The sequence below is a fragment of the Pectobacterium parmentieri genome, assembly GCF_001742145.1.
Lineage (GTDB): Bacteria > Pseudomonadota > Gammaproteobacteria > Enterobacterales > Enterobacteriaceae > Pectobacterium > Pectobacterium parmentieri.
The window spans coordinates 1842458-1900128 of the sequence record NZ_CP015749.1 but is presented as its reverse complement, the minus strand read 5'-3'; the positions used below and the strand labels follow the sequence as shown (position 1 = coordinate 1900128).

Genomic DNA, 57671 nt, shown 5'->3' with positions numbered 1-57671 from the left:
CAGCGTCGATGTTGGGGTGGTCGAAAGCGTTGTGTTGAGCGACGATCTTCACCGAGTGGAGATCAAAGCGCGTCTGCATGATGGTATGGATAAATTATTAAAACAGGACTCCGCTTTTTGGGTGGTGAAGCCACAAATTGGTCGGGAAGGGGTTTCTGGTCTGGGTACGTTGTTATCCGGTGCCTACATCGAACTACAACCCGGTGCTAATAAGGATGAGAAGCGCGAATTTACCCTGCTGGATGCGCCGCCGCTGGCCTCGCCGGATGCGAAAGGTATCAGGGTAATACTGGACAGCGAGCAATCCGGGCAGTTGAATGCGGGTGACCCGGTCCTGTTCCGTGGCTATCGGGTAGGGTCGGTAGAAACCAGTGAGTTCGATCCGAAAGCACGCAAGATGCGTTATCAACTGTTTATCTCAGCCCCGTATGACGGTCTGATCACCAGCAACGTCCGTTTCTGGAAAGACAGCGGCGTCGCATTTGATATGTCGGCACAAGGCATGCGTGTCGAAATGGGCTCGCTGACTACGCTGTTTAGCGGCGGCGTCAGCTTTGATGTCCCAGCGGGATGGGAACTGGGTGATGCGGCTAAGGCAATGGCGCAGTACCGACTCTTTGATAGCCAGCGCAGTATTCAGGACTCGCTGTATACCGAATATAAAGAGTATCTGCTGTTCTTTAGCGAATCGATCCGCGGTTTACAGGCCGGAGCACCGGTTGAATTCCGTGGTATTCGATTGGGGACGGTTGCTGAAGCGCCATTCTTCCCGAAAAATATGAAGCAGGAACTGGATGATGATTACCGCATTCCGGTACTGATTCGTATTGAACCCGATCGGTTCGAGAAGAAGATTGGCGGTTCGTTCGATTTTGAACAGCATTTGAAGCAAGCTCAACCGTTGGGGCTGCGTGCCTCGATGAAATCGGCTAACCTCCTGACCGGAGCGCTCTATATCGATCTCGATTTTTATCCACAAGAGAAAGGGGATAAAAAACTTTACGTTTTAGATGGTTACCCCATCCTGCCAACCATTGACGGTGGCCTATCACAGATTCAGCAGAAACTGATGGCGGTGCTGGATAAGGTGAATAACCTGCCGCTGAACCCGATGGTAAATGAAGCAACGAAGACGTTGACGGAAAGTCAGGCAACGCTACGTGAAATGCAAAAAACGTTGGCGACGTTGAATAAACTAACGTCCAGCAAAGCGATGCAGGATCTGCCGGAAGATATGCAAAAAACGCTGCTTGAATTGAATCGCAGCATGAAAGGCTTCCAACCTGGTTCGCCAGCATATAACAAAATGGTTGCAGATATGCAGCGGTTGGATCAGGTGCTACGGGAACTACAACCAGTGCTGCGGACCTTGAATGAGAAGAGTAATGCGTTGGTGTTTGAGGCTTCTGGTAATCAAGATCCTCAGCCGAAGAGGGCAAAATAATGATGAAAGTCTGGACGCTAGCTCTGGTGCTGGTATTAAGCGCCTGCAGTAGTAGCAATACGCAGAAAACGTACTATCAGCTACCAGTAATCGCGGATACCAACATTACGCAAACGGCTGTAACGCAGGGGCATCCGCTATGGGTTGAGCATGTCAGTGTAGCGGATTATCTCGTTAATACGGGTCTGGTCTATCAGACCAACGACGTGCAGTACGTCATTGCCAGCAATAACCTGTGGGCCAGCCCGTTGGATCAGCAATTACAGCAAGCGTTGGTGGCCAATTTGGGGCATAAACTGCCCGGTTGGGTTGTGACCACGCAACCGCAGGGAAGTGAGCAGGCTGTGCTGAACGTTTCTGTCACGGGCTTTCACGGCCGTTATGATGGCAACGTTGTCGTTCGTGGAGAATGGATGCTGACCTATCAGGGGAAAGTGCTTAAACGCCCCTTTAACGTGGTGCTGCCACAAACGGAAGATGGTTATGACGCGCTGGTAAGAACGTTAGCGCAAGGCTGGCAGCAGGTTTCTCAGTCGATTGCTCAGCAGGCCGGTGCGCTTAACTAAGTGTTACCGATGTTTGGCATTATCCGATCGTTGTTTGAAACAGCAACGACGCTAAAAGCCAAGGTTATAAAAATAAGGCCTCTAAAGATGTAATGCTGTGATTGCATTGCGTTTTTAGAGGTTTTTTATTGTTTTCAATTGGTTAGGTTTTTTCGCGCTTTAATGGGGAAAACTCCTATTTTGGATCACAAATATGACACTGGCGTGAATTTTGCGGCTTGACCTTTGGCGGCAGAATCGGTATTGATAGTCTGTGGTTGCTTATAAAGTAATCATTGTTTTCTTTCCACCAGATAAATAATGAGGGAAATAAGGCATGAAGAGACAGAAACGCGATCGCCTTGAACGGGCTCATTCACGTGGTTATCAAGCTGGTATTGTCGGTAGACCAAAGGAATTTTGTCCTTATCAATCAATTAATGCCCGGTCTTACTGGTTGGGAGGCTGGCGAAAAGCCATGGAGGACAGGGCTGTTACCGCTTAGCGCGCCTTGTCATTAGAGGGAACGCCTCCGCTTTTGCGGAGGCTTTTGTTTTTAAGGGGCCAAATACTCTGATTTTACCTCGCTCTGTTCATTCGACACAGAGATCAACTGACAGACGCGATTGATAAATACGATTAACAAATAACATGGCCGCGGATGACGGTCTGTGGCTTTGTTGCTGCTGTAACGTCGTTTGCGTACCTGTTTCGATTTCGACCATTTTCTTCATTTTTTTTTTCGTTATTACGCGAATATGGTTTTAAATTGAGCGAATAGGGTAATTATTCATTATTTATTGTTAAAAAATCTATCATTACTACCTGAATGGTATGGCTCAAGACGGCAATGTAGTGTAACTTTTTCTTCGGAATTTTCTGAAAAGAAGTTAGAGATTAGAGAGAAGAATACAGTGAAACTACGAACCAGAATTGCACTGCTATGCGGTACGACCTTGTTAGGGATGCTAATTTTATCTGCTGTGGCACTGAATACGCTTTATAACACGATGATGAGCGAGCGCACTGGCCAACTCTCTACGCTGGTGGAACTGGCTCATTCTGCGGCACAGAAAGCGTATGACCTGGAGAAAAGTGGTCAACTGTCGCGCGATGAAGCAGAGAAAGAAGCCAAGCGGGCGATAGCCAGTTTCCATCAAGGCGATCGCTATTTCTTCGTGCGCGGTTACACGAACGATGTGAACTATGTTCACCCTAACCCTAAGCGCGTTGGTATCGTCGATGCCAACGGCGGTAAAGAAGCCGGAGAACGCTACCGTGCTTCCCTGCAAGGCAAGACGATCGGTACCGTGATTGCCGAAGGGACGCGCCCTGGGCAGCAGAATAAGGTTGAGAAGCTCTATGCTGTCATCAAATTTGAGCCTTGGGACTGGACGATTGGCTACGGTGATTACATTGATGATATTCAGCAGACATTCTGGCGCAATGCGCTGATTCTGTTGTCTTTAGGGCTGGTGCTACTGTTAATTATTTCCGCATTTGCATGGAATATGTTGCGCACGCTGATGCGCCAGCTTGGTGGTGAGCCGCAGTACGCGGTTGATGTGGTACGCGAGATCGCGGAAGGCAACTTACGCGTTGATGTTGAAACGAAGCCGGGCGATCAAACCAGTATTCTTTACGCAATCCGTGCGATGCGCGACAACCTATCACATTTGGTTAATCAGGTTCGCAGCAGCACAAATTCCATTGCCACGGCGTCGACGCAGATCGCATCGGGTAACGGCGATTTGTCTGCGCGTACCGAATCGCAGGCCAGCGCATTAGAACAGACGGCTGCGGCTATGGAACAACTGACCGCAACGGTGAAACAGAACGCGGATAATGCGCGTTATGCAAATGAACTCGCCGTATCGGCATCGGATGTGGCCGTTCGCGGCGGTGACGTTGTCAGCCGGGTTGTCGTGACGATGGATTCGATCAGTCTATCATCGCGTAAAATTGTGGATATTATCGGCGTTATTGACAGCATTGCGTTCCAGACTAACATTCTGGCGCTGAATGCGGCGGTGGAAGCCGCTCGAGCCGGCGAACAAGGTCGGGGTTTCGCGGTGGTCGCGAGTGAAGTGCGCACGCTGGCACAGCGCTCGGCATCCGCCGCCAGAGAAATTAAAGGCTTGATTGATGATTCTGTCGCTAAGGTTGGAGAGGGCACGGATTTTGTGAAGCAGGCTGGCGATACCATGAATGAAGTTGTTGAGAGCGTACATCGCGTAACATCCATGATGGGCGAAATCAGCGTAGCGAGTGCAGAACAGCGTTCGGGCATTGAGCAGGTTAATCTCGCGATATCGCAGATGGATCAGAGTACCGAACAGAATGCGGCGTTGGTTGAAGAAGCATTAGCTGCGGCACATTCGTTGAATGAGCAGGCACAAGAACTGTCACGCACCGTTGAACAATTCCGCGTAGATGAATCCGCAGGCAGCTATCTGGCTCTTGGGGCAAGATAATTCGCACACAATAGCAGGGTTCGTGTATCAACGAACCTTGCCCATTTAACATTTTGTTAATTATATCGGGTTATTTTAACATACTATTTTATATGAAAATTGTGGCGCGGACTCTCCATTATTAATGAGTATGCGTCACAGTCGCCAATAATGTTATTGGCTTTTTTAATGAAACTTTCGCTCTCCACCTCTTCGATTCGTTAATAATGACGCTCACATTATTTCTATCCATTAGTATCCTTACTGTAGTGGCATAACCAATCTCTCGGTTATAAGCTAAGTAAAGTTTTTATTGTTAATAGCAGGACTTATAAACAGATAAAAATTCGTTTTTTCTTTATCCGTTCCTGGATCATTGTCGGGAAGGTTATTCTGAACTTCAATCATAGTTTTTATTCGCTGCTCATAATATTGCACGGGTTAGAATCCGGAGCACACGGCCATTACTTCAGATAAGTTCTCATTTCAAACGATGGCTATGTGTGATTGTTACACCGCTGTGGGCCACTGTCATTGGGCTGAGGGATCTACAGAGAGAATCTTATTACTTCCTCATAGCATCATGTGCATAGTTGGGTTATGATTTCCAAATGGAAACTATAATTACTTTTAATAGCCTTTAAAATAGAAATTTGATTTCATTTTGGAAATCATTTATCGTAAGGCCACGAGTTCATAGCGAAAGGGTAACGACATGTCTGAGGCCATTGATACACTAGAAACCGCTTTATCCCGATTACAGTGTGTTCTTGTCGCGCGTAGGGCTTACTACACGCCAGAAAAGGTGTCATGGGGGCAGTATGATATCCTTGAAGTATTGCGCTTAAATGGACCATCTACCCCTTCCACGTTAAGTGATAAATTGGGTATCACGCGAACAAGTATGTCAAAGTCGCTGAGAGTGCTCAAAGATCTGGGCTTCGTTACGCAAGATCAGGACGATATAGATCGTCGTGAGCAGAGAACTGTTATTTCTGAATCAGGAAGGGACTTCCTCTCGCGAGCGTCGACAGGCCATCATGATATGGCAAAATTAGTAACGGAAGTATTAACGCCCGGAGAGCAAGCTATTTATACCGAATTATGTAATAAAGTTAGCAGTGTGCTCGATCTTAGCCGTACTTAATTTTTCAGTCGACGAAAATAAAAACCATGTGATGCTTATTAATAACTTTCTATATAAGGAAATTAATAATGAATTTTGAAAATAAGGTGGCGATTGTAACGGGCAGTACCAATGGTATTGGTGAAACTATCGCGGATGTTTTACATGAGAACGGTGCTTATGTTGTTATCGCATCAAGAAATAAAGAACGGTCAGAAAAAAAAGCTTACGAGCTAGATAAAACGGGACAAGTTACTTTAGGTGTAGAATGCGATGTTGCGAACCCTATATCAGTGGAGCGGATGATTAATAGTGTAATGAAAAAATTTGGTGCGCTGCACTTAGCCGTGAATAATGCAGGGATCACAGGTGCGCATAATAAAAATATACCGAATCAGAGTATTGATGACTGGAACAGTGTTATTAATACCAGCCTGAGTGGTGTGTTTTATTGTTTAAAATATGAGATCCCTGCAATGTTAAAAAGTGGCGGAGGGTCAATCATTAATCTTTCCGCTGTTAATGGTTTGGTTGGTATTGTGGGATTAGCACCATATACGGTTGCCAAGCATGGTGTAATTGGACTAACGCAATCAGCCGCACTTGAATTTGCTGATAAAGGAATACGGGTGAATGCTGTTGCTCCAGGATATGTCGATACCCCCAGAATGAGGGAGGTTCCCGAAAACGTTCTTGAAGCGTTTAGTCATAGTCATCCAATGAAACGATTTGCTACAAGACGCGAGGTTGCTAATTTCGTTTCTTTTTTGTTGTCAGATATGGCCGGTTTCTGTACCGGTGGGGTATATCCTATCGATGGCGGTTATTTAGCACAGTAAAATGATAAATGATTTTTTTGTGATATAAAATAAATGTACTGTTGAATAAATTAGATGTTGATTCAGATTTACTGCGATCAATCTACTATGACCATGTACCATTTAGTACTTTGATTCTGACGAATAAGGTTGGGGAATATTTTTACTTCATAACTCCCCTCCGATGTGTGTAAAATTATCTCATCAACCACCACCTCTTTTAGCGGTGGTGGTTGATGAGATGAAGATATTTCTTTATTTACCTTCATCTATTTGTGATGTTGCGACATATATGTGATTCATTGAATCAAAGAGCATGAAAATATAATCTTTATTTTTGTAACGAGTAGCCGTTATTCTGTCTATTCGGCTTAATGGTGTAATATGCGTTAGCGTTTTTGTCTTTTGATTAATCCTCCAAACACCGGCCATGTCATGATGATTGACAAAATAACATGCATTATCGCTAGCACATGTTGGTTCCGAAAATAAAAACCACGTGTTTTTATTGTTATCATTTTCTTTTACTATTGTTTCAACGTCGCCATTTTTTTTGATGTAAAATAAACTGTCTGCAAAATGAGCATCATAAACAGTATAATCGTCGCGAGGGTTTTGCCTGTTAGGCTTGGGATAATGTAACGCGTAGTGCGCCGAATTATCTATTCCCACCCGACTGTTACACTCAACATCGCCACATTTACCTGTCCATGACCACGTTCCTTTCTTTGGATGTTTATTTCTGTATTGAGACAGTTCATCATCGGAAAGTATTTCAATTTTTTGCTGTGAGGCGGACCATTTTTTTAACGTAGGGTGCGGATTTTCATTGTTGATGAAGTAAATATTTCCGCGATCGTCAATGTCAAAACTATGTAGCTCATAATCAGAACCAGAATTTGGATTTTTTGGGGTTTTTTCATCACTACTGGTGTCTACAATAGTAACGTCACCTTGTTCTGATATCTGAACTAACTGCGACGTGTGAAAATAGGTATTTTTTCTGGAAATACTATCGTAAAGATGAATGCCATTATAATGTAGGATATAGAGATATACGTTTTTATCCGTTATAACACTACCTACAATTTTCTTTACTCGTGTATCGTTTTCTGTACCTGCATGGATTTTCTTCAGTTGTTCTAAAGTTTTTAAACGCTCATTATCGGTGTAGAAAGGTTTATAGACCCAATTTTCCGCTTGAAGAGAATACTCGGAGCCACTGAACGAGATTGAGTTTCCCTCAGACACATAGGGCATGGACTGAGTCATTCTAACTATCTTCAGAGAACTAGTAACGGTTCTGGCATCGCTGTAACGCTCAATATCTCGCAGTTGCGAGAGACGAAATTTGTATGAAGCAATTAAACACGATTCATCGGCACATTGATCACGTTGCTGCAACCAATTCCTTTCATCTTCATGAAGTCTTGCTGGGTTGATCTGTGACTTCTCTACCTGGCTATACCATTTGTTTAATGCAGTATCCAATTGCATTAATGGCTCAGAAGAACATATCTTTTTCTCCACATCGCTCTGTGCGACAGAACAAACTATTGCTTGAACTGCATTTGAAGCTATCAGTAAAAACAAAAATATTATTTTATTTCTTATCATTTTATTATCCCCAGAAATCTAATCAATTTTCCGTGCGCAGCTATTCTTATCAATCAGAAAATAAACTCGATTGTTCCTATATTGAAACTCCATTTCATTGACCTTTCCACTACCTGATGCGCATGGAATGATGATGTTTACGTCGTATCCTTGAGTGTCATCAAATATGGATAGTAATCCTTTCATTTTCTTATTATATGAAATTCTTATTTTATTATAGCCGCCAGCTTCCATGAAGAAAAATGCGCGAGGTAAATAGATAACCTGTGTGATTAACTCTGTCGTGGTATCTTTGACGGCCAGATACCCATTTGATTCACACCATGTTCCTTCAGAACACCCGGCTGCTGTCACATAAACATCTGCCAAATATGACCATTCAGGATAGGACAGATCGAACCGTATGTATCTTTTTTTAATGTTCATACTAAATTGAAAATTATCTATATCTGTACTTCTTGGCGTTTGTTGATACTCATTAATAATTTCTTGATAACTATCCTCCAGACATGTCGATACATTTTTTTCACGCGCGCAGGCATTTCTTGCAGAGAGGAAGGTTTTCTGCCTTATTTTCAGGTTCTCAGGCGGAATAATGGGATCGTTTTTTATACTAAAATACAAAGCGCTCATTTCTTCATCCAGAGAGGAGAGTTCGGGATGGTTGCATATTGTACGATCTATTTTTCCCTCTGCTTTCTTACAGTCGAAACTTGCAGCATTAACTGAACTGGCGAAAAAGAAGCTATGTATTATCCCTATACAGAGACTATAAAATGCAATATGGCGCATGATGTTATCCTTTTATCAGAGTGGCTATATCCTGCCGTTTTGTTGCACCCCGTCAAGGTTTCTTACCTAGTCATCACTATGGTATTGATTTACATCAAGATAGGTCAATATGAGTATGTGAGGATGACGGGTCAGGTGGTCTATGATGTCCCGCAGACTCAATGGGGGGGAGGCTCATCATTCACGCGGTTAAGGATCTTTTCCAGATTTTCCTCACAGTGATACTTATGCAAATAAGCTTTGACGTCTCGCGCCCAGGAGTCACCTTTACCGAGAACGGCCCGACTGTGAGTGGATGCATACAGATAGCGGGTATCATAGAGATTGATTAACGTCTGGTTGATCCCTTCAACACTGTATCCCGGATTCTTATGTTGTTGTTGCTCCAGCGCACGGAGAATGCGTTCCTGATGCTCAGGTTCAGGCGGAAACACCCGTTCATTGAGTTCGCTGAGTACCAAAAATAACGGCGGGATGCCTTCCTCTATCGCGGCTTGTAGACGGTAGTGGCCGTCAAGGATGACAAATGATGCCAACCCGGCGACATACCAGACCAAGACTGGCGGCAATGTGCCTTCACGACACTTTTTACGCCACCACTTCAGACGCCCTGTCTCGGTTTTTACCGCATAACGCCCTAACAGTAAGTTTCCGCCCCACCACCAGTCCACCAGACTCACTTTTTGCGGATTGGCTAAATCAGGGAAATCTTCGCCATAAAGCACCCAATCACATCCTATATTTCCAGTACGGGCTGGCGAATGGAAATGCCAGTTTTCGACGGTGGCTGTCTGTTTAACGGTATAGGGTGCGCTACGAGCGACGGATGCCATGGGTCTTAACAACCAGCGGCGTTCAGGAAGTAACGGTTCAGGCGTTCGCACCAACTGCCGAGCGAAATAGCGGCACCATTCGCTTACCCATGCCTGCTCGCCCTGTTTTTTCACTGCCTCCACCTCATGTGAGGTCACAGGAGATAATAAACCCTGCTGGTCAGGGTGGTCGGCATTAAACACCAACCAAACGCCAGAGTGATCTTTCAGCATTGAGGCCCAGAAAAGCGCTTCGCCCCGAACCTGTAGCGACATACGCCCATGGTGACCACTGAGCATCTCTATATTCTGTTTTGAAGGTGCTTGACCTTGAACGATCAGCTCTAGCCCTTGCCAGACGTTATTTCGATCAAGTAAATCTTTCCACCAATAGTGTGCCACTGGGTTCTCCGTGGTTTATTTGCAAATAGATTAAGGCAAACAAGATTCAACCATTCGGAATAACCGATGTCCAGCTTCGGCATTTTGGCTCAAAGGCTTCCTGTTTGAATTTGGGATAAAAACGGTGTCTGATCTGAGTAAAACGCAGCAGCAGGCCATACCGATGCGTTGACGAGCCCAAGGCTTCCTGACTACATTCCGGCGTATGAAAGGTCGGTGGATGCAGGAAAACACCAGCCTACTGAGAAGGGGGGATCCCAAAAGCAAAAAAGTCCGCCGAAGCGAACTTTTTATGTATTACTTTATGTAGTACAAAATCAAATCAGATAGATAATTTATTGATTTTGTTAAATATATGGCGGTGAGGAAGGGATTCGAACCCTTGATACGTTTTCACGTATACACACTTTCCAGGCGTGCTCCTTCAGCCTCTCGGACACCTCACCGGGGCCTCGCCGTATGTCATCGCGGCGGACGGCGCTAATGTAGGGAAATTGCTGAACAGCGTCAACAAACTTCTGCACTCAATGCGCGTGATAAGCTAAAGTTAACGCAGTTTGTTGCTTTGCTCACCGTTTTTGCTCCTGCACGCGTTTATTTCCCCTGCATTGTTTCAAAAGTACAATGTTTCAAAAACACAATGTTTCATTTGTGTTAATCATGCGTTGTAATTTCGTCTGCTGGCTGCGGAATACCCCTGAGAATGGTATGCTGACTGGTAAACGTTGACTCAGGAGAACCTATGTATCCCGTCGATTTACATATGCACACCGTTGCCAGTACCCATGCTTACAGTACCCTGCACGATTACATCGCCGAGGCGCAGCAAAAAAATATCCGCCTGTTTGCTATTACCGATCATGGCCCTGATATGGCAGATGCGCCGCATTATTGGCACTTCATGAATATGCGCGTTTGGCCGCGGTTGGTTGATGGTGTTGGCATTCTGCGCGGTATCGAAGCGAATATTAAAAATATCGAAGGTGACATCGATTGCACCGGACCTATGTTGGAGCAGGTGGATGTGATTATTGCGGGCTTTCATGAACCGGTTTTTCCACCGCAAGATAAAGAAACGCATACTGCTGCAATGATCGCGACCATGGCGCGTGGGGATGCACATATCATTAGCCATCCCGGTAACCCGAAGTTTCCCGTCGATATCCGCGCGATTGCGGAAGCTGCGGCGAAATACAGTGTGGCATTAGAGCTGAATAACTCTTCTTTCATGCATTCACGCAAAGGTAGTGAGCCAAACTGTCGGGCGATTGCTGAAGCGGTACGTGACGCCGGTGGGTTGCTTTCTTTAGGTTCGGATTCCCATATTGCGTTTTCTCTGGGAGACTTTACCCACTGTGAACGTATTTTGCAGGAAGTGAACTTCCCGCAGGATCGGATATTAAATGTCAGCCCCCGGCGTGTGTTGGATTTCCTTGAGCAACGTGGGATGCCTGCAATCGCTGAACTGGTTGATTTGTGACGTTGTCACTTAAAAATAAATAGGATTATGAATGAACGAGTTTTCTATCGTGTGCCGCCTGTTGGGCACGCTGTTTTATCGCCAGCCGCAGGATACCTTGCTGACACCGGTATTTGCGCTGATTAAAGAAGGAAAACTGGCACAGCACTGGCCGCTGGATCAGGATGCCTTGCTAGCGCGGTGGCAAAAAGGTCTGGATTTGCCCGCAATGGCGGCAGATTATCAGGCGCTATTCGATCAGGAAAACGGATCGGTTTCGCCGTTGCGTTCGTCCTATGAAAGCGATGCCGATGATGCGGAAATTCGTACCTTTCTGCAACAGCGCGGCATGCCGTTAAATGACGGTGCAGTGGGTCATTTTGGCAGCTTGTTGCTGGCGGCGTCATGGCTGGAAGATCAGGCACAAGAAGATGAAACCGCGGCACAAATTACGCTGTTTGATGAATATCTATTACCGTGGAGCGATCGTTTTCTCGGGAAAGTCGAAAGCCATGCCACCACCACATTTTATCGCACACTGGCGATAGTGTGCCGCGAAGCGCTGGAAGCCATGCGGGATGAGTTGAGTGAAAATGAAGAAGACGAACCGGAAGCGGAAGAGTAATACGGTGAGATGAAACCCCGCAGTATGAAACCTAGTGCGCCGATAGCAGACATCGTGTGTGCTATCGGCGAGTGAACATCAGTCAGTAAACAGGATAACGATCTGACCCGGCTTAATTTCGATACCTTTCGCCATCTTCTTCGCCAGCGATTCTGTCGTACTCTTATCTGCATTCAGCACATAAGCCGGTTTTTGATCAAAATAGCTTTTTAGCGATTGATTGAGGTAAGGGCTCAGCGTTTTCATCACCGTCTGCATTTTCTCTGGCTGCACAGTGTAATCAACCAGTTCCATGTCCTTCAGATAAATCGCGCCTTGGGCTTTATCAAATACTGGCTGTGCTTTCAGTGTAAGCTTCATATCCGCAGCCTGATTACCCAGCAGAGAGGAAATATCGACCTTTGCATTACCCGTCAGGGTCACTTTACCCGGTTCAGCACGGCCAATCTGGCTGGATAATTCGGTTAAAACGATGTGTGCATCCACCACGCCAGGCACGCCTAGTTGTTTCTGGTAATCATTGTGTTTTTGCAGATACTCATTCACTTCCTGTTCACTGAGCGTGTATTGGGTAAGTTTATTACAGCCGCTGAGTGTAAAGGCAAGCAGCACGGCTGCCGCTGCCATCCATCCTGATTTTTTCATTATTCTGACCTCTTAATGCTATTTGTTACGCGCACAATTTATTTATCTGGGCAGTCTATTCATGCGAAAAATAGCCATGATTTCGCTTGAGCAGCGTGCGCTCGATGCGCAGGGTAAACAATAGGATAGCACTGAAATGGTCGATAACGCCGCTTCAGGACGAAGCGGCGGAGTAAAACTGAATGACTAAATTGCCAGGCTGCTGAGTAGTGTTACCTGCGTCTGCTTCGCCATGTTATCCCGATAGTCCGCAACGCGAGAAGGTGGCGTAACGCCCGCAACGATAGACAGTGAACGGAGCAGTGGGAAGAGATCGATGTCATCCGTTGATAACACGCCGTTACAGGCGTTCGGCTGAGCAATCAGCGGATCAAGATCCTGTAAATCATGGTTCAATTTCTTAATCAGCCCCTGAGAATGACTCAGGTGGTCAGCAAAATTACCGAGCTGAGCTTCTTTCTTATTAATAAAATATTGTCGGGCAGGAGCGGAGGCAAACTCTTCAAAGGCTGCCTGAGCAAAGCGGGGAATAATCAGACGTGGTGTATATTCCGTAACTTTGCGTAGCCAAGCAGAGATTGCTGGATTGGTTGAACCCGTCAGCAGCGGCTTGCGGTCGTAATTATCGATGAAATGCACGATGTCCATGCTTTCTGGCATGTAGCTGCCATCATCTTTTTGCAGAATGGGCACCATTTTCTGGCCGATCAGTCGCTCTGGCGTCGCAGCGTCGTCGTTCGCTAATATTTGCAGTTCGACGGGGATATTTTTCAGGCCGAAGATCATGCGTGCTTTAACGCAGTAGGGACAGTGATCGTAAATGTAGAGCTTCATACGTCGTCTCCTAAATTACAAGGTATAGACAAAGGTCGCAGTGCGACCACGTGCGTAACCCATCATCAAACAAGATAAATTGAGTGTGCGAGAAGGCTCGCGACGAAACAATGGTTTGAATGTATTAGGAAAGTATAGAAGGGCTTTACCGACGAGGGCAAACTCGTCGGCAATATTCAAACTAATGACCACCTAACATTGCTGGTTCGATACGACGTTGGTTGAACTGCCAGTACAGTGCGGCTAACGTCAGGAGCCCGATGGTGCCGAGCATGAACCACGGTAGCTCCGGTTGATTCAGCGCATGGCCGGTATCAAACAGCCAGCCGCCGCCGCTGTAGCCAATCGCGCCACCTAGCGCTAGGCCAAGCCGACTGAACCCCATATAGCTGCCTCTGGCTCGGGAATCTGCCAGTGAGGCACTCAAGGTTTCACGCGCGGGTTCGGCGATAATCGAGCCGATGTAAAACAGGCTGATAAGCATCAACAGGGTTTGAAGTTCCGTCGTCATTCCGATCGGAAACATGCTGACGGACATGATAAAAAGCCCTGCCATCAGGCGCTGTTCCAGCCGGAAGTGTTTCTCGCTCCAGCGGGCGATAGGATAAAGCAGCGTCAGAGACAGCGTCGCTTCAATAGCATACATCCATTTCACGGCAGACGGCGTTCCGGCGAGTTGATTGACCATAATGGGGAGCATCAACAGCACCTGCACGGCCAGCATGTAGTAGCCCGTCAGCGTTAATACGTACATCAGGAAACGGCGATCGCGGATCACGCGCATCAGGCCTTCCCCGATCGGCGTTCTTACCGTCGAAATGCGATAGGCTGGCAGCAGCCAGGCATTGAGCGCAGCCGCAAGCACGAAGATGACGGCCCCCGCCCAACAGACAATCTCGAAATCGTACTGAAGCAACCAACTGCCGATGAGAGCGCCGATAACAGCACCCGCGCTGTCTTGCATCATCAACAGCGAATAGAAACGACCGCGTTCCTGCGGACGAATTAGTTTGATCACCAGCGCGGTACGCGGGGGATCGAATAACGTGCCACCGAGACCGGATAGCGCACAAGACAACCAGAGCAGCCAGGGTTCGTCGGCAATTGCCATGAACACAAAACCGGAGGCGCGTAGCAGCATCCCGGTAATAATCATCGGCTTGGCACCAAACCGATCGGCAATAGCCCCGCCGAAAATACCGAGCCCTTGCTGAATAAACTGGCGCAATCCCAGGGCGATGCCGACCAATAATGCAGCCCAGCCGAGATCGTCGACAAAACGAATGGAAATAAGGGGGAAAACCACGAAGAACCCTAAAACCACCAGCATATTATCTAGTAATAAAAAATATTTACCCAAGCTCCGAGCTTGCGACATCAGAGGCATGTTTCACCACAACGAAAAAAGAAGGAAAATAACAGACGTGACTATTTTGTACTCTAATTCGACTTTGGTATAGCCTATTGTTGGATAATATTTTTTTATCGATTTAACGTTATGCGAGTAGCATTTTAGTGAGAAAAAATCGCTTTCCTGATTCAATTGCGCAATAACTCGGCGATGGGGGTTTTACGTCTATGAATTTATGTGGTTATAGTAAGGATTATCGGAAATACCGATATTTTGTGCTTGTGTAGAATAGCGATTTTTTTGATGCCGATGAATTTTACTTATCGATAACATGGAGAAGTAGGGGGAAAAATGTTTGGCTATCGTTCAACGCCAGCAAGAGTGCAGTTGACAACCGACAGGCTGGTGGTGCGTCTGGCCCATGAACGCGATGCATGGCGCCTGGCTGAATACTATTCTGAGAATCGTGATTTCCTCAAACCATGGGAACCCGTGAGGGATGCGAGCCATTGTTACCCATCAGGCTGGCAGGCGCGGTTGAGCGTGATTAACGACATGCATAAGCAGGGCAGCGCCTATTACTTCCTCCTGTTGGATCCGAATGAAAACGAAGTGTGTGGTGTGGCTAATTTTAGCAACGTGCTACGGGGGTCGTTCCACGCCTGCTATCTGGGCTATTCCCTCGGTCAAAAATGGCAGGGGCAGGGGCTGATGTATGAAGCGTTGCAGTCGGCACTGCGTTATATGCAGCGCCAACAGCATATGCATCGCATCATGGCTAACTATATGCCGCATAACCAGCGTAGTGGGAATTTATTGACGCGTTTGGGTTTTGAACGCGAAGGTTATGCGAAAGACTATCTGCTGATTGATGGCAAATGGCAGGATCATGTATTAACCGCGCTGACTAACGTCGAGTGGAAATCTCCGCGTTAAGGAATAATGATGAAATACCAATTGGATGCTCGTGAAGCCCGCGTGATCGGCTGTATGTTGGAAAAGCAAGTCACCACGCCGGATCAATACCCTATGTCGTTAAACGGCATCACCACGGCCTGCAATCAGAAAACCAACCGCGAACCCGTGATGGAGCTGAGCGAAAGTGAGGTGCAGCAAACGTTGGATTTGCTCGTGAAAAAGCATTTTCTACGTACGCTCAGTGGCTTTGGTAACCGCGTTGTGAAATACGAACATCGTTTTTGTAATTCTGAATTTGGCGACCTGAAACTCTCTCCTGCGGAAGTCGCGCTGGTAACCACGCTTTTGCTCCGTGGCTCACAGACTCCGGGCGAACTGCGTACGCGTGCTGCCCGATTGTATGATTTTTCAGATGTTGGCGAAGCTGAGTCCACCCTTGAACAACTGCAACGGCGTGATGACGGGCCGTTTGTCGTAAGGCTTGCGCGGGAAGCGGGTAAACGGGAAAGCCGCTATCAGCATCTTTTCAGCGGTGAGGTCAGTGATATAGCGCCTCCTGGGGAAGAAAGCGCGAGCGACAATTCGCTTCTACTTACCGAGCGGGTTGAGGCGTTAGAAAAAGAGGTTGCTGAACTCAAACGCCAGCTTGCCGCGCTGTTAGCGTAATGAATTTGTACCAGGGAGAATACCAGCCATGAAGCCTCAGTTACCCTCTGTGGAACGTGTCGCAGAATCTACCGTATCCACCCGACGCCCGCGTATTGGTGTTGTCGGGCTGGGATCTATCGCGCAGAAAGCCTATTTGCCGATTCTCAGTCAAGCTGAGCGCTGGGAACTGGTTGGTGCTTATTCTCCCGACCAGCAAAAAACGCAGCGGATTTGCCAGCACTATCGGATGACGAGTTTCTCTGCGTTGGATGCGTTAGCGGCACACTGTGATGCGGTTTTCGTTCATAGCAGCACCGCGAGTCATTTTTCCGTGGTGAGTCAACTGCTTAAGGCGGGCGTCGATGTTTATGTGGATAAACCGCTGGCAGAGACGCTGGAACAGGCGGAAGCGTTGGTCGAATTGGCGGAGCAACAACAAAAAATTTTGATGGTCGGTTTCAATCGCCGTTTTGCCCCTTGTTATCAGCAGCTAAAACAGCGGTTGGATCAACCCGCCTCTTTGCGTATGGATAAACACCGAATTGATAGCGTCGGGCCACAGGATGTGCGTTTTACCTTACTGGATGACTATCTGCATGTGGTGGATACTGCGCTATGGCTGGCAGGAGGTGATGCCGAATTGAACGATGGTGTTCTGCATGCCAATGCGGACGGCCAATTGTTGTATGCCGAGCATCATTTCCAGAGTGGCAACTGTCAGGTGACGACCAGTATGCATCGTCAGGCCGGTAGCCAGCGGGAATGGGTTCAGGCTGTCGCCAAAGGGAACCTATATCAAGTCGATGAGATGCGTGGATGGCGTGAAGATCGTGAAGGGATGACGTTCACCCCAGCGGTGCCATCCTGGCAAACTACGCTAGAACAACGCGGGTTTGTCGGTGCCGTGCATCATTTCATGACGGCGATTGAGCAACGGAAACCAGCGGAAACGTCAGGTAATCAGGCGTTACTGTCCCAGCGTATGATTGAGAAATTGCTGAGAAAAAGCTGAAAAGTTCAACGGTTATGACAATGTTCGGTAGCTATTACACGCGCAATGCGTAGACTAGTCGCACCTCGCAATCAGGATGACCTCGACGGGTCAATAATCACTCCTGAACCGTTCAGAACATAATCGGATGAATTTACTTAAATCACTGGCTGCCGTCAGTTCCATGACCATGTTATCGCGCGTATTAGGGTTTGTGCGCGATGCTATCGTCGCCCGCATTTTTGGTGCAGGCATGGCGACGGATGCCTTCTTTGTGGCGTTCAAACTCCCCAACCTGCTCCGCCGTATTTTCGCGGAGGGCGCATTCTCACAGGCGTTCGTGCCGATTCTGGCCGAATATAAAAGCCAGCAGGGCGATGAGGCTACGCGAACGTTCCTCGCTTATGTTTCCGGTATGCTGACGCTGATTCTGGCGTTGGTTACCGTAGCGGGGATGGTCGCCGCCCCCTGGGTTATTATGGTCACTGCCCCCGGTTTTGCCGCGACGCCTGAACGCTTTGAGCTGACCTCTAATCTATTAAGAGTCACGTTTCCCTATATCCTGCTGATCTCTCTGACCTCCATGGTCGGTTCGGTGCTGAACACGTGGAACCGTTTCTCGGTGCCAGCGTTTGCGCCGACGCTGCTTAACGTCAGCATGATTGGCTTCTCGCTGTTTGCCGCGCCATATTTTAATCCTCCTGTGATGGCGCTGGCTTGGGCGGTGTTGGTTGGCGGCTTACTACAACTTGGCTATCAACTGCCACATCTGAAAAAGATTGGCATGCTGGTGTTGCCGCGCCTGAAATGGCGTGACCCGAGCGTCTGGCGAGTCATGAAGTTGATGGGACCTGCGGTTTTAGGCGTGTCGGTGAGCCAAATTTCGCTGATCATCAACACCATTTTTGCGTCTTTCCTCAGCGAAGGAGCGGTATCATGGATGTATTACGCCGATCGTCTGATGGAATTTCCTTCCGGCGTGTTGGGTGTAGCGTTAGGGACGATCTTACTTCCGTCGCTGGCGAAAAGTTTTGCCAGTGGCAATCAAGATGAGTATTCCCGCCTGATGGATTGGGGGCTCCGACTGTGTTTTCTGCTGGCGCTGCCGAGTGCGGTAGCATTAGGTATTTTGGCGAAACCGTTAACGGTTTCGCTGTTCCAGTACGGCAAATTTAGCGCTTTTGATGCACTGATGACTCAGCGCGCGCTGGTTGCCTACTCGGTTGGATTGATGGGGTTGATAGTCGTCAAAGTCTTGGTACCCGGCTTTTATTCTCGGCAGGACATCAAGACGCCGGTAAAAATCGCGATGGTCACGCTGATTCTGACGCAAATTATGAACCTGATCTTTATTGGCCCGCTGCAACATGCGGGGCTGGCGCTGTCCATTGGCTTGGCTTCTTGCCTGAATGCAGCGCTGCTGTATTGGCAACTGCGTAAACAGGATATTTTCCAACCCCTTCCGGGTTGGCGGGGTTTTCTGGTTCGCCTGCTGGCCGCTGTTATCGTGATGTCGTTGGTTTTACTGGGGATGCTGTGGTGGATGCCCGCGTGGGATGACGGCAATATGACGATGCGCATCCTGCGATTGCTGCTGGTAGTGGTCGCGGGGGCGGGGTCCTATTTTGCCACGTTGGCACTGTTGGGATTCCGACCTCGGGATTTTGCCCGCCGTAGCGTGTAACAAGGTAAATAAATCGTTGCAGAATAAAAAACGCCATGGGTTCTGCACTCATGGCGTTTTTGTTTTCAGGTGATGAATAAATTTTCAGTCGAGAGACGAATTACATCTTCTCGACGGTTTCGATACCCAATGTGTCCAGACCTTGCTTCAGCGTTTTTGCCGTAAGCAGCGCCAGTCTCAGACGGCTCTGACGCACGTCGTCAGTTTCGGCATTGAGAATCGGACAGTGCTCGTAGAAGCCAGAGAACAGGCCGGCCAGATCGTACAGGTAGCTACACATCACATGCGGTGTGCCTTCACGGGCGACGGAGGTGATGGTTTCTTCAAATTGCAGTAGGCGTGTGGCAAGCGCAAATTCGCGCTCATCGCTCAGCGTAATCGGCTGCGTTAAGGTGTCTTCCTGTATTCCCGCGCGTTTGAAAATGGACGCGACACGGGTATAAGCGTATTGCATATACGGTGCCGTGTTGCCTTCAAACGCCAGCATGTTGTCCCAATCAAAAACGTAGTCCGTGGTACGGCTTTTCGATAGGTCGGCGTATTTAATTGCGCCGATAGAAACCACTTTCGCCAACGCTGCTAATTCGTCGCTTTCCATCTGTGGATTTTTGTCCGCGATGAGTTTCAGTGCGCGATCGTAGGCTTCGTCCAACAGTTCGGACAGTTTAATCGTTCCACCGGCACGCGTTTTGAATGGCTTACCGTCTTTGCCCAGCATCATGCCAAACATATGGTGTTCAAGGCTGACAGAATCAGGTACGTAGCCCGCTTTACGCACGATGGTCCAGGCTTGCATCAAATGCTGATGCTGGCGAGAATCGATGTAGTAAAGCACACGATCGGCGTTCAGGGTCTCATAACGGTATTTGGCACAAGCGATATCTGTCGTGGTGTAGAGGTAGCCGCCATCCTTTTTCTGGATGATGACGCCCATTGGTTCGCCTTCCTTGTTTTTATATTCATCAAGGAAAACCACCGTTGCGCCTTCGCTTTCAACTGCTAAACCTTTTGCTTTCAGATCGGCAACGATGCCCGGCAGCATGTTGTTATACAGGCTTTCACCCATCACATCCTGCTTGGTCAGCGTGACATTGAGGCGTTCATAGTTGATCTGGTTCTGCGTCATGGTGATATCGACGAGTTTGCGCCACATCTGACGGCAATATTCATCACCACCCTGCAATTTCACTACGTAACCGCGTGCGCGCTCGGCGAAATCAGCATCTTCGTCGTAGTGTTTCTTTGCTTCACGATAAAACGCTTCAAGATCGGATAGATCCATCTCGTTGGCACTTTCGTTTTGCATTTTTTCGAGGTAAGCAATCAGCATGCCGAACTGCGTACCCCAATCACCGACGTGGTTAGCGCGAATAACGTCGTGGCCTAAAAATGCCAGCGTGCGGGCGGCAGCATCACCAATAATGGTTGAGCGCAGGTGGCCGACGTGCATTTCCTTCGCGACGTTGGGGGCGGAGTAGTCAATCACGATCGTTTGTGGCTCAACGGGCGTTAAACCCAGTTTTGGTGCATTCAGGGCATTCTCAACCTGGCTCGCAACCCACTGCTTATCGAGAAAAATATTAATAAATCCCGGGCCTGCGATTTCTGTTTTTTCCGCAATGCCCTCCAGCGCTAAAAGCTGGACGACTTTTTCAGCCAATTGTCGCGGTGGCATGCCCAGTTTCTTTGCCACGGCCATGACGCCATTAGCCTGGTAATCACCAAACTGTGCTTTTGCCGACTGACGGATCTGAGCTTCGCTGTCTGCTGGCGCGCCTGCGGCGGTTAACGCCTGGCTGACTTTTTCGGAGAGAAGAGCCTGAATATTCACCGGTTTACCTTAAATAAAAAATCAAGCCCTGCTTATACCATATTTGCCTTTCCTCGTCAGCAGACGGGCGGGGGGACAGAGAGAGATTCCGATGAAAAATGACTGCCGAGCGGGAGATGAAAAAAGGGGGGAATGATATGAAAACAATAGATAAGGAGAGCACGAAAAAGAAATAAAATGTAACGTTAGGTAGAATGAAAATAAATAAAATCGCAATCCTAACGTTTTCTTGAGCGGTTATTCACCCCCAATTTATGTGAGTTTCTGGTTTTACAATGACGAAAAATAGCGTATGCCGCAATAGCAATAAGTACGATAAATATAATGAGTAAAAACATGATAATATCTCTGTGTTATTATTTGATTTCTTAATTTATACGTTTTCATTCTGGTGTTCAATGGGGGCTATCTTATTTAAGATTTCTCCCAGAATAGATTACGAAAAGTATCTCAGATTAACGTCAGGTAAAAAATGGTTCCATTTATTAACTAAACGACAGCGCCGCCTTTTCTTTGCATTTAATGCGTTCCAGGTGGCAGTAATGTAAGTAAATGTGCTTGGAATAAAATTAAAATTTAATTAGAAGGTGTTATGAGTGTGATATTCTCATCGCATGAATGACAGTTGATACATGAGATGCTGCAAGGAGTCTTATCCGATATGTTACCCAATGATTTGATAACAGATTTAGCGCGTTTTGAGCAAGAACTACAGGAATTGGCGAGTGTGCTACAACTGGATTTAAGCGCATTTTATGCTGACCATATCTCGCTGCGTTGCCATCAGAATACAACGGCTGAATCATGGAAAGCGGCGCTACTGGAGGTCGGTAGTCTGCTATCTGAAAATCTTATCAACGGTCGCCCAATCAGCTTGTTTATTCTGGATAAAGCTATCGTGATTGGCCCTTGGCAGATTACGTGTATTGAGCTGCCGTGGCCGGGGGGAAAGTACTACCCCCATGAAGGCTGGGAGCATGTAGAACTGGTGCTGCCTGGTGATGCGGAAACGCTGCATCAGCGTGCGTTGGCTTGTTTGTCTGATGACGCACTGCGTACTCCGGGCATCAAACTTAAATTCAGTTCTCCACAAGGCGAAAAAGAACGAATTCCTAATCCGACGCTGGCAGTAACTAATGGGAAAGTGACAATAAAATTTCATCCATTTGATATACGAGACGTTGTCGCGAGCGAAATGTCTTCGTTATGAAAATAGTGGACAACCGGCTCAGCGCGTAATCAGAAAGATGGCATGGGTTGACTGATAAAATGGTATGTCGCGTCATTCATACTAATTTCTTTTGCTGCGGAACAGATTAATAAAATTGTGGTTTATGTCATGTTTACTTCGGTAATGTATCGTATTCATTGTGACTCCGGTCTCCTCACGATATGAATGTGAATGCCATAGTTATTACTTTAATCGGCGTGATGATTCGTCGGTTTTTAGTGATTAAGAAAAAGGGGCGGGGAGCTTATATGGAGGAGTCGCGATGACGAAACTGGAAGTATGCTGTTATAGCGTTGATTGTGCGATAACGGCAGCGCAGTCTGGGGCTGACAGGATTGAACTCTGTGCAGGACAGCGCGAAGGGGGATTAACGCCATCCTATGGTGCGCTGCGTGGTGCCCGTGAAAAAGTTGCGATTCCCGTTCACCCGATTGTACGCCCGAGAGGGGGGGATTTTTGCTACAGCCCGACGGAGTTTGCAGCCATCAAATATGACATTGAGCAGATTCGTGAGATGGGATTCCCCGGTATCGTTGTCGGTGTGCTGAATGAGGAAGGGCACATTGATTTGCTCAAAATGCGTGAAATTATGGCGGCGGCTCAGGGGATGGAAGTGACCTTTCATCGCGCATTTGATATGTGTCTGAACCCTTATATTGCCTTGGAACAACTTACCGATCTGGGTGTATCACGTATATTGAGCTCTGGGCAGCAGCAGACTGCGGAAAATGGATTACGGTTATTACGTGAACTAACGCAGGTCAGTCACGGTCCTATTATTATGGCGGGTTCCGGCGTGCGGTTAACTAACGTGCATAAATTTCAGCAAGCGGGTATCCGAGAATTGCATAGCTCAGCAGGGCAGTGGGCTCCATCTCCGATGCGTTACCGTAAGATCGGTGTGTCGATGTGTTCTGATGCGGAGTTAGATGAATTTAGCCAGTACTGTGTGGATGGCGATGTGGTAGCAGCAATGAAACGGGCGGTCAGCCCGGATCGTGAAATGCAGTACGTATCATAATGTAAGGTGTTTCATGGTGTCGCGGTTGATCGACTGCATGTATAGACACCACATCGTTATTCTTCAATTTTGCCGCGCCGCATACCATCAGGTTTGCATGGCAAGTACCAAGCCTCAGCGTATTGCTGGGGCTTTTTTTCAACGCCTAGGAATTTCAAAGTGCCCGTAGGCGCGTAGGACAGTGAACACAGGGGGCAGGATCCTGACTTTTTTTGGGTGGCTCCCTGAAGTCGGCACCGTCATAACAGGAAGATGATGGTTTTTTGAGCGTCACCTCGGGTTTCAGGCGCAACTTCCCCGCATCACCCGGCGTACCGCATTCGCGCAATGGCCATGCGTTACCAACCAGCTCTCCCACCTTCAGCACCTTCATGGCCCAGTGGTACACCATCCTGACACCGCCAGACTGCTTCGTTCGTGATTTTCATTTGCAGTTAATGTGAGCCCAAATTTGCGATAAACGCGAGCCGTTACACTTACTGGTGTGTTGGTGATTTTCATACCGAACCTCCAATCGTTGACTTAGAGGGGCCGGCCCCGTAGAGCCGGCGGTATTCTTCAAAGGGTGCAGGGAAATCACGCCAGACAACCACCACTGGGCGGAGCGAACTCCGCCCAGTGGTTGAGCCTCTGACTCCGTAGTTCAGCGACGCCACCATGACCGTGTTACCCTGCTGAACGCGGATCTCACACAGTGAGTCGCGCACCATCTGGGTGTTAAACACAACACTATCAGGCTAAAAAAGCCAATTTTAGTGGCATTGTCTTGAACCTCTAAAGTGAAGATTTTGGCTTTTATCCACCCCCCAACAGCCCACTGGTGTCCGCGTCGAAGCGCTTATGAGCCTGATCAGCCGCCGGTTTGAGCAAAGCGAGCAGCTCCACCTCATTATACAACTGAGTGACTGCAATTTCCTTGGGGGTCGGCTCAATTGGGATCAGCACATCTTCGCTGTCGGCGTACAGCCAGATTGCCACAACGTGGAGTGCCGAGATGAATAATACTCGCAGTTCAACGGTTTTACCCTGTAGTTGCGGCGATAGATCCGCCAGCTTTAGCGCCTCTACCGTCGCGGCTGCCAAATTTCCGTGGTTGAGCGAAGCGAACTCGACATGCCCGTGCACGTCGGTCAATTGCGCGTCGGCAATCGTCACTTCATCGGCAAACACTAAGTAATGCCAATCGCCGACCTTCGCGTCTTTGAGGCCTTTACCGTGAATCAGATCCTCTAGGTTGAGCGAGTAGCCACGATAGCCTTCGCTCAGCTTTATTTTGCCCGGCTTGGCGGCCGCGAATTGACGATTGATGCCGAAGCCCTGGGGTTTCAGCGCAGATTGCAGTGCCGGACGCAGTGCCTGTACGCCGTTGGAAGGCGCTTTTGGATAAGTCAATTGCATGATGTTGCCCTCTTTATTTTTTTACGGTGAAGTAAGTGTCAGTCCAATTTCCGCCGGATTTGTATAACCTGGGGAACGAGTTCAAAGCATGGGTCGAGTAACCGTAGATCGAATCTGCAATCAACAGGTAATCACCGTCGGTCCCATAGATAACCAAAAAGTGCGCACCGCCACCGTACCAGGCGCAACGCAAACCGATTGGTCGGCCCTTTTTGATCTGGTTCCGAATGGCCGACATCTGCAAGGATCCTCTATTCATGCCGTTGTAGCTGCGTGTGATTTGCAAGGCGGAATCCAAATAACCGTAGATGTTGCACGGTCCCGGTTGATTGCAGCAGTTGCGGTCCAGAGAGGCGCTGGCTACACCGCACTGGGTCCAAGACCCAGTGCGGTAGAAGTTGCCGACCGAGGCGGAAACAGCCGCCCAGCACCAATTAGTTTGGGTTTGTTTCTGCATTTTGAAATTCAGACGGGAAGTAGCCATTGCCTTAATCTGAGGAGCCGCTTCAACTTCGACCAATTGCGGATCGATCAGATGGCCTATCAGGTCGTTTAGCTTTCTGTCGCCGGTGATTCGGGTTGTTCCAGTGGTTAACATTTTTTATATCCTCTATGAGTCAAACAAGCGTCCAGCTTGATAGCTGGTTTGTTATCGATGTTGACCTATCTGCTTTTGAAGGCAAACAGCAACAGACCAACATCGCGTTACCCGACACGCTGATTCAGTGAGTCGATAAACGTGTAAATAGTCTGTCAATGCCTAACGTGATCGGAGCCATTTTTTGGCAGGGGCTGCACGTCATGAGTTGGCGCCACAATAATTTGCCGATTTCCGGCCGACTCCACGACTCACCGTTCCAGTCATACCCAAGCTCCAACATTCTTTTCCACTCAAGTCCATCACGGTTTGTTAATACTGTATCCATCATTAATCTCCTGTTTGATTGTTGTTGCTGTATATATATACAGCTAATTATGGAGATTACTCACCAATAGAAAATCTGTCAACAAATGATATTGATTATCATTATCCTGTTGCGTAGGGAGCATTGAAAAACGACAGATACCGGCATTGAATTCAGGATTAGCGCATCCGGTCTTTGCCGGAGGATGGGGGTTAACTAAGTGCGCTACAGTGAAAATGCGTTTTTTGTCCTTGCCTATTTCAATCTGGTCAAGCGCCGAGGCTGCATGGGAGTATTTGCCGCGTTAGAGCGTTCGGGTAAAGATTCGGTTGTCGTACAGATCGGTAGAGTCGATGTAACCCGACTGGAACAGGTGTTATGCCACCTATTTGCGGTAGGGCAACGCAACGGAGATGTATCTTCAGCTCGACCGGCGTTACTGTTGGCACGAGCTTTTCTGAGCAGCTATTACGGTCTGCGCGTACTGGTTCGGCGATGCCAGTACGCGAAATTTGCTGAATGGATCGCTGTGGACGCTGCTTGGCTTACCCACGATATTGACGGTTTGGTTTTTATCGTCGACGGCGATCGGATCGCGGTTGAAGGCCGAGAATGGGGCGTTACGCGTGATAGACGAGCGTGGCCTGACGTTTGCTCATCGCAAGGTCGCTTTGAAAATGTTTTCGAATTCGACCTGGGCTCAGCCCGACGATCCACAGACACTGAAGGCGATCGTCGAGCTGTTTACGCAGGAAGTAGAGTGGGATATCTCGGGTGATATGCAGGTCGTTCCTGGATCGGCCCGCGTCGGAATCGTGAGGAGGTGGCTTCATTTTTCCGTGAATTGGCTGAGCAAATTATACCGGAGCGATTCGAGGTGTGGCAGATTGTGGCCGATGACGACGTCGCAGTGGCGCTTGGCGAACTGGCGTCGCGAGTCAAGCGCACTGGCCGTCTTATCGAGTTATCGTCAGTGCTTTTATCGAACGTTATAATGGCGGCGCAGAGGCCTATAGCTCAGCACCAGGTTTACGTGCAACCAATACCGCTCGTACCGGTGCGGGATAACCTTCCACCGTTTTCGTTTGATCTTCAGGATCGAGGAATTCGGCCAGCGACTCCGTTATCATCCAGTCTGTCCGGCGTTGTTCCTGCGTCGTGGTGACACAACTATCGACGATGCGGACATCAACGAATCCACATTTCTCAAGCCATGTCGTTAAGGCTGCAGCGGATGGAATGAAGTACACATTGCGCATTTGCGCGTAACGTTCTCCCGGAACTAACACCTGGTTCTCATCACCGTCGATGACTAGCGTTTCCAGCACCAGTTCACCACCTGCTACTAACTGATTTTTCAATTGCCACAGGTGATCGAGCGGGGAACGACGATGGTACAGGACGCCCATGGAAAATACGGTATCAAACGCAGCCAGCTCGGGGAGTTGCTCAATGCCGAGCGGCAGAACGTGTGCGCGCTGGTCGTCGCCGAGTAGCTTACGCACGGCTTCAAACTGACATAAGAATAGCTGCATGGGGTCGATACCCACCGCCATCGTGGCACCTTCACCGACCATTCGCCATAGGTGATAGCCGCTGCCGCAGCCTACATCCAGAATCAGGCGATTTTTCAGCGGGCTGATATGTGGTAGAACGCGCTGCCATTTCCAGTCTGAACGCCATTCGGTGTTGATATCCACACCGTAAAGCGAAAAGGGGCCTTTACGCCAGGGCATCAGATTACGTAGCAGCTTTTCAATCCCTTCGCGCTGACCGACGGAAATATCGGGCTCGATGCGTGCTGTGACGCTGTCGTTCAAATCTAAAGAGGTTGGCTTCAGCGACGGGAGGTGTTCCAGCGAGTTAAACCATAGCTTGAACTTACCGTGCAGGGATTCTTGCTGCCAACTGCTGAGCTGTGAAGGCAGCGTGTTAAGCCAGTGGCTGAGCGGGCCCTTTGCGATTTGCTGATAAAAATTGCCGAAATCGATCACGCCTTTTCCTCTGCTTTTACGGCTAATAACGAACCAAAATTAAAACACTGAAACCAGATCTCGCTGTGCTCAAAACCAGCATCTGCCAGTCGAGCCTTATGGGTTTCTACTGAGTCGGTCAACATGACATTTTCCAGCATGCTGCGTTTCTGACTGATTTCCAGCTCGCTGTAGCCATTTGCCCGTTTGAAATCGAGATGCATATTGAACAGCAATTCGCCGACGTCTTTGTCTGCAAAATTGAATTTCTCGGAGAGCACTAGCACGCCACCGGGATTTAATCCCTGGTAAATACGCTCGATAAGTACCTGACGCTGGGAAGGTTCCAGAAACTGAAGGGTAAAATTCAGCACAACCATGGAAGCATTCGTGATATCAATGTTCAGAATATCCGCTTCTATAATCTCGACGGGCGTATCGGAACGGAAAGCGTCAATGTGGCTACGGCAGCGTTTCACCATCGCCGGAGAGTTGTCCACCGCGATAATTTTGCAGCCCGGCACATGGATATTACGTCGCATAGACAGGGTGGCCGCGCCCAGCGAACATCCCAGATCGTAGACGTGGCTATCCGAGCGGGCGAATCGCTCTGCCAGCATGCCAATCATTGAGATGATGTTGGAATAGCCGGGCACGGAACGTTGGATCATATCGGGAAATACGTCGGCAACGCGTTCGTCGAATGTCCAGTCGCCTAAATTGGCAATTGGCACAGAAAAAAGCATATCGCGGTTTGGCATGGCGGAAAGTGCACTGAGAGTAATAAAGAGGCGCGCATTCTAGCAGAATACGCCATACCCGTCATACTTCAAGTTGCATGTGCGTTGGCTGCGTTCAAATACTCGGCCCATCGTGGGCCTCGCCCTGAAGGGCCGCTGCAAGCAGCGTTCAAATCTACTCCCGGCAGATTTGTCACCCGAATCACTTACTTGAGTAAGCTCATCGGGACTCACTCGCTTGCCGCCTGCCTGAAACTCGAATAATTTAGGGTATATGATCTTCGCCTTCCACATGTGGACGCGGTTTTTGATTCCCGGACGCATTATGTCTGTGCGCCCGAGAACGGCGGATATTGTTTTTGTCTCACACCATCAATACAGCGTGAAAACGAGATCCCAAGGAAGGTAATAGAGGTTTGCGGCAATCATCAGGATGAGCGAAGCATAGGTTGCAGACATTCCTGAACGTCGCCAGCGGAATTCACGATGCCGAAGGCCGTAGTAGTGAACTAAGCGCCCGACGATCAATAAAACACCGCAAAAATGGATCATGATGATGAGTGCACCATTCATTTCCATTAGCAGCAGCAAAATTGCTGCAATCGGAATATATTCCACCGCATTGCCATGTACGCGGATTGCAGTTTGTAATTCATAAAACCCGCCGTCGCCATACGCCACACGATACTGCATTCTCAGTTTTACAACATCAATAGACAGCTTTATCAACAAAATTGCGCCAAGCACGATATAGAGCGCACTTACCATTTTTTACTCCGTGACCTAACCGAAAACGGCTTGCAGAATAATAGCTTTACCTAGCGCCACTGTCGCCTGTAAAGCCCCATTTTTTTAGCGGAAATAGATTACGTTGACGTAATGGTTATAACTAAATGAACTAACACATCCTCTGCTTACTGAGTCAAAAAAGCGTTGCCTGCTGTGGCCAATCCGGTTGCGGCGGCAATGTCGGGTCGATCTCGGCGAGTAATGGCCAAAGCTGTTGTGCCAGTGGTGGTGCATCACCAATATCCGGTGTGTGAATAAAGAAGAAAGGATTCGCGTCATGCCACTGCGGCAGTTTGTTACGCCATGACTCAAACCAGTGGAGATTTTCTTCCTGTTTCTCACTGCCGATAAAGCGGATCAGCGGTTGCGCGGCGGTCAGTACGGCATGAACCGGTACGCGCGGTTTTTTACGTTGGGCTTCACGCATCGCGGCACTGTCTGGTGCGGCATGGTGGACTGGGCGGCTGTCGAGGATCACGCGATTAATGCCGCGTTGCTGTAGTCCCTGATTCAGCGCACGCTCCTCATCGCCTTTGGCAAAAAATAGCGGGTGGCGCACTTCCACCCCGTAGTTAAATTCCTGCGGTAAGGCATCAAGGAAACGCCACAGAACGGGTAACTGTACTGGCCCGAAGGTTGCGGGGAGTTGTAGCCATAGCTGCCCAATACGGTGTTCGATCGGCTCAAGGCATTGATAAAAAAGGCTGACATCGCTATCACAGTTCTGCAAGGCGGCTTTATGGCTGATCGTTGAGGGAAACTTGAAGCAAAAACGAAAGTCATCATGTGTCATATCACGCCAACGCCTGACAATCTCGCGTGAAGGTAACGCATAAAAAGTGGTGTTACCTTCAACGCAGGTAAAATAGCGACTGTAGTCAGCAAGATCGTTTAACCCCAACCGACTCCACGCAGGGTGCTGCCATTGTGGTAATCCGATGTACATCTATCGCACCATAATTTCATTGGGCCTCAATAGGATATCTGCCATTATCGCGTAATTGGCTGGGGAGCGCGAGTGAGTCGAGGGAAATCGTTTATAAAATATCATCTGCCCACTGTGTTGCTTCCATTATCATGGTAAAGAAATTTTCTTCATCGACACCTAACTGGATTAAGAGGCGCTCAAGCTCTTCCCACTCTTGCTGTTCGTATTTAGCGATTAACGTCAGGTAAATTGCCAGTTCGCCGGTATTTTCTAATAAACTCTGGTTAATTTTTTCGGATAGTGCGATTTGCGAAAGTAGCAGCGGCATGGGGGAATCTAATACGGCATCAAGCAGTGATAATAACCCGCATAGAAACGCTTCAGTGGTGTCTTCCTTCACATTAAAAGAGGCATACAGTAATTCGAAAAACCTGGCACGAATTAAGCTGGTACGATAAAGCTCGCTGGGTTTATTTTCATTACTGTTGGTAATGCTAATTAATGAAACAAAACGCTTAAGTTCCCGCTGCCCAAGCAGCATTGCCATCGAACGAAACGACATTGAAGTCGCGGTGATGCCAAAGCGAGTGTTGTATTTGATATTGGTGATATGGCGCATCAACTTATAATAAAGTGATAGATCGGCGCAGACCAATTCCTCGATAGTGGCATAGTTGATCTCAGGTTTATTGACTTCCCTCAGTAACCTGATGGTGTTGCTGGAGTTACTAACCAATTTTTTTGACTTAATCATTTCAGGACGACTGAAAAAATACCCCTGAAAAAGCGAGATCCCCAGTTTTTTACTTTGCAGGTATTGTTCGTGTGTTTCTACTTTTTCGGCCAAATAGATTAGCTTACGCTGTGCTGTTCTTTTGATGAACTTTTCAATCTCATCAAACGTCGACTGGGTCAAATCGAATTTGATGATATCAATGTAAGGCAAAAACCGATCCCATTCTGAATTCATCGAAAAGTCATCAAGCGCAATTTTGAAGCCCTTCCTTTTTAGCTTTTTTACGGCAGCAAAGAGATCATTATTGGGTATCGAATTTTCCAGAATTTCGATCACGACCTTTTCCTGTGGCAATACCTCAGCCTGGCCATTGATCAACATCTGATGGGGAAAATTAATATAGTAAGGTTGCTCAACGACAGATTTCGTTAGTGGGTTGGTCAAGAACTGATCAGAAATAAGCTGCGCGGTCGCAAATTCAGGGCTGACATCAGGAAATTTATTGGTGATGTCCATGCGAAAAAGTAGCTCGTAGGCAACGGTTTGTCGGTGTTGATTTAAAATAGGTTGACGTGCAACAAATGAATACATAGCTGTTCTCCATGTAAACCATACGCATTAGCCAAAATTGGAAAAGCACTTTTTTATTAAAATTTTTATAAAAATAATGAGTTACTTATTAACTCTAGCAGGTTTTATTAAAAGAGAAGGGCGGTTTCCACAAATCATCATGCTGTGCGCATCGGCATGCCCTCTGTCTGTGGGCCAGTGACGCTTAGGAAAATTGATCAACGGGAACGTCGCTTTTCTGACGATTTTAGGATCGCTGCATTCTGGTGGCTCAGTTTTCTTCTGGCGTTTGGTTTTTGCAACAATTCCACCCCGATGGGTGAACATTTCGTTAACCGACAGAGAAATTTCGTAAAAAGAGTAGGCACCTGCATCGCAGAGCGTTACCTTCATACTTATCGTTCGCGCTATTATCCTTTATAATAGCCGCCTTTTTTCACCGAACAGTAACCCAGAAAAACCATACCGCGCAGCTAAAATGCCACGGTTTTTGCGTTGTGAGCTACCGTGAAGCGTAATCGACCGTGAAAGCGTGTGAGCTGGCGGATGAGTAAAAGGACATCGTGATGCGTACTAATTATTGCGGGCAGTTGAATTCGTCCCATGTGGGCCAGGAAGTGACATTGTGCGGTTGGGTTAACCGCCGCCGCGATCTGGGTGGTTTGATTTTTATTGATATGCGTGACCGTGAAGGGTTGGTCCAAGTGTTCTTTGACCCAGATCGTCAGGACGCATTTAAACTGGCATCCGAGTTGCGTAACGAGTTCTGCATCCAACTTACCGGTGTAGTACGTGCCCGTCCAGAAAGCCAAATCAACAAAGATATGGCGACGGGTGAAGTCGAGATTTTTGCCAACGCCCTGACGATCGTTAACCGTTCTGAAGCGCTACCGCTGGATTCCAACCAAACCAACACCGAAGAAGCGCGTCTCAAATTCCGCTATCTGGACTTGCGTCGTCCTGAAATGGCGCAGCGCCTGAAAACGCGTGCTCGTATCACCAGTTTTGTTCGCCGCTTTATGGACGATCACGGCTTTCTGGACATTGAAACGCCGATGTTGACGAAAGCGACGCCGGAAGGCGCGCGCGACTATCTGGTGCCGAGCCGCGTACATAAAGGCAAATTTTATGCGCTGCCGCAGTCCCCACAACTGTTCAAACAACTGCTGATGATGTCCGGTTTTGACCGCTACTATCAGATCGTCAAATGCTTCCGTGACGAAGACCTGCGTGCTGACAGACAGCCTGAATTTACCCAGATTGATGTGGAAACCTCTTTCATGACGGCGCCGCAGGTGCGTGAGGTGATGGAGAAACTGGTGCGTGAACTGTGGCTGGACGTGAAAGGCGTCGATTTGGGCGACTTCCCGATCATGACATTCGCCGAGGCCATGCGCCGTTTTGGTTCCGACAAACCAGATCTGCGCAACCCGCTGGAACTGGTTGACGTCGCCGATCTGTTGAAGGACATCGAGTTCAAAGTGTTCTCCGGCCCGGCAAACGATGTCAAAGGCCGCGTTGCTGCTATCCGCGTACCGGGCGGCGCACAACTGAGCCGTAAGCAGATTGATGAGTACGGCAAGTTTATTGAAATCTATGGTGCGAAAGGCTTGGCCTACATCAAGGTCAACGAGCGTGCCAAGGGGTTGGAAGGCGTACAAAGCCCGGTCGCGAAGTTCCTGAGTGAAGATGTACTGTCTGCGCTGCTGGATCGTACCGCGGCGCAAGATGGCGATATCCTGTTCTTTGGCGCAGACAGCGCGAAAGTGGTGACCGATGCGCTGGGTGCACTACGCCTCAAACTGGGTCGCGATCTGAGCCTGACGAAAGACAACAGTTGGGAGCCGCTGTGGGTGGTCGATTTCCCCATGTTTGAGGAAGATGGCGAAGGTGGACTTGCTGCGATGCACCATCCGTTTACTGCACCGCGCGATATGCTGCCTTCAGAGCTGTCTGCCAACCCGGTTGCGGCGATCGCCAACGCCTATGACATGGTGATCAACGGTTATGAAGTGGGCGGCGGCTCCGTGCGTATTCACCGTGGTGAAATGCAGCAAACGGTGTTCGGCATTTTGGGTATTACTGAGCAAGAACAGCGTGAGAAGTTTGGCTTCCTGCTGGATGCGCTGAAATATGGTACGCCGCCACACGCGGGTCTGGCGTTTGGTCTTGACCGTCTGGTGATGTTGCTGACGGGCACTGATAACATTCGTGATGTTATCGCCTTCCCGAAAACGACGGCGGCCGCATGTCTGATGACGGAAGCGCCAAGTTTCGCCAACCCAGCTTCGCTGGAAGAGCTTGCTATTGCGGTTGTTGTGAAAGGGAAAGCAGCTCAGGATGGAAAATCCGAGAACGAATAAAATGGTATATAAGCGACCCGTTTCGGTGTTGGTGGTGATTTATGCCCGCAACACTGGGCGGGTGCTGATGCTGCAACGGCGTGACGATCCTGAATTCTGGCAATCCGTGACGGGGAGTATAGAAGAAGGGGAAAGTGCGCCGTATGCTGCACAGCGTGAAGTCAAAGAAGAAGTTAACATTGATATATCCGCTGAAGCGTTATCACTCTTTGACTGTCAGCGCTGTATTGAGTTTGAGCTATTTGCTCATTTGAGACGTCGCTATGCGCCGGGGGTTACGCACAATACTGAACATTGGTATTGTCTTGCGTTACCTGCTGAGCGCGAGGTGCAATTATCCGAGCATCTTGCTTACCAGTGGCTGGATGTGCCCCACGCGGCACAGTTGACTAAGTCCTGGAGCAATCGGCAGGCGATTGAAGAATTTGTTATTTATCCGGCCTGAACAGGCTTTTTTCGGAGATTTTTATGGCAGGTCATAGTAAGTGGGCGAACACAAAGCATCGTAAAGCAGCACAGGACTCCAAACGCGGTAAAATCTTTACCAAGATTATCCGCGAACTGGTTACCGCAGCCCGTCTGGGTGGCGGCGATCCGGGGTCTAACCCACGTCTGCGCGCAGCGATCGATAAGGCACTGTCCAACAACATGACGCGCGATACGCTGAATCGTGCGATTGCTCGTGGTATCGGCGGTGACGATGATACCAACATGGAAACGATCATTTATGAAGGCTACGGCCCGGGCGGCACGGCTGTCATGGTGGAATGTCTGAGTGACAACCGCAACCGTACTGTTTCCGAGGTGCGCCACGCGTTTACCAAAACCGGCGGTAATCTGGGGACGGATGGCTCCGTGTCATACCTCTTCACCAAGAAAGGTGTTATTTCTTATGCGCCGGGTCTGGATGAAGATGCTGTGATGGATGCCGCGCTGGAAGCGGGTGCTGATGATGTCGTGACATATGACGACGGCGCGATTGACGTCTTCACGCCGTGGGAAACGTTCGGCAATGTGAAGGATGCGTTGGATGCGACTGGTCTGAAAGCCGAAGCTGCCGAAGTGTCCATGATCCCGTCTACAAAGGCGGATATGGATGCAGAAACGGCACCGAAGCTGATGCGTCTGATCGACATGCTGGAAGACTGCGACGATGTGCAGGAGGTTTACCATAACGGTGAGATCTCCGATGAGATAGCTGAGCTGCTGTGATGGCAGGGCGGTGATGCAACGTAGAAACGACAACCCACACGGGTGAATCGGCGGAGCGGCACGATGACAATCGTAGCACCATGGCAATCGTAGCACTATGACAATAATAGTAGGCATCGACCCCGGTTCGCGCGTGACGGGCTATGGCATTATCCGCCAGCAGGGGCGACAACTGACGTATCTCGGCAGCGGTTGCATTCGTACCGTGGTGGATGATATGCCCACCCGGCTTAAGCTGATTTACGCGGGCGTCAGTGAAATCATTACGCAATTTCGACCAGACTGTATGGCGATTGAGCAAGTTTTCATGGCGAAAAACCCGGATTCAGCCTTGAAGCTGGGGCAGGCGCGCGGTGTGGCTATCGTTGCTGGTGTGAATCAGGATTTGCCCGTGTTTGAGTACGCGGCGCGTTTGGTTAAGCAAACGGTGGTAGGAACGGGGGCAGCAGATAAAAAGCAGGTACAGCATATGGTTCGCTCATTGCTGAAACTGTCGGCCAGTCCGCAGGCGGATGCCGCCGACGCACTGGCGATTGCCATTACACATTGCCACTTTAACCAGAGCCTGCTGCGAACCGCAGCGGTGAAAGTGAACCCACTAGCAGGAAGACTGCGCTGAAACAGGAGGCTGGATATTCATCCAGCCTTTTTTATGTTATATACTCGTCATACTTCAAGCCATTTATTCCCTATGTAAAAGGAAGCGCAACGTGATAGGTCGTCTCAGAGGCATTATTCTGGAAAAACAGCCGCCGCAGGTGCTGATAGAAGCTAATGGCGTGGGTTACGAAGTCCATATGCCGATGACGTGCTTTTACGAACTTCCTGAGCTCAATCAGGAAGCGATTATCTTTACCCAGTTTGTGGTTCGCGAAGATGCGCAACTGCTGTTCGGCTTTAATGATAAGCAGGAGAGGGCGCTGTTCCGTGAACTGATCAAAGTGAACGGCGTTGGGCCGAAACTGGCGCTGGCGATCCTCTCCGGCATGTCCGCGACGCAGTTTGTCAGCGCGGTTGAGCGTGAAGAGATCGGCGCGTTGATTAAACTCCCTGGCGTGGGTAAGAAAACGGCAGAGCGGCTGGTGGTTGAAATGAAAGATCGCTTCAAGGGCTTGAGTGGCGATCTGTTTAATCCCGTCAGCGATATCCCACTGGCGTCACCTGCGAGCGCAGACAGCCGTGTTGGCGAACCAGAAGTGGAAGCTGCCGCAGCGCTGGTGGCGCTGGGCTATAAACCACAGGAAGCTAGCCGTATGATTTCCAAGATCGCGCGCCCTGATGCTGACTGCGAAACCCTGATCAGGGATGCACTGCGCGCGGCGCTGTGAGGTATTCATGATAGAAGCCGATCGTTTAATTTCCGCTGACGCTATTCCCGAAGAAGAGTTTCTCGACCGCGCGATGCGGCCTAAGCTGCTGAAAGAGTATGTGGGCCAGCCGCAGGTGCGTGAGCAGATGGAAATTTTCATTCAAGCCGCCCGCAAACGGGGAGATGCGCTGGATCATCTGCTGATTTTTGGCCCCCCCGGCCTAGGTAAAACGACGTTGGCGAATATTGTCGCCAATGAGATGGGCGTGAATATGCGAACAACGTCTGGTCCGGTGTTGGAAAAAGCTGGCGACCTTGCTGCGCTGTTGACCAATCTCGAACCGCATGATGTCTTGTTCATCGATGAAATCCATCGCCTGTCACCCGTGGTGGAAGAAGTGTTGTATCCAGCGATGGAAGATTATCAGTTGGATATCATGATCGGTGAAGGGCCGGCGGCACGTTCAATTAAACTCGATTTACCCCCTTTCACGCTGATTGGCGCGACGACGCGTGCGGGGTCGTTAACCTCGCCGCTGCGCGATCGCTTTGGTATTGTGCAGCGTCTGGAATTTTATAATGTGGCGGATTTACAGTACATTGTTGGCCGCAGCGCACAGTGCCTGGGGCTGGATCTGACGCCGGAGGGTTCCCTTGAAGTGGCCCGCCGTGCGCGTGGTACGCCGCGCATTGCTAACCGGCTGTTGCGCCGGGTCCGCGATTTCTCCGAGGTGAAATCGGAAGGCGCGATTACCGGAGACGTGGCGACGCAGGCGCTGGATATGCTGGCGGTGGATACCGAAGGTTTTGACTACATGGACCGTAAGCTGCTGTTGGCAATCATCGATAAATTCATGGGTGGCCCGGTCGGGCTGGACAACTTAGCCGCAGCGATTGGCGAAGAGCGCGAAACTATTGAAGATGTACTGGAACCGTTTTTGATTCAGCAAGGGTTCATTCAGCGCACGCCGCGTGGTCGAATGGCGACGCAGCATGCCTATCGGCATTTTGGCTTAACGCGCGAAGAATAGTATTGTCTGAGCGTATTTTTCCTCATCGTCCACATTCAAGGAGACCATACGGTCTCCTTGAATGTATCTGATTAGAACCAGGCTTCCCACATTGCCCCAACGTTAAACGAATCGAGCTGTGTGTTGACGCCGGTTGTGGTCCGCGCGGTGTGTTTGTTATCCACTTCTCCACCAGTCACATAGAAACGCAGCATCGGTCTGAACTCTGGCCCCATGGCGATCGAGACATTCTGGGAAAGCGTCAGTTTCCACCCTTTGTTATCACCTCCTTGGCCGTAATCTACATGCTGGTAACCCGCTTCAAGCCACGTAGAATGCACATCGTTCCAGAAATACATCGGGCGAACGATGGCATTGTAGTTACGACGGTCGTCCTGACTCGCGGAGTCGTTCGAGTAGTCGTGGTAGGCCAGCAGATATTCGACCTGCGTTTGCGGCGTGAATTTGTATTTACCCTCAAAGCTGGCATAGAAGGTTTTCAGGTTATCTGTTTTGTTGTAAACGCTGTTGTCCGCATTATTCGAATAGCGAGTAATAAACTGATTGAGGCTATTTTTTCCTGTGTGGCTCAGGACGGCACCGCCTTGCCAGGCTTTCAGGCGTGCATCGCTATCCACTGCTTTCGAATCAAAGCCGTAGTTAGCGTACAGCGCCAGATCCAACGGCCCCAGCTTGATGCCGTGTACTTTGGAAGTCAGTGCATAATTACCTTTATCGCCCGTACCGGAGCCACCGGTACAACTGATGCGTGAGGGGTTCGCATTATTGGCTAACACTTGAGGATTGCAGGACTCTACGGCACCGACGGCCGCTACATCAAATTGAATACCGCCGAGTTCAAAATTCTTTATCCCTGCTCCCTGACCGTCATGGTTCATCCAGAAATAGTCGTTGATACCTTGCTGTGGACGCTGATGGAAATCACGTCCTGCCCAGAGGTAGGCATTTGGCTGAGAGGCGAAAAGGTTGGTGACGCCCGCATAGGCCTTCTTCAGGTTAACCTCGTCGCCCCAGTGGTCGATCATCACAACGACATCCCAGATTGCACCATTGTCACTCTTGAATGCCTTGGAAAGCTGAAATTCACCGCCGTTGCCTTCGTTGCCTAGACGACCCAGTGCGGAACCACCGTTGTAGGAACCGTCCACCGCAACGTATTTTTGGTCACCGCTCTGGAATTGTGCGCCGTAACGCGCATAGCCTGTGAATTCGACGCCATAAGGTATTGCCATGTCAGGGGTTTTGGGAGCCTCAGGTGTTGTCAGAGGATCGACCTGTTTGCTGGCTATCGCGTCTAGCTTGGCCTGACGCTCTGCCAGCGCTTTTTCCACTGCTTGAGCAACGATACGATCTAATTGTTCCTGAGTAATGATCTCTTGTGCGAGTGCGGAACCGGAGCAAAGGGCGGCCAGCACCGCCAGCGTAACTGGAAGTTTTTTGCAATTTGTCATAATCATCTCAATTCGGTAAGTTATTTCAGACAATAACCATCCCGCTCTGATTGGCGCAATAATAATACGACGTTCAGAACAAGGTGGTTGTTATTTTTTAATAGCATGACGTAATTAAATAACTGACGTAATCGCTCCTCCCTTTAAGAGGCATTTATTATTTGCATTAGTGTCGTTGATAAAGATGAATAATTTCTTCTGATAATTCGCGGGCAAGTAGCGATGTCATTAAATGATCTTGAGCATGAACCATAATTAATGTCATCGGCTGCCTGGCTTCCCCTGCATCCTGCTCGATCAACTGAGTCTGCATATGGTGCGCTTTACGCGCATAGCCGTCGGCTTCCTTCAACAAATCTTTAGCTTCATCAATGTTGCCTTTTCGCGCAGCGTGTAGTGCCTCAAAACACAAACTGCGCGACTGCCCGGCATTGACGATAATTTCCATTACTGCATCTTCTAATGTAATCATCATAGGACCTATTTTTAGATGAACGAATATTATCGGTAATAATTACCTTTCCTATCTCGCATTTTTTAATGTTATTCAGGGCAACGAAAAATATCGTAAAATATGTCACCCCTAACCCTTTACCTTCTGTTAGTTAACGCGGTTATCTGTTTTTATTTATCATCATTAATGACTATTCACTGTTTTTTCCAGCGACAAATCGTTCTGTATTTTTTGTTCCTCAGTTTTCATCAACGTCCGTTCATAGGCGCGCAGGAACGGTAAATACATCAGCGCGGAAAACACCATGCACAGCAGGCACATGATCAGCGGGCTGAAACTCCAGTTTGCGGCCCACGATGCGCCAATGGGAGCCGGTGTCGTCCACGGCGTGAGTGATACGACCTGTGCCAGCCAACCCATTTTGGTTGCCGTGTACGCCAGCACAGCATTGATCATGGGGACAAAGACAAAAGGGATAAACAGCATCGGGTTCATGATGATGGGCGCACCGAACATGATCGGTTCGTTGATGTTAAAGAAGCTCGGCACAACGCCCATTCTGCCGATGGTGCGCAACTGCATGACCTTGCTGCGTAATAGTAGAAATGCCAAGGGCAGCGTTGAGCCGACGCCACCAATTAACAGATAGTGATCCCAAAATCCCTGTAGATAGATATGTGGCAGTACTTCACCTGCCGCCAGCGCAGCCTGATTCGCGGCTAGGTTAGTCATCCAGAATGGATTCATGATGCCAGTGACAATCAGCGAACCGTGGATACCCGAAAACCAGAAAAGCTGGCACAGCAGCACAGACAGCAGAATGGCAGGCAGGGAGTCTGAGGCAGAAACCAGCGGTGCCAGCAGGTGCATAATGGCTTCGGGAATGATCATCCCCGTTTGCGCCTCAACGAAGAGATTGAGCGGGTGCAGCGTGGCGACAATCACTAACACGGGAATGAGAATTTCAAATGAGCGGGCGACCCCCGTTGGCACCTCTTTCGGCAGGCGGATCGTAATATTGTGCTGTTTCAGCGCGGCATAAACACGCGTAGCGTAGATCGATGTGAGTAAGGCGGTGAAAATCCCTTGTCCTGACAGATACTCAGTAGAAATTTTGTCGTCGGCGTAAGGGGCAGCGACGAGCAGGAAAGCCATAAATGCTAACAGGCCAGACATCACGGAATCGAGTTGAAACTGTCGCCCCAGGCTGGCCCCCACGCCCACGGAGATAAAAAATGTCATTACGCCCATGCTCAATTCAAAAGGCAGCATCAATTGTTCACGATAGGTGATAGAAAAGTCCAGCCAGGCGCGTGCAAATCCGACGGTGGTATTGGTGGAGAAGGGGGGAAAAATAAACACCAACATAAACGAGCCGATGATCATAAAGGGGAGTGCGGCGGTGAAACCATCGCGGATAGCGATCACATACTTTTGTTGCCCTAAACGCCCAGCCAGCGGGGTAATCGATTGTTCGATAGCGGCAATCATTGATTGATATAAGGAACTCATATGAACACCTTTTTATGTATCGCCGCGATGGCGATAGATCATCATCAAGTACGTTATCGCTACATTACATCGAGTAACCCATTGTATTAACAGGCCGGATGGAAATGTCGCGTGTGGCAACCTTTTATGAACATAGACTTATACCGTTATATTCCTTCCGCAACGGATCGCATTTTTCGCTAAGCAGAATGTAAAAAGTTATTGCCGGGATGATTGGATATCATATGGAAACCGTTTTCCATGCAAAGAAAAGAGAACTGTGATGCCCGTCAATGTGTGAGGGTTTCCGGCGGTATTAATTAGATTTACATCACATCTTAGTGGATGAAATGTCTATTGGCTGTTAAATGGATAATCGGTTTCCATGCTGAATGGAAACGGTTATACTGCAAGGCAATATAATTTAGGGTCAGTGCACAGATTTCGAGTCAGGTTTAGCGTTCTCCAGGGGCAAATGATGTCTACAATCAACGATGTATCGCGTTTAGCTGGGGTGTCCAAAGCCACAGTCTCCCGGGTGTTGAGTGGTTCACGCGGTGTAAAGGAAGCCAGCCGCCTTGCAGTGTTAAAAGCGGTTGATGAGCTTAAATATCGGCCAAACGTTATCGCTCAATCGCTGTTAAGCCAGTCAACTGGATGTATCGGCGTCATTTGCGCGCAGGACAACATCAACCAGACGACTGGCTATCTCTATGCGTTGGAAAAACACTTTAGTCGGCACCAAAAGCATCTCTTGTTGCGGTTTGCTAGCAGTAGGGCAGAAGTGTTGAGTGTGCTGGATGAACTGACTAGCGGCTTGTGTGATGACATTTTAATCATCGGCGCACGCTTTCCGCTGAATCTGGCCGATAAGAACATTATTCTGATCGACTGCATGGAGGCTGATACTCCGAACAGCCTGCAATTCGATCATGCTTTTGCCACAGAAACGGCGTGTAATTATCTGATTCGCCAAGGGAGACGGCAGATAGCGCTGATTAATCCAGCCGCCAGTAGTTCGGCGGAACAGGTGTTGTTAGGGTACAAGCGAGCGCTAGAAAATAACTTTTTGCCGTTTAACCGCAACCTGATTTTTATGGATGCCTCTTCGTCGTCGTCGGTAGCGCTGCAAGTATTGCTCAATAACAGCACGACGCTGAATTTCAATGCATTGCTTGTGGCGGATGAACAGGAAGCCAAGCGTGTTATTACGCAGCTTCAGGCGTTTAATAAATCTGTGCCAAAAGACATTATGGTATTCAGCCTTGCCGGTTCTCTCGATATTCCGGGTATTCCAGCGATACCGGCAATTGAATATTCGATGGATGCGGTGGCCGCCAGAATTGTGTCCTGGCTCAATGAAAAAACGCAGGATGTACTGGGTTCGTATGTCTTACGGGGCGATTTAATCATTCCAGATATGGCTAGCCGGAAATAGAAACCGGTCACGTAGCCTTCAAAATATAAAGCCCTTCTGAATATCTGCTTCAGAAGGGCTTTTTCTTTTTAGCTTTTTATTTCTGACTAGGCGGGTTGTGGCTTAAGCAGGCTGACGATAAACAGCAGTGAGGCGCACAGCACCACTGACGGCCCGGCGGGCGTATTGTAGCCGGCTGAGAAGGCCAACCCGCCCGTCACGGCAATCATGCCAACAATAATAGCGATGCTTGCCATTTGTTCCGGCGTCCGTGCAAAACGTCTGGCACTGGCCGCGGGAATAATCAGCAGTGACGTAATGATCAGCGCACCAACAAATTTCATGGCAATGCCGATGGTTAATGCGGTAGTCAGCATGAGAAGCAGTTTGGTGCGCTGGAGTTTCACACCATCGACGTGTGCCAGTTCCGGGCTAATCGTCATGGAAAGCAGAGCGCGCCATTGCCAACGCATGACAGCGACAACGACGATCACGCCGGCGCTGATAACCCACACATCCTCTGTGGTGACGGAGAGTAAATCGCCAAACAGGTAGGCCATCAGGTCCACGCGGACATTGTTCATCAGGCTAACGACAACTAATCCAAGCGAAAGCGCGCTGTGTGCCATGATGCCGAGTAAGGTATCGACAGCCAGATAGGGACGCCGTTCCAGCCAGACCAACCCGAGTGCCAGGATGAGCGTCACCGCAATGACGGCAGAGAAAAGGTTGATGTTCAGCAGCAGGCCAAATGCGACGCCGAGCAAGGAAGCGTGCGCCAGCGTATCGCCAAAGTAAGACATGCGCCGCCAGACGACGAACGAGCCGAGCGGGCCTGCGGCTATAGCCAGCAAAATTCCCGCCAGCCAACCGGGAAACAGCAGTTCTATCATGCGTCGTTTCCACCTTGTCTTTTTAGAATTATACGCCCTTGCAGGTCATGGCGATGATTATGATGATGACGGTAAATAGCCAATTGCTCGGTGCCGCGGTGACCAAACATGGCTAAAAATTCGGGATGGAGGGAAACCACTTCGGGCGTACCAGAGCAGCAAACATGTTGATTAAGGCAGAGAACTTCATCGGTTTTTGCCATCACCAAATGCAGATCGTGCGACACCATCAGTACGCCGCAGTGGAATTCCTGCCGTAGCTGATTAATCAAGTCGTACAGCGCCAGTTGCCCATTGACGTCGACACCTTGTGTCGGCTCATCCAGAACCAGAAGTTGGGGCTGGTTGAGCAGTGCGCGCGCGAGCAGGACGCGTTGGGTTTCGCCACCGGAGAGCTTCTGCATCGGTTGTTCCAGCAGATGCGCAGCCTGCACTCGCTTAAGGGCGGGTAAAATATCCTGCTTTTTCACGCCGGGGCGTAGTTGCATAAAGCGGCTGACCGTCAAGGGCAGGGTAGTATCCAGATGCAGCTTCTGCGGAACGTAACCGATACGCAGTGCAGGATCGCGTACCAGCGAACCAGCGGTGGGGGAAAGCAGCCCCAGGACCACGCGTACTAACGTCGATTTTCCTGCGCCATTCGGCCCAAGCAGCGTCAGAATTCGACCTTCCTGCAAGGTCAGAGAGATATCTGACAGGACCTTTCGGCTGCCAAATGTTACTGAAATATTATTAAGTGATACCAATGTAGACATATAATTCGGTTTGCATAACCCATGTAACGTTATAATATAACAAACAACACAATAAAAATCGACAGGATCGACTTTCATGCAGCAATCAATTCAACAGAAAAAATATATTCAGCAAAAAAAATGGTTAAAAAGTGTGTTTGTTGCCAGCGCGCTACTCGCAAGTGGGATGTCAATTAGCGCGGCATCCGCTGCGGTTATTACATCAATTCGCCCTTTGGGATTCATTGCGTCGGCCATTGCCGATGGCGTGACGCCAACTGAGGTTCTGTTACCTGATGGCGCGTCGCCCCACGATTATGCCTTGCGCCCGTCTGATGTCCAGCGTTTACAGTCCGCTGACTTGGTGATTTGGGTCGGGCCGGAAATGGAAGCCTTCCTTGGGAAACCGTTGGCGAAAATTTCTCCAGAAAAGCAGATCGCGCTTTCCGCGCTGCCAGTCATTAAATCTGAGCTGGAAAAAGAGGCCGGACACGATCATGAAGATGACCATGAATTGGCACATGATGAGCATGAAAAAGGTCACGAGCACAGCCATGCTGCCCATGATGACGGCGACGATGGCCACCATCATGGTGAGTACAATATGCACATTTGGCTCTCGCCAGAGATGACAAAACAGGCGGCAATCGCCATTCATGCAAAATTATTGGAACTTATGCCTCAGAATAAGGACAAACTAGACGCGAATCTGCTTTATTTCACGGATAAAATTGCACAAGCAGATGAAAAAATTGTTAAGATGCTAGCGCCTGTGCAGGGTAAAGGCTATTTCGTGTTTCATGATGCCTATGGTTATTTTGAGAAACACTACGGGTTAAGTCCTCTGGGTTACTTCACGATTAACCCCGAAATCCAACCCGGTGCACAGCGTTTACATCAAATACGAACACAGTTGGTTGAGCATAAAGCCGTATGCGTTTTTGCTGAACCACAATTCAGGCCAGCCGTTATTAATGCTGTTGCCAAGGGAACCGACGTGCGCTCGGGTGTGCTCGATCCATTGGGAAGCAATATTGCACTGGGTAGAGATAGTTATGCCGATTTCTTATTGCAGCTATCGAACCAGTATGTGAGCTGTCTGGAGGGAAAATTATGAGGATACGAATAAGTGCAGCAGATAGTCCGAACTATCGCTCTGGCGTATAACAGTTTACCTCGGCCCCATCGCGTCATGCTGGGGTCGCTCACCGTTGTAACATTGGCCGTTGCTGTTTGGCGGCCTTTTGTTTATCCCCACGTCGATGACGCACCGGTCATTGTTAAAGATATCGACTTGGAAACCAGCCAACTGCGTACTCTGACGCCTGAAGCCAGTGAACCGATAGACCAACCCTCTCCGGATGATGACATCCCACAAGATGAGCTTGATGAGGATAAAAGTGCTGATGAAGGCGGCGTACATGAGTACGTGGTCTCGACGGGTGATACCTTAAGCAGCATTTTGACGCAGTACGGCATTGATATTGCTGATGTCACCCAACTCGCGGAACAGAACAAAGATTTGCGGAACCTGAAGATTGGTCAGCAAATATCGTGGGCTCTGAGTGAAAACGGCGACCTGCAAAGCTTGACCTGGCAGATGTCCCGTCGTGAAACGCGCATTTATGAGCGCGTAGGGACGAATTTCAAAGAGCGTATTGAGACGCTGAAAGGCGAATGGCGTAACAGCGTACTGAATGGCCGGGTAAGCGGCAGTTTTGTTAGCAGCGCAAAAAACGCTGGTTTGACGAGTGCTGAAGTGCGTGAAGTCATCAAGGCGCTGCAATGGCAACTGGATTTCCGTAAATTACGTAAAGACGATACCTTCTCTGTGCTGATGTCTCGCGAAATGCTCGATGGTAAAAGTGAGCAGAGTGAGCTGGTCGGTGTACGTCTGAATACCGGTGGCAAAGACTATTACGCCATTCGTGCCGAAGACGGTAAATTCTACGATCGCGAAGGTTCCGGTTTGACACGCGGTTTTATGCGTTTCCCGACCATGAAACAATTCCGTGTTTCCTCCAACTTCAATCCACGTCGCTTGAACCCGGTGACGGGGCGTGTCGCACCGCATAAAGGTGTCGATTTTGCTATGCCGGTCGGTTCTCCGGTTTTGGCCGTTGGGGATGGTGAAGTGGTGATTGCGAAACGTAGTGGTGCGGCAGGTAACTATGTCGTGATTCGTCATGGCCGTCAGTATACGACACGATTTATGCACCTAAATCGCATATTGGTTAAACCGGGGCAGAAAGTGAAACGTGGCGATCGTATCGGATTGTCTGGTAACACCGGTCGCTCAACGGGTCCGCATCTGCACTATGAACTTTGGGTCAACCAGCAGGCAGTCAACCCGTTAACGGCGCAACTGCCGCGTTCTGAAGGTCTGGCGGGTAAAGAGCGTCGTGATTATCTGGCGCAGGTGAAGGACGTGGTGCCGCAGCTTAAGTTTGATTAACGATATCCGTTATACTTCAAGCCGCTTGTGCGTTGTTCAAAACGCTAACGTTTTGCCATGTACTTGAATGATTTAGGATAGATACTGACTGCATGTTATGCCGGTGGCTTGCTGCCGGCATTTTCATTTATAGAGCACGGGTTCCTGATTGTTTATTATCGAGCAGGCGTATTTTTGCATCATTGTCGTGAGTGTTGATAAACGCTGAGCGGCCATTATGATTATGTTTATTGATTGATCTGAAGAGTTTAGGCATGGAAAAAGAAAAAAAATCGAACGCTGAATTTGTTCCCCAGTTTCAACGCGCCTTTTTTCATCCGCGCTATTGGGGCGTTTGGTTAGGTGTTGGTGTGATGGCACTCGCGGCCTATATTCCCGCACGGTTAAGAAATCCGGTGCTGGGCGGGTTAGGGCGTTTTGTCGGGAGAATATCAAAAGGTGCCCGCCGCCGTGCTCGCATCAATCTGCTGTATTGCATGCCGGAGTTAACGGAAGAACAGCGTGAAACCATCATCGATGACATGTTTGCGACGGCACCTCAGTCGATGATCATGATGGTGGAAGTGGGGATTCGTAATCCGAAGAAAATAGAGAAGTATGTGCGCTGGCACGGTGAAGACATTTTGGACCGTATCAAAGCACAAGAGAAAAATGTGATCTTTCTGGTTCCGCATGGATGGGGTGTTGATATCCCAGCGATGCTGTTGACCTCGCGCGGTCAGCGTATGGCGGCGATGTTCCACAACCAGAAGAATGCACTGGTAGATTATTGGTGGAATCGGTTACGTCGCCGCTTTGGGGGGCGCATCCATGCTCGTAATGACGGTATTAAACCGTTTATCAGCTCTGTGCGCTCCGGGTGCTGGGGGTATTACCTACCCGATCAGGATCACGGCCCTGAACATAGCGAATTTGTTGATTTCTTTGCGACCTATAAGGCAACGCTGCCCGCTGTTGGGCGGCTGATGAAAGTGTGTCGTGCTGATATTGTGCCGCTGTTCCCGGTATATAACGCCAAAGACGGTTGTCTGGATGTGTTTATTCGTCCGCCGATGGTTGATTTGGCGCAAGCGGATGATGCTTACATTGCACGGCGCATGAATGAAGAAGTCGAAATTCTGGTCAGGCCGAACCCTGAGCAGTACACCTGGATTCTGAAGTTGCTAAAAACCCGTAAGCCGGGAGAAATTGAGCCGTATTGTCGGGATGATTTGTACCGTAATTAATTGCGGGATGAATAGCGGGTAGCCGCCTATTAATAAAAAGCCGGACGAGAAATCGTCCGGCTTTTTACTTGAATGAACCGTCCACCACTGCGTAGCGGATCGGTCATGTAATGATTATTCTACGCGCAGGATGCGAATCGTGTTGGTTGTGCCTACCGTACCCATAATGTCGCCCTGTGTAACGATGACCAGATCCCCAGACATTAAGAACCCTTTATCACGCAGTCGGATCACCGCGTCATTGGCCGCAGCAACGCCATCTGTGTAGCTATCGAAATGCACAGGGGTGACGCCGCGATACAGTGCGGTCAGGTTCAGCGTGTGCTCGTGGCGAGACATGGCAAAAATGGGCAAACCGGAACTGATACGGGACATCATCAGCGCAGTGCGGCCAGATTCCGTCATGGCAATCAGCGCGGTGACCCCTTTCAGGTGGTTGGCCGCGTACATGGAAGACATCGCAATGGATTCTTCTGTGTTATCAAACTGCACGTCAAGGCGGTGTTTGGATACGTTGATGCTTGGGATTTTCTCCGCGCCTAAACACACTTTCGCCATGGCGGCGACGGTTTCAGCCGGATATTGACCCGCTGCGGTTTCTGCTGACAGCATTACCGCATCGGTGCCGTCAAGCACGGCGTTGGCGACATCCATCACCTCGGCGCGCGTTGGCATCGGGTTGGTGATCATCGATTCCATCATCTGCGTAGCGGTAATAACCGCACGGTTCAACTGACGGGCGCGACGAATCAACTTCTTCTGAATCCCCACTAATTCTGGATCGCCGATTTCAACGCCGAGATCGCCCCTCGCGACCATCACCACGTCGGAGGCCAGAATAATGTCATCCATTGCGGCATCTGAACAGACGGCTTCAGCACGCTCAACTTTTGATACAATCTTGGCGTTACAGCCAGCATCACGTGCGAGTCGGCGTGCGTAGTTGAGGTCTTCACCGGTACGTGGGAAAGAGACAGCCAGGTAGTCGACGCCAATTTTTGCGGCAGTAATAATGTCGGCTTTATCTTTTTCTGTCAGGGCTTCGGCAGATAAACCGCCACCAAGTTTATTGATGCCCTTGTTGTTAGACAGCGGCCCACCAACGGTGACTTCGGTATAAACTTTCAGGCCTTCAACCTGAAGGACTTTCAATTGTACCCGACCATCGTCCAATAGCAGGATATCGCCTGGCACTACGTCGCTGGGTAAGCCTTTGTAATCGATCCCGACTTTTTCTTTATCGCCTTCGCCTTTCGCTAAATTGGCATCCAGTAAGAATTTGTCGCCGATATTCAGAAAGATTTTACCTTCTTTAAAGGTAGAAACTCGGATTTTTGGACCCTGTAGATCGCCAAGAATGGCAACATGGCGGCCTAATTTTGCCGCAATTTCACGAACTTTGTTGGCACGTAATTGATGGTCTTCTGCTGTGCCGTGAGAAAAATTCATGCGTACTACGTTAGCGCCCGCATTGATAATTTTTTCGAGATTATTATCACGGTCGGTAGCGGGCCCCAGGGTGGTGACAATCTTGGTTCTTCTGAGCCGTCTGGACATGTATAACTCCGTTCACTTGTGAAGCTGTCGTGTTGCGATTAAGCGTCGAATAACGGTGCAAAATGTCACTTTACAACAAAAACTATTTCATCTGCGTTATCCGAACATCGTGTTGAGTCTGATTATCATACTGTACAGGTAATCCTTGTCATCTTTCCATGGCCGTAGTCTCTGGCCACATCGAGATGAGGCAAGTAGATGATACCGCTCATTTCTCATGGATATAACTAAAAACAAAGCACAATCTAAAACTTACCTATCCCCTAAAGGGATTAATCAACCGTTCGTCTTTATCAAAGCGCGATTCGCGCAAGGCCTCTTTGACCCGTTTCAGGTTATCACGAAATTTTTCTCCGCGGCGTAAAGTAAATCCCGTCGCCAGCACGTCAATCAGCGTTAACTGAGCGATGCGGGACACCATCGGCATATAGACATCAGTATCTTCAGGCACGTCAAGCCGCAGCGCTAATGAAGCTTCACGCGCCAGCGGTGTGCCGTCCGAAGTGATGGCGATCACGGTCGCATCATTCTCACGTGCCAACTGTGCCATTTCGACCAGACTTTTGGTTCTGCCAGTATGGGAGATCAATACCACGACGTCGCCGTCGCTGGAATTCATGCAGCTCATGCGCTGCATCACTATGTCATCGAAATAAACGACGGGGATATTGAAGCGGAAAAATTTGTTCATCGCATCGTGTGCAACAGCGGCGGAAGCACCCAGGCCAAAAAAGGAAATTTTCTTCGCCTGCGTGAGCAAATCCACCGCGCGGTTGACGGCGGCGACATCCAGACTGGACTTCACCTGCTCTAAGCCCGCCATCGCGGATTCAAATATTTTACTGGTGTAGGCGTCAACGCTGTCATCCTCTTCAACGTTACGGTTCACATACGGTGTTCCATTTGCCAGACTTTGCGCTAGATGTAGTTTAAAATCGGGAAACCCCTTAGTTTCAAGGCGACGGCAGAAACGATTGACCGTTGGCTCGCTGACGTCGGCCATTTTGGCTAGGGTTGCGATGCTGGAGTGAATGGCCGTCTGCGGAGTGCTCAGGATCGCTTCAGCCACTTTTCTTTCTGATTTGCTTAAGAGGTCTAGATGACTTTGGATTTTTTCCAGCATATTCATACGACAAGGGCCATGTAAGTTTTTTCCAATTTCAACTAAAGGTGCAACTGGCATGCATTACGTGAAAATATACTACGACCCTGTGGTGGTTGGCAGCGGGCAACATGCTAAGTTGGGGTCTTTTTTTACCAGAACATGACATGTGTCTAACTTTCAGAAAAGTAATCGACTGTCAGAAACGACGAAAAATTTCGCTTTAGGGCGAATCGATAAGTGATTCCAGCTACTGCACAGACCGATTTATGCGTGGTTTTCAGTCAATAGCGCCCATTATTTGGCATTTTTATGATGGGTTTACTGGCTGTAGTCAAAAAGAGTACATTATGGCTGTAATAAAATTACAGCATCCTGCAACGAGGAGATGAACATGGCGGTAACTTCAACAGCCCAAGCGTGCGATCTGGTTATTTTCGGTGCCAAGGGCGATCTGGCACGCCGTAAATTGCTGCCGTCCCTGTACCAGTTGGAAAAAGCAGGGCACATCCATGCGGACACCAAGATTATCGGGGTGGGCCGTGCGGATTGGGATAAAGCGGAGTATACCCGCGTCGTGCGCGAAGCGCTTGACACCTTTATGAAAGAAGCCATCGACGATAAGTTGTGGGAAACGCTAAGCGGTCGGTTGGATTTCTGCAATCTCGATGTGGAAGACACAAAAGCCTTCAACAAACTGGGCAAGATGCTTGATCAGAAAAATCGTACCACCATCAACTACTTTGCAATGCCGCCCAGCACATTTGGTGCGATCTGCAAAGGGCTGGGAACCGCTGGGCTGAATAAAGATCCGGCGCGTGTGGTGATGGAAAAACCGTTGGGTACCGATCTGGCATCGTCGCGTGTGATTAATGATCAGGTCGCGGAATTCTTTAACGAATGTCAGGTTTACCGCATCGACCACTATCTGGGTAAAGAGACGGTTCTGAACCTGTTGGCGCTGCGTTTTGCCAATTCGTTGTTCTCCTCGAATTGGGACAACCGGACGATCGACCATGTACAGATCACGGTAGCTGAAGAAGTCGGAATTGAAGGCCGCTGGGGCTATTTTGACAAAGCCGGTCAGATGCGCGACATGATCCAAAATCATCTGTTGCAGATCCTGACGATGATTGCGATGTCACCGCCGTCTGATTTGACGACTGACCGCATCCGTGATGAAAAAGTGAAAGTGTTGCGTTCACTGCGTCGTATCGATCGGTCCAACGTGCATGAAACGACCGTGCGCGGCCAATATTCTTCTGGTTTTGTTCAGGGCCATAAAGTGCCGGGCTATCTGGAAGAAGAAGGCGCGAATAAAAGCAGCAGCACGGAAACCTTCGTCTCGATTCGTGTCGACATTGATGACTGGCGCTGGTCTGGCGTGCCGTTCTACCTGCGCACGGGTAAACGACTGCCGACAAAATGTTCGGAAGTGGTCGTGTACTTTAAAAACCCTGCGTTGAATCTGTTCCATGATTCTTACCAGCAGTTACCGCAGAACAAACTGATCATTCGCTTGCAGCCGGATGAAGGCGTTGAAATTCAGATTCTGAATAAAATTCCAGGATTAGAGCACAAGCATCGCTTGCAAACGGTGAAACTGGATCTGAGCTTCTCGGAAACCTTTAATCAGCAGCATTTGGCGGATGCCTATGAGCGTCTGCTGCTTGAAACCATGCGTGGAATTCAGGCGTTGTTCGTCCGCCGTGATGAAGTTGAGGAAGCCTGGAAGTGGGTTGATTCGATCATGGAAGCGTGGGCGATGGACAACGATGCGCCGAAGCCTTATCAGGCGGGAAGCTGGGGGCCTGTGGCGTCCGTGGCGATGATCACGCGCGATGGCCGTTCCTGGAATGAGTTCGAGTAATTTTTTGATAATACGTCAGTAGCTGGAATGTCGAGGCGTGTTGGCATTCCACGGTTTTAATGTATGGCTTACGGTGCGGTTGGCATCTGTGGCAACGCAGATCCCTGTGGCAGGGGCGCGCTATATAATTAATGATGCCTTCGGGCATGTCTGGAGATAATTTTTGATGAAAAACTGGAAGACGAGCGCGGAACAGATTTTGACAACGGGTCCCGTTGTTCCTGTGATTGTGGTCAACAAACTGGAACACGCGGTGCCGATGGCAAAAGCGTTAGTCGCGGGCGGCGTTCGCGTTCTGGAGCTGACATTGCGTACCGACTGTGCTATCGACGCGATCCGTGCGATTGCGAAAGAAGTACCAGAAGCCATCGTGGGTGCGGGTACGGTGACAAACCCTGAGCAACTGGCTGCGGTGGTTGAAGCCGGTGCGCAGTTTGCCATTAGTCCGGGCCTGACCGAGCCGCTGTTGAAAGCAGCATCGGCAGGTAATATCCCGTTGATTCCAGGTATCAGCACCGTATCTGAGCTGATGTTGGGTATGGATTACGGCTTGCGTGAGTTCAAATTCTTCCCTGCAGAAGCTAACGGCGGCGTGAAAGCGCTTCAGGCGATCGCCGGTCCATTCGCTCATATTCGTTTCTGCCCGACAGGCGGTATTACGCCGAATAACTACCGTGATTACCTGGCGCTGAAAAGCGTGCTGTGTGTTGGTGGTTCCTGGTTGGTGCCGAACGATGCGCTGGAAAGCGGTGATTACGCACGTATTACTGAATTGGCGCGTGAAGCGGTTGCTGGTGCAAAAGCTTAAGTTTGCCGGTTACTGAATGACGAAGGCCACTCACTGCGAGTGGCCTTTTTTATGCCCGGTTTTCTGTGCGTCGTCCAATCAGAAACCGTAGATATTAGCCGCTGACTTTTACGCCAGCCGCGACACGCTTGGCGATTTCAACAGCATCGTCTGTCGTTGTTGCACTGGCTAATGCAACACCCATACGGCGTTTGCCGCTGATGTCTGGTTTACCAAACAGGCGAATTTGTGTATGAGGGAGGAGCGTGCTTTCTAGACCCTGATAACACACGTTGTCGCTCTCAAGCTCAGGCAAAATTACGGCAGAAGCCGATGCACCGTACTGTCGAACCACGCCAATTGGCAGCCCAAGGAAAGCGCGAACGTGCAGGGCAAACTCGGACAGATCCTGAGAAATCATCGTCACCATGCCGGTATCGTGTGGGCGAGGAGAGACTTCACTGAAAATAACTTCATCACCGCAGACGAACAGCTCAACGCCGAACAGACCATAGCCACCGAGCGCTTTTACGACATCGCTGGCCATCTTTTGTGCGCGATCCAGTGCCAGTTCACTCATCTGCTGCGGCTGCCAGGATTCGCGATAGTCACCATCTTCTTGTCGATGGCCGATTGGTGCACAGAAATGAATGCCGTCAACCGCATGGATGGTGAGCAGGGTGATCTCAAAATCAAAATTAACCAACCCTTCAACGATGACGCGCCCGCCGCCTGCACGGCCACCCTGTTGGGCATAGCTCCATGCCTGCTCTAACTGCTCTGCGGAGCGAATCAGGCTTTGCCCTTTGCCGGATGAACTCATGACCGGCTTAACAATGCAGGGATAGCCAATTGCCTCTACTGCCTGATAAAAGCGCTCTTCGCTGTCGGCAAAACGGTAGGTGGATGTCGGAACGCCGAGTGTTTCGGCAGCCAGACGACGGATGCCTTCACGGTTCATCGTCAGGCGTGTCGCTTCAGCACAAGGGACAACGTGGTGACCCTGTTTTTCCAGCGCCACCAGCATGTCGGTAGCGATGGCTTCAATTTCCGGCACGATATAATCAGGGCGTTCGGCTTCAACCAACGCTTTTAATGCGTCGCCATCCAACATATTGATGACGTGACTACGATGTGCAATCTGCATCGCAGGGGCATCGGCATAGCGATCGACCGCAATCACTTCGATTCCCAGGCGCTGACACTCAATCGCCACTTCTTTGCCTAATTCACCGGAGCCAAGCAGCATCACTCGTGTGGCATCCGCACGCAGGGCGGTTCCAATCGTTAACATAACCTTATACCTGATCGGGTTGTGAAAAATGGCCGCAGTATAAACGAAAACGTTTGCGTGCGCATTAAAGAGGAGATGCTCTGGAATGCGTTACGCAAAAGCGCACCAAGAGACAAGGACGTGGCTTGGCATTGTAGGGCAATCGTGCCACTCTTCTTGCAGAGTGAAATTTTTATGTCAAGACAACGAGATCCGATGCGATGAAGACCCCGCAAGCTGAAAAAAAGCCCCACACGATAAGCACACATGGCGATACGCGTGTCGACAACTATTACTGGTTGCGTGATGACCAGCGTACCGATCCGCAGGTGTTGTCCTATCTGGAACAGGAAAATGCCTACAGTGAAGCCATCATGGCGCCTCACGCTGCACGTAAACGGTCGCTGTATGACGAAATGGTTAAACGTATTCCGTCGACGGACATGTCGGTACCGTATGTTAGAAAGGGTTATCGCTACCAAAGTCGCTATGAGCCGGGCAAAGAGTACGCTACCTATCTGCGTCAGCCTGAGCAGGCAACAGAAGTATGGGAAACGCTATTGGATGGGAATCAACGTGCGGAGGGGCATGAATTTTATAGTCTCGGCGCGCTTGAGATTAGCCCGAACAATACGCTATTGGCCCTCTCGGAGGATTTTTTATCTCGCCGGCAGTACACGCTGCGTTTTCGCGATCTGAACAGCGGCGAATGGCTACCGGATGTGATCGAAAATGTGACCGCAGGTGCGGAATGGTCGGCAGACTCGACGATGCTGTACTACGTGCGTAAACATGCACAAACGCTATTGCCGTATCAGGTCTATCGTCACCGCCTTGGGAGCGATCCAGCACAAGATGAACTGGTATATGAAGAGAAAGACGATACCTATTATGTCAGTCTGAGCAAAACGACATCAGAGCACTACATCACTATTTATCTCAGCAGCACTACGACGACCGAGGTGTTATTACTCGATGCGACGCTCCCAGAGGCGGTGCCGCAGGTCGGCATTCCACGTCGGAAAGATCATGAATATGGTATTGATCACTATCAGGGGCGGTTTTACCTGCGCTCTAACCGAGAAGGGAAAAATTTCGGTCTCTACCATTCGGATAAACCTGATGAACAAACGCTGGAAACGCTAATTGCTCCACGTGAACACCGCGTTCTGGAAGGTTTCGAACTATTCCGTGATTGGCTGGTAGTCGAAGAGAGGGAACGCGGTTTAACCAGCTTGCGCCAGATTCACTGGCATACGCAGGAAGAAAAAGCAATCACTTTTAATGATGCGAGCTATGTGGCATGGCTATCGTACAACCCTACGCCAGAAACGGCATTGCTGCGTTATGGCTATTCATCAATGACAACGCCCAGCACGCTGTATGAATTGAATCTGAATACGGGTGAACAGCAACGGCTTAAGCAAGCCGAAGTGAAGGATTTCTCTCCAGATCATTACCGGAGCGAACGCTTGTGGATCACGGTCAGGGACGGCGTCGATGTCCCCGTTTCCCTCGTTTATCATCGCGAGCATTTCACCCCTGGCAAGAACCCGATACTGGTTTACGGCTATGGCGCCTATGGAAGTAGCATGGAGCCCGATTTCAGCGTTAGCCGCCTGAGCCTGCTGGACAGAGGATTTGTTTTTGCCTTAACGCACATTCGCGGTGGTGGTGAGCTGGGTCAGCAGTGGTATGACGATGGTCGATTGCTCAATAAAATGCATTCCTTCACGGATTTCATCGATGTGTCTCAGGCATTGATAGAAAAAGGCTATGGCGACAGGGAAAACATGTTCGCTATGGGGGGCAGCGCGGGAGGGCTCTTGATGGGGGCGGTAGTCAATATGGCCCCCGATTTGTTCAAAGGTGTTGTGGCCCAGGTTCCGTTTGTTGATGTGTTGACGACAATGCTGGATGAGACAATACCGCTGACGACCGGAGAGTATGACGAGTGGGGCGATCCGAATGAACAAACCTACTATGACTACATCAAGCAATATAGCCCCTACGACGGTGTTACCGCTCAGCGCTATCCACATTTACTGGTGACTACCGGGTTACATGACTCTCAGGTTCAGTATTGGGAACCTGCGAAGTGGGTGGCAAAATTGCGGGATGTTAAAACAGACGACCGTTTGGTGTTGCTGTACACTGATATGGATGCTGGGCACGGTGGAAAATCCGGCCGCTTCAAACGCTATGATGACATTGCGCTAGAGTATGCTTTTCTATTGATGGTGCTTGAAAAGGCTGCGGAAGGTCACGAATAAGTGCGAGCAACTGAAATTATGAGGGTAAACCCGTCTTCGGGTTTACCCGATTGGCATGACACATTACTTAGGTAATATCAGTACTCAGGTAATATCTGCCTGCGGTTTCTTCGCCTTTTTATCGGCTCGTTTTTCGGCGGCCGTTTTGAGGGGCTTTTTCTTACTGTTCTTTTTGCTATCCAGTCCTTTACTCATATCTTGCCTCGCTTGATAAAAGGTAAGGTTGCCACTCCATTAACCTCTTGTGAGGGACGATATGCAAGCAGAAAATCATTTTTGCTGTGTAAGAATGTAACCCGTGGAAAGGGATGTTTTCCACGGTAAGGCCGTCTTAGAGTGGAATGCGGGGAATCGCTATTTAGACTTAGGCTCGTAGGGTAAACGAGAGAACTGCAGTGAGCGTTGGCGATAAAACATCACACGTTCACGAAAGTAGTTACGCAGGTGTTCGGGTTGTTCTCTCTCAACAACCTCTGGAATGACTGGCATATTGTAACGTTCTTTGAAGGCAACGCCTGATGCCGCCAGGTCTACGTTAACCTTATCCATATCCTCTTTGGATAATTCTGCCAGATTATGTCCCATGCCGCTTTCTCCTGCCTATTGGTCACCGACTGATAGGTGCCACGGTAAAGTAGCAACAGGAAAATGGCAAGTGTTCACCTTATCATGTGGATGTTTATTATTCTGATTGTGAAATGGGAATCATTTTTAATACCGGAAAGTCATAAATGATATAAATTGAAGTTGTTATTTTTGGTAATAAAAATTATTCTCAATAATACAGTGAAATTCATTCTGAATTGATAATGGATATCAATATAAATAATTCTAATTTATTGTTTTACATTGTTATTTTATTTATAAATCATCAATGTTAATAAAGTGTTTTTTATTTTATTTTTTCAGGCATAATGCCCTAAATAATTTCACCTGCCGGGAAATAGGGAGTTACCATGTTAAAAAAAGAAATGATTCAGAAGCTGAATGAGCAACTTAATCTGGAGTTTTATTCCGCGAATTTGTATTTGCAAATGAGTGCATGGTGCGGTGACAAAGGTTTTGAAGGCGCATCCAGCTTCCTGAAGACGCATTCTCAGGAAGAAATGCAACACATGCAACGCCTGTTCGACTATCTGGACGATACAGGAAGCCTGCCTGTACTAGGCGCGATTGCCGCACCGCCGATTGATTTCGACTCGCTGGCTGATGTTTTCAAGTTGACCTATGAACATGAACAGTTGATTACAGCAAAAATTAATGAGCTGGCACATGCCGCGATGGCACTGCAGGACTACTCCACATTTAACTTCCTGCAATGGTATGTTGCCGAACAGCACGAAGAAGAAAAACTGTTCCGTTCTATTCTGGACAAACTGGCATTGGTTAATGCTAGCGAAGGCGGCCTGTTCTTCATCGATCAGGATCTGAAAAAAATGTCTACGGTAGCCCCGTCAGCCTAACGGCAATCGACACTTTTGTCGGCC

The 57671-nt window shown here is 49.1% G+C and carries 55 protein-coding genes, 1 tRNA gene and 1 pseudogene (1 of these 57 cut by a window edge); 30 read left to right on the top strand and 27 right to left on the bottom strand.

All coding sequences use genetic code 11. The features are described from left to right. From pqiB to A8F97_RS08515, 6 genes are all read left to right on the top strand, one after another. Positions 1-1444, top strand: the 3' portion of a protein-coding gene (gene pqiB, locus A8F97_RS08535) for an intermembrane transport protein PqiB (protein WP_375154050.1). 224 nt of this gene lie to the left of the window's left edge; 1444 of the gene's 1668 nt are visible here — the last part of the coding sequence; its start codon lies off the left edge, out of view; its stop codon occupies positions 1442-1444. After that, on the top strand, positions 1444-2010 hold the full coding sequence (gene pqiC / locus A8F97_RS08530) for a membrane integrity-associated transporter subunit PqiC (RefSeq protein WP_014699721.1): 567 nt from the start codon (positions 1444-1446) through the stop codon (positions 2008-2010). Before pqiB ends, pqiC begins: the two co-directional genes overlap by 1 nt. 316 nt (positions 2011-2326) lie before the next feature. Next, positions 2327-2494 (top strand): ribosome modulation factor, encoded by a 168-nt coding sequence (gene rmf / locus A8F97_RS23125; protein ID WP_010276992.1) that lies wholly within the window; start codon positions 2327-2329, stop codon positions 2492-2494. Positions 2495-2903: 409 nt separating this feature from the next. Continuing rightward, entirely contained in the window at positions 2904-4463 is a 1560-nt protein-coding gene (locus tag A8F97_RS08525) for a methyl-accepting chemotaxis protein (protein WP_015730366.1), read from the top strand. A gap of 694 nt (positions 4464-5157) precedes the next feature. Continuing rightward, entirely contained in the window at positions 5158-5589 is a 432-nt protein-coding gene (locus A8F97_RS08520; RefSeq protein WP_033071389.1) for a MarR family winged helix-turn-helix transcriptional regulator, read from the top strand. 68 nt (positions 5590-5657) lie between these two features. Beyond that, complete coding sequence (locus A8F97_RS08515) at positions 5658-6407, top strand: SDR family NAD(P)-dependent oxidoreductase (protein ID WP_033071390.1); 750 nt, start codon at positions 5658-5660, stop codon at positions 6405-6407. 234 nt (positions 6408-6641) lie between these two features. Here the strand turns inward: A8F97_RS08515 and A8F97_RS08510 are convergent, their stop codons facing one another. From A8F97_RS08510 to A8F97_RS08495, 4 genes are all read right to left on the bottom strand, one after another. Further along, entirely contained in the window at positions 6642-8003 is a 1362-nt protein-coding gene (locus tag A8F97_RS08510; RefSeq protein WP_220669736.1) for a lysozyme inhibitor LprI family protein, read from the bottom strand. 18 nt (positions 8004-8021) lie between these two features. Further along, the gene (locus A8F97_RS08505; RefSeq protein ID WP_033071391.1) at positions 8022-8795 is read right to left on the bottom strand and encodes a lysozyme inhibitor LprI family protein; all 774 of its coding nucleotides are present in this window, start codon (positions 8793-8795) and stop codon (positions 8022-8024) included. Between the two features lie 158 nt (positions 8796-8953). Next, positions 8954-10009, bottom strand: coding sequence for a hypothetical protein (locus tag A8F97_RS08500; protein WP_033071392.1), 1056 nt, complete (start codon positions 10007-10009; stop codon positions 8954-8956). 356 nt (positions 10010-10365) lie between these two features. After that, a tRNA-Ser gene (locus tag A8F97_RS08495) sits at positions 10366-10455 on the bottom strand. A gap of 296 nt (positions 10456-10751) precedes the next feature. On the opposite strand from A8F97_RS08495, the gene A8F97_RS08490 reads away from it, so the two are divergent. Together A8F97_RS08490 and A8F97_RS08485 are read left to right on the top strand one after the other, a co-directional pair. Next, a complete protein-coding gene (locus tag A8F97_RS08490) occupies positions 10752-11489 on the top strand; it encodes a phosphatase (protein WP_014699727.1) in 738 nt (245 codons plus the stop codon). A 31-nt stretch (positions 11490-11520) separates the two neighbouring features. Continuing rightward, positions 11521-12093: a TorD/DmsD family molecular chaperone gene (locus A8F97_RS08485; RefSeq protein WP_015730371.1), complete on the top strand. Its 573-nt coding sequence runs from the start codon at positions 11521-11523 to the stop codon at positions 12091-12093. A 78-nt stretch (positions 12094-12171) separates the two neighbouring features. Here the strand turns inward: A8F97_RS08485 and A8F97_RS08480 are convergent, their stop codons facing one another. The 3 genes from A8F97_RS08480 to mdtH form a co-directional block, all read right to left on the bottom strand. Beyond that, entirely contained in the window at positions 12172-12738 is a 567-nt protein-coding gene (locus A8F97_RS08480; protein WP_015730372.1) for a lipoprotein, read from the bottom strand. A gap of 186 nt (positions 12739-12924) precedes the next feature. Continuing rightward, the gene (gene grxB / locus A8F97_RS08475) at positions 12925-13572 is read right to left on the bottom strand and encodes a glutaredoxin 2 (protein ID WP_033071393.1); all 648 of its coding nucleotides are present in this window, start codon (positions 13570-13572) and stop codon (positions 12925-12927) included. 181 nt (positions 13573-13753) lie between these two features. Then, positions 13754-14959, bottom strand: a complete 1206-nt coding sequence (gene mdtH, locus A8F97_RS08470) for a multidrug efflux MFS transporter MdtH (protein WP_014699731.1) — start codon at positions 14957-14959, stop codon at positions 13754-13756. Positions 14960-15274: 315 nt separating this feature from the next. Here mdtH and rimJ point away from each other — a divergent pair, with 315 nt between their 5' ends. From rimJ to murJ, 4 genes are all read left to right on the top strand, one after another. After that, positions 15275-15859 carry a ribosomal protein S5-alanine N-acetyltransferase gene (gene rimJ / locus A8F97_RS08465; RefSeq protein ID WP_005967721.1) on the top strand — a complete coding sequence of 195 codons (585 nt, stop codon included), beginning with the start codon at positions 15275-15277 and terminating at the stop codon, positions 15857-15859. A gap of 9 nt (positions 15860-15868) precedes the next feature. Then, positions 15869-16507, top strand: coding sequence for a YceH family protein (locus A8F97_RS08460; protein ID WP_033071394.1), 639 nt, complete (start codon positions 15869-15871; stop codon positions 16505-16507). 28 nt (positions 16508-16535) lie between these two features. Next, positions 16536-17501: a Gfo/Idh/MocA family protein gene (locus A8F97_RS08455; RefSeq protein WP_015730374.1), complete on the top strand. Its 966-nt coding sequence runs from the start codon at positions 16536-16538 to the stop codon at positions 17499-17501. A 127-nt stretch (positions 17502-17628) separates the two neighbouring features. Next, the gene (gene murJ, locus A8F97_RS08450) at positions 17629-19164 is read left to right on the top strand and encodes a murein biosynthesis integral membrane protein MurJ (protein WP_014699734.1); all 1536 of its coding nucleotides are present in this window, start codon (positions 17629-17631) and stop codon (positions 19162-19164) included. Positions 19165-19264: 100 nt separating this feature from the next. Here the strand turns inward: murJ and argS are convergent, their stop codons facing one another. Further along, a complete protein-coding gene (argS, locus tag A8F97_RS08445; protein ID WP_015730375.1) occupies positions 19265-20995 on the bottom strand; it encodes an arginine--tRNA ligase in 1731 nt (576 codons plus the stop codon). A gap of 661 nt (positions 20996-21656) precedes the next feature. Between argS and A8F97_RS08440 the strand changes: the two genes are divergently transcribed. Together A8F97_RS08440 and cutC are read left to right on the top strand one after the other, a co-directional pair. Next, the gene (locus A8F97_RS08440) at positions 21657-22205 is read left to right on the top strand and encodes a VOC family protein (protein WP_033071395.1); all 549 of its coding nucleotides are present in this window, start codon (positions 21657-21659) and stop codon (positions 22203-22205) included. Between the two features lie 283 nt (positions 22206-22488). After that, entirely contained in the window at positions 22489-23247 is a 759-nt protein-coding gene (gene cutC, locus A8F97_RS08435; protein WP_014699737.1) for a copper homeostasis protein CutC, read from the top strand. Positions 23248-23401: 154 nt separating this feature from the next. Here cutC and A8F97_RS08430 read toward each other — a convergent pair whose 3' ends face one another. From A8F97_RS08430 to A8F97_RS08420, 4 genes are all read right to left on the bottom strand, one after another. Then, positions 23402-23638, bottom strand: a complete 237-nt coding sequence (locus A8F97_RS08430; RefSeq protein ID WP_033071396.1) for a hypothetical protein — start codon at positions 23636-23638, stop codon at positions 23402-23404. 106 nt (positions 23639-23744) lie between these two features. After that, complete coding sequence (locus A8F97_RS23120; RefSeq protein ID WP_071822854.1) at positions 23745-23972, bottom strand: Hok/Gef family protein; 228 nt, start codon at positions 23970-23972, stop codon at positions 23745-23747. A 70-nt stretch (positions 23973-24042) separates the two neighbouring features. Continuing rightward, entirely contained in the window at positions 24043-24645 is a 603-nt protein-coding gene (locus A8F97_RS08425) for a hypothetical protein (RefSeq protein WP_015730379.1), read from the bottom strand. 13 nt (positions 24646-24658) lie between these two features. Then, positions 24659-25243: a papain-like cysteine protease family protein gene (locus tag A8F97_RS08420; protein ID WP_014699740.1), complete on the bottom strand. Its 585-nt coding sequence runs from the start codon at positions 25241-25243 to the stop codon at positions 24659-24661. 38 nt (positions 25244-25281) lie between these two features. Between A8F97_RS08420 and A8F97_RS24610 the strand changes: the two are divergent. After that, positions 25282-25466 (top strand): annotated as a pseudogene (locus A8F97_RS24610) (type II toxin-antitoxin system HicB family antitoxin); the annotation flags it as partial. 304 nt (positions 25467-25770) lie between these two features. Then, positions 25771-26328 (top strand): hypothetical protein, encoded by a 558-nt coding sequence (locus tag A8F97_RS24605; protein WP_050512649.1) that lies wholly within the window; start codon positions 25771-25773, stop codon positions 26326-26328. A 232-nt stretch (positions 26329-26560) separates the two neighbouring features. On the opposite strand, the gene cmoB is transcribed toward A8F97_RS24605, so the two are convergent. The 6 genes from cmoB to A8F97_RS08385 form a co-directional block, all read right to left on the bottom strand. After that, on the bottom strand, positions 26561-27544 hold the full coding sequence (gene cmoB / locus A8F97_RS08410) for a tRNA 5-methoxyuridine(34)/uridine 5-oxyacetic acid(34) synthase CmoB (RefSeq protein ID WP_015730380.1): 984 nt from the start codon (positions 27542-27544) through the stop codon (positions 26561-26563). After that, a complete protein-coding gene (gene cmoA, locus A8F97_RS08405; protein WP_033071397.1) occupies positions 27541-28284 on the bottom strand; it encodes a carboxy-S-adenosyl-L-methionine synthase CmoA in 744 nt (247 codons plus the stop codon). Before cmoA ends, cmoB begins: the two co-directional genes overlap by 4 nt. 351 nt (positions 28285-28635) lie before the next feature. Then, a complete protein-coding gene (locus A8F97_RS08400; RefSeq protein WP_014699745.1) occupies positions 28636-29031 on the bottom strand; it encodes an MAPEG family protein in 396 nt (131 codons plus the stop codon). A 154-nt stretch (positions 29032-29185) separates the two neighbouring features. Next, positions 29186-29998, bottom strand: a complete 813-nt coding sequence (locus A8F97_RS08395; RefSeq protein ID WP_033071398.1) for a DUF72 domain-containing protein — start codon at positions 29996-29998, stop codon at positions 29186-29188. Positions 29999-30089: 91 nt separating this feature from the next. After that, the gene (locus A8F97_RS08390) at positions 30090-31307 is read right to left on the bottom strand and encodes an EAL and HDOD domain-containing protein (RefSeq protein ID WP_015730383.1); all 1218 of its coding nucleotides are present in this window, start codon (positions 31305-31307) and stop codon (positions 30090-30092) included. Positions 31308-31388: 81 nt separating this feature from the next. Next, on the bottom strand, positions 31389-31679 hold the full coding sequence (locus A8F97_RS08385; protein WP_033071399.1) for a hypothetical protein: 291 nt from the start codon (positions 31677-31679) through the stop codon (positions 31389-31391). A 173-nt stretch (positions 31680-31852) separates the two neighbouring features. Between A8F97_RS08385 and aspS the strand changes: the two genes are divergently transcribed. The 6 genes from aspS (at position 31853) to ruvB (ending at position 37201) form a co-directional block, all read left to right on the top strand. Next, positions 31853-33649, top strand: a complete 1797-nt coding sequence (gene aspS / locus A8F97_RS08380) for an aspartate--tRNA ligase (protein ID WP_014699748.1) — start codon at positions 31853-31855, stop codon at positions 33647-33649. 1 nt (position 33650) lies between these two features. Then, positions 33651-34094, top strand: coding sequence for a dihydroneopterin triphosphate diphosphatase (gene nudB, locus A8F97_RS08375; RefSeq protein WP_014699749.1), 444 nt, complete (start codon positions 33651-33653; stop codon positions 34092-34094). Between the two features lie 23 nt (positions 34095-34117). Then, positions 34118-34861, top strand: a complete 744-nt coding sequence (locus tag A8F97_RS08370) for a YebC/PmpR family DNA-binding transcriptional regulator (protein ID WP_014699750.1) — start codon at positions 34118-34120, stop codon at positions 34859-34861. Positions 34862-34958: 97 nt separating this feature from the next. Continuing rightward, entirely contained in the window at positions 34959-35480 is a 522-nt protein-coding gene (gene ruvC, locus A8F97_RS08365) for a crossover junction endodeoxyribonuclease RuvC (RefSeq protein ID WP_014699751.1), read from the top strand. Between the two features lie 91 nt (positions 35481-35571). Continuing rightward, positions 35572-36189: a Holliday junction branch migration protein RuvA gene (ruvA, locus tag A8F97_RS08360; RefSeq protein WP_014699752.1), complete on the top strand. Its 618-nt coding sequence runs from the start codon at positions 35572-35574 to the stop codon at positions 36187-36189. 7 nt (positions 36190-36196) lie between these two features. Continuing rightward, complete coding sequence (gene ruvB, locus A8F97_RS08355; RefSeq protein ID WP_015730385.1) at positions 36197-37201, top strand: Holliday junction branch migration DNA helicase RuvB; 1005 nt, start codon at positions 36197-36199, stop codon at positions 37199-37201. A 71-nt stretch (positions 37202-37272) separates the two neighbouring features. Here the strand turns inward: ruvB and A8F97_RS08350 are convergent, their stop codons facing one another. The 3 genes from A8F97_RS08350 to A8F97_RS08340 all read right to left on the bottom strand — a co-directional run bounded on the left by A8F97_RS08350 (position 37273) and on the right by A8F97_RS08340 (position 40618). Then, positions 37273-38652 carry a carbohydrate porin gene (locus A8F97_RS08350; RefSeq protein ID WP_015730386.1) on the bottom strand — a complete coding sequence of 460 codons (1380 nt, stop codon included), beginning with the start codon at positions 38650-38652 and terminating at the stop codon, positions 37273-37275. Positions 38653-38818: 166 nt separating this feature from the next. Then, on the bottom strand, positions 38819-39124 hold the full coding sequence (locus tag A8F97_RS08345; RefSeq protein ID WP_015730387.1) for a PTS lactose/cellobiose transporter subunit IIA: 306 nt from the start codon (positions 39122-39124) through the stop codon (positions 38819-38821). Positions 39125-39289: 165 nt separating this feature from the next. Then, positions 39290-40618, bottom strand: a complete 1329-nt coding sequence (locus A8F97_RS08340; protein WP_033071401.1) for a PTS sugar transporter subunit IIC — start codon at positions 40616-40618, stop codon at positions 39290-39292. A gap of 457 nt (positions 40619-41075) precedes the next feature. Here A8F97_RS08340 and A8F97_RS08335 point away from each other — a divergent pair, with 457 nt between their 5' ends. Beyond that, positions 41076-42035 (top strand): LacI family DNA-binding transcriptional regulator, encoded by a 960-nt coding sequence (locus tag A8F97_RS08335; protein WP_025919009.1) that lies wholly within the window; start codon positions 41076-41078, stop codon positions 42033-42035. An 86-nt stretch (positions 42036-42121) separates the two neighbouring features. Here the strand turns inward: A8F97_RS08335 and znuB are convergent, their stop codons facing one another. Together znuB and znuC are read right to left on the bottom strand one after the other, a co-directional pair. Next, complete coding sequence (znuB, locus tag A8F97_RS08330; RefSeq protein ID WP_033071402.1) at positions 42122-42907, bottom strand: zinc ABC transporter permease subunit ZnuB; 786 nt, start codon at positions 42905-42907, stop codon at positions 42122-42124. Next, positions 42904-43662, bottom strand: a complete 759-nt coding sequence (gene znuC / locus A8F97_RS08325) for a zinc ABC transporter ATP-binding protein ZnuC (RefSeq protein WP_033072013.1) — start codon at positions 43660-43662, stop codon at positions 42904-42906. Before znuC ends, znuB begins: the two co-directional genes overlap by 4 nt. 76 nt (positions 43663-43738) lie before the next feature. On the opposite strand from znuC, the gene znuA reads away from it, so the two are divergent. The 3 genes from znuA (at position 43739) to lpxM (ending at position 47322) form a co-directional block, all read left to right on the top strand. Next, the gene (gene znuA / locus A8F97_RS08320; RefSeq protein ID WP_014699760.1) at positions 43739-44758 is read left to right on the top strand and encodes a zinc ABC transporter substrate-binding protein ZnuA; all 1020 of its coding nucleotides are present in this window, start codon (positions 43739-43741) and stop codon (positions 44756-44758) included. A 12-nt stretch (positions 44759-44770) separates the two neighbouring features. Further along, positions 44771-46096: a murein DD-endopeptidase MepM gene (gene mepM, locus A8F97_RS08315; RefSeq protein ID WP_014699761.1), complete on the top strand. Its 1326-nt coding sequence runs from the start codon at positions 44771-44773 to the stop codon at positions 46094-46096. Between the two features lie 254 nt (positions 46097-46350). Continuing rightward, positions 46351-47322, top strand: coding sequence for a lauroyl-Kdo(2)-lipid IV(A) myristoyltransferase (gene lpxM, locus A8F97_RS08310; RefSeq protein WP_015730389.1), 972 nt, complete (start codon positions 46351-46353; stop codon positions 47320-47322). 114 nt (positions 47323-47436) lie between these two features. Here lpxM and pyk read toward each other — a convergent pair whose 3' ends face one another. Together pyk and A8F97_RS08300 are read right to left on the bottom strand one after the other, a co-directional pair. Further along, complete coding sequence (gene pyk, locus A8F97_RS08305) at positions 47437-48879, bottom strand: pyruvate kinase (protein WP_014699763.1); 1443 nt, start codon at positions 48877-48879, stop codon at positions 47437-47439. Between the two features lie 256 nt (positions 48880-49135). Further along, positions 49136-50008, bottom strand: a complete 873-nt coding sequence (locus A8F97_RS08300) for a MurR/RpiR family transcriptional regulator (protein WP_014699764.1) — start codon at positions 50006-50008, stop codon at positions 49136-49138. Between the two features lie 367 nt (positions 50009-50375). On the opposite strand from A8F97_RS08300, the gene zwf reads away from it, so the two are divergent. After that, positions 50376-51851, top strand: a complete 1476-nt coding sequence (gene zwf / locus A8F97_RS08295) for a glucose-6-phosphate dehydrogenase (protein ID WP_005967769.1) — start codon at positions 50376-50378, stop codon at positions 51849-51851. 166 nt (positions 51852-52017) lie between these two features. Next, positions 52018-52659 (top strand): bifunctional 4-hydroxy-2-oxoglutarate aldolase/2-dehydro-3-deoxy-phosphogluconate aldolase, encoded by a 642-nt coding sequence (locus A8F97_RS08290; RefSeq protein ID WP_005967771.1) that lies wholly within the window; start codon positions 52018-52020, stop codon positions 52657-52659. 94 nt (positions 52660-52753) lie between these two features. Here A8F97_RS08290 and purT read toward each other — a convergent pair whose 3' ends face one another. Then, complete coding sequence (purT, locus tag A8F97_RS08285; RefSeq protein WP_033071403.1) at positions 52754-53932, bottom strand: formate-dependent phosphoribosylglycinamide formyltransferase; 1179 nt, start codon at positions 53930-53932, stop codon at positions 52754-52756. 200 nt (positions 53933-54132) lie between these two features. Between purT and A8F97_RS08280 the strand changes: the two genes are divergently transcribed. After that, positions 54133-56184: a S9 family peptidase gene (locus A8F97_RS08280; RefSeq protein ID WP_033071404.1), complete on the top strand. Its 2052-nt coding sequence runs from the start codon at positions 54133-54135 to the stop codon at positions 56182-56184. 354 nt (positions 56185-56538) lie between these two features. Here A8F97_RS08280 and A8F97_RS08275 read toward each other — a convergent pair whose 3' ends face one another. Beyond that, positions 56539-56769 (bottom strand): DNA polymerase III subunit theta, encoded by a 231-nt coding sequence (locus tag A8F97_RS08275; RefSeq protein WP_014699768.1) that lies wholly within the window; start codon positions 56767-56769, stop codon positions 56539-56541. 371 nt (positions 56770-57140) lie between these two features. Here A8F97_RS08275 and ftnA point away from each other — a divergent pair, with 371 nt between their 5' ends. After that, positions 57141-57647, top strand: coding sequence for a non-heme ferritin (gene ftnA, locus A8F97_RS08270; protein WP_014699769.1), 507 nt, complete (start codon positions 57141-57143; stop codon positions 57645-57647). The last annotated feature ends 24 nt before the right edge of the window (positions 57648-57671 follow it).

Coding starts and splice junctions, on each gene's coding strand:
- pqiC (WP_014699721.1), top strand. CDS start 1,444: ATGATGAAAGTCTGGACGCTAGCTCTGGTGCTGGTATTAAGCGCCTGC.
- rmf (WP_010276992.1), top strand. CDS start 2,327: ATGAAGAGACAGAAACGCGATCGCCTTGAACGGGCTCATTCACGTGGT.
- A8F97_RS08520 (WP_033071389.1), top strand. CDS start 5,158: ATGTCTGAGGCCATTGATACACTAGAAACCGCTTTATCCCGATTACAG.
- A8F97_RS08515 (WP_033071390.1), top strand. CDS start 5,658: ATGAATTTTGAAAATAAGGTGGCGATTGTAACGGGCAGTACCAATGGT.
- A8F97_RS08510 (WP_220669736.1), bottom strand. CDS start 8,003: ATGATAAGAAATAAAATAATATTTTTGTTTTTACTGATAGCTTCAAAT.
- A8F97_RS08505 (WP_033071391.1), bottom strand. CDS start 8,795: ATGCGCCATATTGCATTTTATAGTCTCTGTATAGGGATAATACATAGC.
- A8F97_RS08490 (WP_014699727.1), top strand. CDS start 10,752: ATGTATCCCGTCGATTTACATATGCACACCGTTGCCAGTACCCATGCT.
- A8F97_RS08485 (WP_015730371.1), top strand. CDS start 11,521: ATGAACGAGTTTTCTATCGTGTGCCGCCTGTTGGGCACGCTGTTTTAT.
- A8F97_RS08480 (WP_015730372.1), bottom strand. CDS start 12,738: ATGAAAAAATCAGGATGGATGGCAGCGGCAGCCGTGCTGCTTGCCTTT.
- grxB (WP_033071393.1), bottom strand. CDS start 13,572: ATGAAGCTCTACATTTACGATCACTGTCCCTACTGCGTTAAAGCACGC.
- mdtH (WP_014699731.1), bottom strand. CDS start 14,959: ATGCCTCTGATGTCGCAAGCTCGGAGCTTGGGTAAATATTTTTTATTA.
- rimJ (WP_005967721.1), top strand. CDS start 15,275: ATGTTTGGCTATCGTTCAACGCCAGCAAGAGTGCAGTTGACAACCGAC.
- A8F97_RS08460 (WP_033071394.1), top strand. CDS start 15,869: ATGAAATACCAATTGGATGCTCGTGAAGCCCGCGTGATCGGCTGTATG.
- A8F97_RS08455 (WP_015730374.1), top strand. CDS start 16,536: ATGAAGCCTCAGTTACCCTCTGTGGAACGTGTCGCAGAATCTACCGTA.
- murJ (WP_014699734.1), top strand. CDS start 17,629: ATGAATTTACTTAAATCACTGGCTGCCGTCAGTTCCATGACCATGTTA.
- A8F97_RS08440 (WP_033071395.1), top strand. CDS start 21,657: ATGTTACCCAATGATTTGATAACAGATTTAGCGCGTTTTGAGCAAGAA.
- cutC (WP_014699737.1), top strand. CDS start 22,489: ATGACGAAACTGGAAGTATGCTGTTATAGCGTTGATTGTGCGATAACG.
- A8F97_RS08430 (WP_033071396.1), bottom strand. CDS start 23,638: ATGGTGTACCACTGGGCCATGAAGGTGCTGAAGGTGGGAGAGCTGGTT.
- A8F97_RS08425 (WP_015730379.1), bottom strand. CDS start 24,645: ATGCAATTGACTTATCCAAAAGCGCCTTCCAACGGCGTACAGGCACTG.
- A8F97_RS08420 (WP_014699740.1), bottom strand. CDS start 25,243: ATGTTAACCACTGGAACAACCCGAATCACCGGCGACAGAAAGCTAAAC.
- cmoA (WP_033071397.1), bottom strand. CDS start 28,284: ATGCCAAACCGCGATATGCTTTTTTCTGTGCCAATTGCCAATTTAGGC.
- A8F97_RS08400 (WP_014699745.1), bottom strand. CDS start 29,031: ATGGTAAGTGCGCTCTATATCGTGCTTGGCGCAATTTTGTTGATAAAG.
- A8F97_RS08395 (WP_033071398.1), bottom strand. CDS start 29,998: ATGTACATCGGATTACCACAATGGCAGCACCCTGCGTGGAGTCGGTTG.
- A8F97_RS08390 (WP_015730383.1), bottom strand. CDS start 31,307: ATGTATTCATTTGTTGCACGTCAACCTATTTTAAATCAACACCGACAA.
- A8F97_RS08385 (WP_033071399.1), bottom strand. CDS start 31,679: ATGAAGGTAACGCTCTGCGATGCAGGTGCCTACTCTTTTTACGAAATT.
- aspS (WP_014699748.1), top strand. CDS start 31,853: ATGCGTACTAATTATTGCGGGCAGTTGAATTCGTCCCATGTGGGCCAG.
- nudB (WP_014699749.1), top strand. CDS start 33,651: ATGGTATATAAGCGACCCGTTTCGGTGTTGGTGGTGATTTATGCCCGC.
- A8F97_RS08370 (WP_014699750.1), top strand. CDS start 34,118: ATGGCAGGTCATAGTAAGTGGGCGAACACAAAGCATCGTAAAGCAGCA.
- ruvC (WP_014699751.1), top strand. CDS start 34,959: ATGACAATAATAGTAGGCATCGACCCCGGTTCGCGCGTGACGGGCTAT.
- ruvB (WP_015730385.1), top strand. CDS start 36,197: ATGATAGAAGCCGATCGTTTAATTTCCGCTGACGCTATTCCCGAAGAA.
- A8F97_RS08350 (WP_015730386.1), bottom strand. CDS start 38,652: ATGACAAATTGCAAAAAACTTCCAGTTACGCTGGCGGTGCTGGCCGCC.
- A8F97_RS08345 (WP_015730387.1), bottom strand. CDS start 39,124: ATGATTACATTAGAAGATGCAGTAATGGAAATTATCGTCAATGCCGGG.
- A8F97_RS08340 (WP_033071401.1), bottom strand. CDS start 40,618: ATGAGTTCCTTATATCAATCAATGATTGCCGCTATCGAACAATCGATT.
- A8F97_RS08335 (WP_025919009.1), top strand. CDS start 41,076: ATGTCTACAATCAACGATGTATCGCGTTTAGCTGGGGTGTCCAAAGCC.
- znuB (WP_033071402.1), bottom strand. CDS start 42,907: ATGATAGAACTGCTGTTTCCCGGTTGGCTGGCGGGAATTTTGCTGGCT.
- znuC (WP_033072013.1), bottom strand. CDS start 43,662: ATGTCTACATTGGTATCACTTAATAATATTTCAGTAACATTTGGCAGC.
- znuA (WP_014699760.1), top strand. CDS start 43,739: ATGCAGCAATCAATTCAACAGAAAAAATATATTCAGCAAAAAAAATGG.
- lpxM (WP_015730389.1), top strand. CDS start 46,351: ATGGAAAAAGAAAAAAAATCGAACGCTGAATTTGTTCCCCAGTTTCAA.
- pyk (WP_014699763.1), bottom strand. CDS start 48,879: ATGTCCAGACGGCTCAGAAGAACCAAGATTGTCACCACCCTGGGGCCC.
- A8F97_RS08300 (WP_014699764.1), bottom strand. CDS start 50,008: ATGAATATGCTGGAAAAAATCCAAAGTCATCTAGACCTCTTAAGCAAA.
- zwf (WP_005967769.1), top strand. CDS start 50,376: ATGGCGGTAACTTCAACAGCCCAAGCGTGCGATCTGGTTATTTTCGGT.
- A8F97_RS08290 (WP_005967771.1), top strand. CDS start 52,018: ATGAAAAACTGGAAGACGAGCGCGGAACAGATTTTGACAACGGGTCCC.
- purT (WP_033071403.1), bottom strand. CDS start 53,932: ATGTTAACGATTGGAACCGCCCTGCGTGCGGATGCCACACGAGTGATG.
- A8F97_RS08280 (WP_033071404.1), top strand. CDS start 54,133: ATGAAGACCCCGCAAGCTGAAAAAAAGCCCCACACGATAAGCACACAT.
- A8F97_RS08275 (WP_014699768.1), bottom strand. CDS start 56,769: ATGGGACATAATCTGGCAGAATTATCCAAAGAGGATATGGATAAGGTT.
- ftnA (WP_014699769.1), top strand. CDS start 57,141: ATGTTAAAAAAAGAAATGATTCAGAAGCTGAATGAGCAACTTAATCTG.